This window comes from Acinetobacter sp. MF4640, assembly GCF_002018895.1.
Classification (GTDB): Bacteria; Pseudomonadota; Gammaproteobacteria; order Pseudomonadales; family Moraxellaceae; genus Acinetobacter; species Acinetobacter johnsonii.
In genome coordinates this window covers 1-57,671 of sequence record NZ_MVOM01000011.1, presented here as the reverse complement: position 1 = coordinate 57,671, position 57,671 = coordinate 1, and the positions used below count along the sequence as shown (strand labels likewise).

Below are 57,671 nucleotides of genomic sequence, written 5' to 3'. Positions count from 1 at the left end.
ACAAAGTACCATCCGTAGTTAAACGGTTCATCGCGCGTTTGAGCAATGATAAATGGTCGCGTTGTACATCAAAGGTACCGTAGAACTTCTTCGAGTTTGAGAAGGTTGGTGGGTCAATAAAGATCAGCTCATACTGTTCATGACCTTCTTTTAACCACTCAAAACAATCACTAGCAAAGAACTGATGTTGTTCATCGGCATGATCGACCGTTAAGCCGTTCAAGACGAAGTTCTCTTTAGACCAGTTCAAATATGTATTTGAAAGATCGACACTGGTGGTACTTGCCGCGCCGCCTAAAGCTGCATGTAAGCTGGCTGTAGAGGTATAGCTATACAAGTTCAAGAAGTGCTTACCACGTGCTTCTTGTGCAATGCGTAAGCGGATTTGACGGTGGTCGAGGAACAAACCTGTATCTAAGTAATCAGTTAAGTTCACTAAGATTTTTGCTTTGCCTTCTTGCACGATAAAACGCTTAGAAGCAGTACTTTGCTTGGTATATTGAGTTTTACCTTCTTGGCGAGCACGTGTTTTGATAAAGATCGCATCACGGCCTAAACCTGTCACCGCACGAATTGCCTGTAAAGCAAGATTGAAACGCTTTTTGGCTTTTTCAGGATCGATTTTTTTCGGTGGCGCATATTCTTGGACGTGTAAACGTTCGCCATACAAATCAACCGCGACATTAAAGTCTGGAAGATCGGCATCATATAAACGTAAACAGTGAATGTTTTCTTTCACAGCCCATTTTTTTAAGGTCTGTATATTTTTTTGCAAACGGTTAGCAAAGTCTTCAGCGCCTTCAATTGCTTCAAATTGCTGCGGCTGCCATGTTTCCAAGAATGGCTTGATCACTGCAACAGGTTTAACTGAACCTGAACGCACGTAAATTGGTAATTTACCATTCATCAAACGCATGGTTTGCGGGTCATTCAGCGCCAATACATCGGCTTGCTCGACGGCTGCTGCGATAACCGCTGCAGTTTGATTTGGGAAGTTCTTTTGCAGTAAAGCAGATAAGCCTAAATATAAAGCACGGTTTGAGGCTTTATCACCTAAACGCTCACCATAAGGAGGATTGGTCACAATAAAGGCTGTTTTGCCTTCGGCTTCAAAGTTTGGCCAGTCGGCTAAAGTCCGTTCTTCGATTTGAATCTGGTCTAGTAGGCGCTCAAAACCCGCAGCAATAATATTTTGCTTGGTGGCTTTTACCGCTTCCCAGTCTGCGTCAAATGCGTAGAACTTAGGGAGAGGTTGTTCCAAGGCTGTTTGATGACGTTCAGCAGCTTCCGCTTTAATGCTCATCCACAGATCATGGTCATGGCCATTCCATCCATTGAAACCGAAACGACGAACTAAACCGGGTGCACGGTCAGTCAGCATCATCAATGCTTCAATAATGAACGTCCCAGAACCACACATTGGGTCAAGGAAAATATCGGGTCTTTTTGCAAGCAGCTTAGCTTTTTGTAAAATCGCAGCGGCTAAGTTTTCTTTAATTGGGGCATCGGTCATATAACGACGGTAGCCACGTTTATGTAATGAATCACCAGATAAGTCTAAACAGTAGGTGTGTTCAGTTTTTCCTGCGAGTGCATAAATGGTAATTTCAGGTTGCTTAATATCAATACTTGGACGCTTACCTACAGCTTCCATGAATGAATCGACGATACCGTCTTTTACACGTAGAGTTGCAAACTGGCTGTTCACCTTAATTTCACGTTCAATATGTAAACGAACGGCGAAGGTGCTTTGTGGTGCAAAAATCAGCGACCAATCAAAGTTCATTGCACCTTCGTAGAGCTCTTCAGCAACATCACGAGCATCATGGCTAAATTCCAGCTCATGGACATGAATTGGTGTGAGTACACGCGAAGCAAGACGCGACCACATACAAATGCGATAGGCATGTTCCAGTGTACCTTTGAAAACTAAACGCCCAGGAAAACGTTCAATGTTTTGAACACCTAAACCTTCTAATTCTTCTTGGAGTAAGGTTTCTAAGCCATCGGCACACGTAACCCAATAGCTGCTTAAACGCGAAGCGGTTTTCATAAATTTGAGAGACCAAAATAAAACAAAATAAACTCGCTAAAGTTTAACGTATTTTGCCTCTGAATGGTTTTTTAAATATGCTTCTACTCAGCGGAAATATCAAAATAAATGAATCACCATGTGAACAATAACGTTTTTGGTACGTATTTTGCTAAATCCTTGCAAGTTTAATTTGCTGACTGATTTCTGATAGATCGTTAGTAAATATTTTTCACTTGAAAGGGGATGAATATGTCGACCAAGTTAGATCGCGGTGTTGTAAGTCATGCTGATGCTTTTTCAATTGCAACTTTACTTTATGCACGTCTGCGCCGTGTATCGGGGCGTGTAATTGATGTGATGTATTTGGTGGAAAATCCAAGTTATGCACGTCAGATGGCAGAGCTTGCTTTAAGTACAGAAGATGCTGAACTGATTCGATTGGTGAGTCGTTTAGACAGTGTCATGGATGTTTTTAACTATGAAGAAACCGCCGTGATCGAAAAACCTAAACAGGTCGACACGACACGACATGAGTTGGAAGCCACTGAAGAAGAAATCTACCGTGCCCAAGTGTCACATCACTATATTGGCGCTTTACGATAAGAATGGCTGAAGTTGGACTGCTCTCGCAAGAGAGCTTTTTAAAATGTTCGCTTGGGGTAAATGAGATAAGAAACTCTATAGAATTGATATTTATAGCAATTTGATGAGCTCTGAATTTAGCTAATTTAGCCTTTGATGGTTTAATTTAACTGGTTGAAATAATAGATAAGAATTTCATAATCTTAGTTTTGAAGCCGATGATAATTAAGGCAATTGTTTTAAACTGAGGTCCAAATCAAAAAGAAAATCTGTATAATGCGTTAACTTAACGTACAAGGAATCTCTCATGCACTTGGCAGCATTGCATACTCCGAGTCAGATTCAACTCAACCAAGATGGTCATCTCAAACACTTCCTCACCATCGAAGGTCTTTCTAAAGAAACTCTTACAAAAATATTGGACACCGCGCAGTCCTTTTTTAATGACCAAAATCAGCTGATTACCAACAACCTCTTAGAAGGTCGAACGGTAATGAACCTTTTCTTTGAGAACTCAACCCGTACTCGTACTACTTTTGAAGCAGCGGCAAAACGCCTTTCTGCAAATGTATTAAATATTGATATCGCACGTTCAAGTACTTCCAAAGGGGAGACGCTCAGAGACACTTTGTGGAACTTAGAAGCGATGGCTGCGGATATTTTTGTGGTACGTCATTCTTCGTCGGGTGCGGCACATTTTATTGCCCAAACCGTTTGTCCGCATGTTGCAATTATCAATGCAGGTGATGGCCGTCATGCGCATCCAACACAAGCTATGTTGGACATGCTGACCATTCGCCGTGAAACCAAAAAGAAATTTGAAGATATTTCAATTGCCATCATTGGTGATATTAAACACTCACGCGTGGCGCGTTCAGATGTTGCTGCATTACAAACACTGGGGTGTAAAGACATTCGTGTAATTGCACCGAACACACTATTGCCATATGGTTTTGATGAATACGGTGAAGGCGTACGTTTATTTAATAACATGGAAGCGGGGATTCAAGACTGCGACGTGATTATTACCTTACGTATTCAAAATGAACGTATTGATTCGCCTGCGCTGTCATCTCAAGCCGAATTCTACAAAATGTACGGTTTAAACAAAGAACGTCTTGCGATGGCAAAACCTGATTGCATCGTGATGCACCCGGGGCCTATGAACCGTGGTGTAGAGATTGATTCCAGTATTGCCGATGGTCCACAGTCTGTGATTTTAAATCAGGTGACCAACGGAATTGCTGTACGTATGGCAGTTTTGGCGCTTGCAATGCAAGGTCAACTGCAAGAGCAAGGTTTGTTAGACGCGATTGCGGGATAAGGAATAAGTCATGACTGTTGTAAAAATTGAAAATGTACGTGTTCTTGACCCAATTCATCGAACAGATGCGGTTCAAACAGTATATGTGGAAAATGGCAAGTTGGTTGCTGAAACAGCCAATGTCACTGAAACGATTGATGGTCAAGGCAAGTGGTTGATGCCAACGATGGTGGACTTATGTGCACGCCTACGTGAGCCGGGTCAGCAACAGCACGGGACATTAAAATCAGAAGGTCGTGCTGCGCGTGAAAATGGTATTTTGCATGTGTTTACACCGCCAGACTCAAAACCGATTGTGCAAGACAATGGTGCTTTGATTCATGGTCTGATGGAAAAAGCGATGCTGGATGGCGGTATTTATCTTGAAGTGATTGGTGCTCAAACCCAAGGCTTACAAGGTAATCAACCTGCAAATATGGCGGGTCTCAAAAAGGGTGGTTGTACAGCCGTTTCAAATGCCAATGCGCCTTTTGCAGATGACGATGTGGTGCTGCGCACTTTAGAATACGCAGCTGGCCTTGGTATGACTGTGGTGTTTTATGCCGAAGAACCGCAAATTGCCAAAGATGGCTGTGTCCATGAGGGCTTTGTGGCATCGCGTCAGGGCTTACCGACCATCCCTGCGATTGCCGAAACCATTGCGATTGCCAAGTATTTGCTAATGATTGAAGCGACAGGTGTTCGTGCCCACTTTGGTTTATTGTCTACAGGTGCTTCTGTCGATTTGATCAAAATCGCTAAAGATAAAGGCCTGCCAGTCACTTGTGATGTGGCAATGCATCAGCTACATTTAACAGATCAGTTGATTGATGGCTTTAACTCACTTGCACACGTCCGTCCTCCGTTACGTGCTGAGTCGGATAAAGAGCTCCTTCGCCAAGGTGTGAAAAGTGGAGTGATCGACGCGATTTGTACGCATCATGAACCGCTGAGCAGCTCTGCAAAGCTAGCACCATTTGCTGAAACACAGCCAGGCATTACCGCTTTTGATACCTATGTAGCTTTCGGTGTGCAATTGGTGCGTGAAGGTTTATTTAGTCCTTTGGAATGGGTCGAAAAAGTCACGATTGCACCTGCCACGGTAGCCAATATGCTTGAACGTTGGTCTGCTGAAGCTGGCTGGGTGTTGGTTGATCCTGAGTTAGACTGGATTGTGAATAAAGACAATATTTTGTCACAAGGTAAAAATACACCTTTGATCAATCAAGTGGTGAAAGGAAAAGTTCTAAAAACTTTTGCAGCTTAAATATTGCATTAAACGTGGATTAAAAAGTCAGCTTCGGCTGGCTTTTTTATTGGGCCTAGATAAAACTGATGCAAATACAATATTTTACAAAGTATAAAAAATGAACAGATAAACTGAAAAATGATGATGAAAACAATGAGAAAAAGTGGGGTAAGACTTCATGAATGTCGATTTTATGGATTTACTAAAACAAAATGTCTCTGCAATTGTTTTAGAGGGTGATACACAACATTTACTTGAAAAAAATCAAGCAATTCAATCCTTTTTACCAATTTTACTGTCTATATTAAAGTCAAAGTCTGAACTGATTCCTGCATTTCAGCAGCAGTTGAATCCACGTCTCAATGATGCTTTTGCCTCGAATGTTAGTCTCAAGCAACAGTTTTTGGATCATGTCCGCGGGGCAGCACCCGCAGATGAAATTGAAAGTACCTTGAGTCGTTCGATTACACCTGCATTAGCATTTTTAGCCACAGAGGCAGGTTCTTCAGAACCTGAAGCGATTTCCCATTTACTACAGGTCAACACAGATTCCATTAGTCGTGCCTTACCTGAGTGGGCAACTGCATTACTGGCTGGATTGGGGGTAAATACCTTACAAGGACAGGCTACACATGTTGCACCTGCAAGCGTACATGCTACAAAAGTAGATGAGAAACGGTCATTTTTACTCCCAATTTTGGCTTTAATTATTTTTGCGGCATTGTTTGCTTTTATTTTTAGGGCCTGTACCGACAAAGCCACCACTGAAACAGCACCTCCTGCAAATATGAATGCCAGCCAACCCGCTAAGTTTCAAATCACCACAGGGGCAACAGGAGACTTGGTCACTTGCCAGATTTTCTCAGCCAATGCGGCTTATGTTGAAATTTTACAAAAAGAAGTAAAGCAAATTTTTAATAACAGCATCGGCTGTGGTGCAGATATGCAGAGTATGTATCACACTGAATTTATCGACCAAGATGCGATACCCAGTGTAATCAGTGCATTGAAAGGTGTGCCAAATGTAAATTTAACATGGTTTGGCAATCAGTTATCGATTCAATCGCAAGATCCAGCCAATGCACTTAAAGTGGCAAATCAAATTAAACCTTTACTGCGTAATATGACAGTTGTGACTCAGCAACCACTGGATGTAAACCGTGCCGTGGATACCAGTATTAGTGATGCTGAGCGTGCACTGGCAGAAATTAATCCTGAGCAAGTTCGAGCACTAGACGTTGCCACGGCATTGAATTTGCAAATTATTAACTTTGATACAGCTTCATCGACGATACCTGATGCCAATAAGTCGATCTTGGATCAGGCCGCAGCGCTGATGCAAAAAGCACCGCAAGTCAAACTTACCGTGATGGGGCATACAGATGCAACGGGAGATGCGGCAGTCAATAAAACTTTGTCGCAAAATCGGGCACAAGCGGTGGTGGACTATTTAATTTTTAAAGGCGTCGATCCTGCGCAGTTGAGAGCGATTGGTTATGGGCAAGAAAAGCCAATAGCAGATAATCAAACTGATGAAGGCAAGTTTAAAAACCGCCGTATCGAGTTTGAGGTTTTAAATACAGACTCGGGTGTGGTGCGTGAAGTGGATGATCGTGGTGTTGAAAAGGTCAACTAAGCGATTTTTTAACCCTGCTACGGCAGGGTTCTTTTATATAGCCACTCGCATAAAAGCTTATTTTTTGGTTAAATACGCTGCGAAAAACAACAGCCTTATGGTTTTATAACAATGATGAAGAAAACAATTTTTGCCAGTCTAATCTTGAGCAGTTTATTTTTAAGTGCTTGTAACCGAACCGAGAATAAAACAGAAACGGTTGCTGAACCGCAAGAAATGTCAGATTGGAGTTGTACTGCTCCTGCCAATGTCGAACAAATTCAAGCGCATTTAAAAGCTGAATACTTAAAAGCCCTAGACCGCCGTTTGCGTGATAGCCGTGAATATGAGGCCGATGAAAAATTATTAACGCAGATTAATAACGGTATTCGCTTTGAAATTAAAGGGATTTCAACAACCACAGAAAAGCCCGAAACTGCGAAGCAATTGGACTGTGAAAGCCAGTTGGTGGTGATTTTCCCGAAAGGTTTACAGAAACGTGCTGAAAATGCGTTTTTAGCGCGTCCATGTGAAGAGTGTGAGGAGGGTTATCAAAGTACTTTACGTGATGTCTTAGAAGAGGGTGAATATTCACTCAGCTTAGATAATGATCAACTACAAGGTGCATTCAGCTATAACATCATTAAAACGGATAAAGAGGGCATTAGCCTCAATGTACCCAATCAAAATGGCGTGATTGATGGTGTAGTGTTGGTGACGCAGCATGCGGTGCAGTTTGCGGCATATGAAAAAGCCAATTTAGAGCAGCAAGAAAACATCAAACAATATAATGAGCAAGAAGTTGCGCAGATGGAACTGGCACAGAAAGCCATGAATATTCGTAAGAAGGAATTGGACTCTGACCAAGTCAAAGTGGTGGAACGTCTGAACCAAACTTGGGACAATTTCACTGAGGAACAAAAACAGCAGCTACAACAAGACCAAACGGAGTGGTTTGAAAAGCGTGATGTGGACTGTAAAGTGATTTCCCAAAAAAGTGTCTACCAAATGACGGATAGCGAAAAAGAAACTTATCAAAAGCAGTCGCAATATTGGGATGATGCTTTACGTGCCCAAGATCAACAATTGCAATATACCAAGTGCTTTAACCAAAAAACTAATGAGCGCATTGTGTATTTAAATAATGTGTTTAATTAATTGGACTACATTAAAAATACGCTTTATTGAATATTTATAGAATGAGAAAAGGACGAATATGATTCGTCCTTTTTTATTTAGATTGTATTTTCTTCCTTGGTTTAGAAGGTAGGAGGCATATAGGTTAGGCTACGGCCTAAAATCCAAAGTAGGAACAGCACCAAAGGCAGGTGGAAAACCAATTGAGTGACGGTAAAGCCGATCACATCTTTGGCTTTTAATTTGAGAATGCCAAGCATTGGCAGCATAAAAAATGGGTTGATTAAATTCGGCAAGGCTTCAGCAGCATTATAGATTTGCACCGACCAGCCCAAATGCACTTTTAAATCATGTGCAGCTTGCATGACATAGGGTGCTTCAATAATCCATTTACCACCGCCAGAAGGAATGAAAAAGCCTAAAATGGCAGAATATAAGCCCATCACAATGGCAAAGGTCTCTTTGGAGGCAATCGAAACAAAAAACTCAGCAATATAATGTGATAGCGATAAATCATGGCTGTTTAACGCTTGCGTCATCATAAAGGCGATACTGCCATACAGTGGAAACTGAATTAGGACACCTGAAACCGCTGGCACGGCTTTGGTGACAGCATTGAGGAAATTTCGTGGCGTACCATGCAGTGCAATACCCAGCATGAGAAAAATAAAGTTGTAGGTGTTTAGGCTTGAAATAGCCAAGATCGGATTGCTTTTGCTGAACTCATTGAACATCCAAACCAGACCCAAGAGCACAATCAAGATACTCAATAAAGGCGAGTTCTCTAACCAGTCTCCTGGGCGTTTTGTGGTGGGTGTTGGTTTAGCTTCTTCCTCAAACTGGATAGGGAATTGATCAATGGTTTTAATGTCTTGCCCTTTGGGTGCAGACCAAAATGCAATAGCAATCGAGGCAATAATCAATACAGCCGTCATGATCATCGACTGAGGCAAGAAAATGGTTTCGGTGAAGGGAATTACACCCGTTAGATTGTAAATCGATTCAGGCAGGCTGGCTTTGTTGGCTTGCAGTTGTGCCGCAGAAGAACTAATACCTAAGGCCCACGTCGCGCCCATACCAATAATTGCGGCGGCAGCGGCAGCACGATAGTCCATATTCAGTTCTTTGCGTTTAGCTAAAGCAATCACCAGCAGGGCAGTCAGTACTGTACTCATGGCCCAGTTTATCAGCGAAATTAATAAACTGACTGTCGCAACAAGTACAATTGCACCGCGACCACTATGGGGAATTCGAGCCATTTTTTGAATCAGCAGTTCTACAGGCTTTGAAACAGAAACCACATAACCAACCACAATCAGCATACACATTTGTAAGGTAAAAGGAATCAGACTCCAAAAACCATCACCAAAGGAAACCGCGACATCTTTGGCAGGTGCGCCAATGCTGATTGAAGCAATCGCGACGATCACGACACCCAATAGGGCAAAAATATAAGAGTCTGGAAACCATTTCTCCGACCAATCACTGACACGTAGTGCAAAACGTTGCAAAATATTTTGAGAGTTTTCCATGCATTGATTCCATTTTTATTTATGAGGTATGAATTTTTGATTCAGCCTATCCGTGCTGATAGAAATGCCTTTAAAACAGGATCGTTGCTTTAAAGGCATTGGATTATTTTTCTATTGGTATAAATGGTGTTGAATTAGCGGATCAGAGCAACACCTGTCACTTTTTGAATGTCTTCAAAACTGACATCTTTCGCCAGTTCAACTAATTTGACACCTTCATGCGTAATGTCCATGACACCGAGGTCAGTAATCACGCGATGTACGACATTTTTGCCTGTCAGGGGCAGGCTGCATTGCTCGACAATTTTCGGCGTACCATTTTTTGCAGAGTGTTCCATGAGCACCACCACTTTTTGTACTCCAGCAACCAAATCCATCGCACCACCCATGCCTTTGACTTTTTTACCCGGAATCATCCAGTTCGCCAAGTCACCATTTTGTGAGACCTCCATGGCCCCTAAAATGGCGATATTGACATGACCTCCACGGATCATGGCAAAAGAATCTGCACTAGAGAAAAATGCGGCGCCCTGACGTGCAGTAACAGTTTGTTTTCCAGCATTGATTAAATCGGCATCGACTGTTTCGGCTGTTGGAAACTCGCCAATACCTAACAATCCATTTTCAGACTGCAACCAGACGTTGACGTTTTCAGGAATATAGTTGGCCACCAGTGTGGGTAAGCCAATGCCTAAATTGACATAAAAACCATCTTCCAGCTCAAGCGCTGCACGTTGTGCCATTTCATTACGAGACCAAGCCATGGGTTAAGCCTCCTCTTTTAATGTGAGTTGTTCGATACGTTTTTCAGGGGTTGCATTTAGCACAATCCGATTGACATAAATACCCGGCAGGTGAATCTGGTCTGGGTCTAAAGCGCCAATTTCAACAATTTCCTCAACTTCGACAATGCAGACTTTTCCAGCCATCGCACATACAGGGTTAAAGTTTTGTGCGGTTTTACGGAAAATTAAGTTACCTGCAGTATCGGCCTTGTATGCCTTAACGAGTGCAATGTCAGCGGTGAGTGAATTTTCTAAAATATATGATTTGCCATTAAACACACGCTCTTCTTTGCCTTCGGCAATGAGCGTACCTACGCCTGTTGCGGTAAAGAAAGCCGGAATGCCCGCACCACCAGCACGGAGTTTTTCTGCCAGTGTACCTTGAGGGGTGAGCTCTACTTTAAGCTCACCACTTAAGAACTGACGTTCAAATTCTTTGTTTTCGCCTACATAGGAAGCAATCATTTTTTTGATTTGTTTGCTTTCTAATAAGAGTCCTAAGCCGAAACCATCGACGCCTGCATTGTTCGAAATACAGGTGAGGTTTTTCACGCCCGTTTGTTTTAAGGCCGCAATCAGACTCTCTGGAAGACCGCATAAACCAAAGCCACCAACGGCTAGGGTTTGACCATCTTGAACCACATCTTGCAGTGCATCCTTTGCACTTGAATAAACTTTATTGACCATAGTGTTCTCGTTATCAATTGAATGGCTTAGGCACAGCGCTTTTGCCAGTAGGCATTGGCATAGTTAGATGGATTGGTGCGTTGCAGTACTTGGCTGATGTTTTGGCTGGCAATCATCAGTGCATCAAGATCAATCCCTGTGTCATAGCCCATGTTGGAGAGTAGGTAGTAAAGGTCTTCTGTGGAGACATTGCCCGATGCACCTTTGGCATAAGGGCAGCCACCTAGACCTGCAATGGACGAATCAAATACACGAATGCCTTGTTCTAAAGACTGGTAAATATTGGCAATGGCCATGCCATAGGTATTATGAAAATGTCCTGCCAGACTCGTGGCATCCATTTCAGCTAAACATGCCTGCCAGACTTTTTTCACGCGGTCTGGTGTTGCCGTACCAATCGTTTCACCTAAGGACACTTCATAGCAGCCCATGTCCAGCAAACGTTGACTGACGTGTGCAACTTTGCTCGGTGCAATTGCACCTTCATAGGGGCAGTCGACAATACAAGACACATAACCACGCACTTTGATGTTATGGGCTTTAGCGGCAGTCATGATGTCTGCAAATTTTTCAAAGCTTTCGTCAATGGAGCAATTGATGTTCTTTTGGGTAAAGCTTTCAGAGGCTGCTGTAAAAACGGCAACCTCCTGACAGCCGACGGCCAAAGCAGACTCAAACCCTTTTAAGTTCGGAGTCAGTAAACTAAAACTGATATTCGGATCTTTAGGTAAGCTGGCAAAGAGTTCGTCACTTTGTGCCATTTGTGGGACCCACTTTGCAGAGACACAAGAGCCCACTTCAATGGCACGGAGTCCTGTCTGCATTAAATCTAAAATCAGTTTACGACGGTCATCCAAGGTGAGCGGTGTCTTTTCATTTTGCAAACCATCTCGCGGTCCGACTTCGACAATTCTGACAAATTCATTCATGCGGCACCTTCCAAGCTTGAAAACTCAACCAATTCATCGCCTGCTTTGACCTGATCACCGACTTGGAAGTAAGCTGCAGAGACAATGCCATCATGTGGAGCACGAATTGAATATTCAATTTTCATTGCTTCAAGCGTGAGGAGGACATCATCTTTTTTCACTGCGCTGTTGTTTTGTACCAAGACTTGCGTAATCACACCCGGCATTGGTGCTTTTAAGTTATTGGCATCAGAAGCATCATCTTCAGTATTAAAGTTAGGCTGAATATGTGCAAATTTATAGCTTTGACCGTCTGCATACAGGGTGAGGCCCTGCGGACTTGAACTATAAGCATAGCTCTTTTTACTTGTTGCACATTCAATTTTAGCTAAATGTGCCTCTAACAATTCACCTTGAATGAAAACGCTATTTCCATTGTACTTCGCTGTAAAGCCTTTTGCTGTTGGGCTGAAATAGACTTTATGTTCTTCATCGTTCAGTGCCAGTTTAATGGCATAGCTGGCATTAAGATTTAAACGCCATAGAGACTCAGCTTGCCATACAGGATTTGCAGCTGCTTTATTGCCAGCAAAGCGGGACAAGAGTTCAATCAATGCCGCCGTGATGATGAGCTCTGAAGAGGCTGTTTCATTGTGTTGCAGTAAAAACGCTTCTTCACGTTGAATTAAGTTGGTGTCTAGGTTGGCGGTTTTAAACGATTCTGAACGGACCAAACGGTCTAAGAATGCAATGTTATTGCCCAAGCCATCGACATGAAACTGACTGAGTGCATGGTGCATTTGAGTGAGTGCTGCTTCACGATTCTTTGCCCAGACAATTAACTTGGCAATCATTGGGTCGTAAAAGGTTGTGATTTCATCCCCTTCAACAATGCCACTGTCTACGCGGACATGCTCATTTTGCTGAGGGTAGTGCAGGTAGTGGATTTTGCCAATCGCAGGTAAGAAACCTTTTTCAGGTTCTTCAGCATAGACACGTGCTTCTAATGCATGACCATGAATACTGAGTTCGTGTTGTTGTTTAGGCAGTGGTTCACCAAAAGCTACACGAAGTTGCCATTCCACCAAATCTTGCCCTGTAATCATCTCTGTTACAGGGTGCTCAACTTGCAGGCGGGTATTCATTTCCATGAAATACGCCGTGCCGTCTTGTTCCACAATAAATTCAACTGTACCTGCACCGACATAATCCACTGCACGTGCTGCATCAATAGCGGCTTGGCGCATGGCTTCGAGTTTTGGCTCTGCCATTTGGGGCGCAGGTGCTTCTTCTAATACTTTTTGATGGCGACGTTGTACCGAACAATCGCGTTCAAATAGGTGCACATAGTTACCATGCGTATCACCAAAAACCTGCACTTCAATATGGCGCGGTTGTACCACATAGCGTTCAACCAGTACATCGTCATTGCCAAAGCTTGAACGTGCCTCACTTTTACATGAAGCCAAATGGCTTAAAAAGTCTTCGCCGCGATCAACCAAGCGCATGCCTTTACCACCACCGCCAGCACTGGCTTTAATCAGCACAGGGTAGCCAATGGCATCGGCTTGTTGTTTTAAAAAGTCAGGATCTTGGTTAGTGCCATGGTAGCCCGGTGTCAGCGGTACGCCTGCTTTTTCCATTAAAGATTTAGAGGTGGCTTTTAGGCCCATGGCTAAAATGGCATCTACAGGTGGTCCAATAAAGACAATGTTGTTTTTTTGGCAGGCATTGGCAAATTGGTCATTTTCAGATAAAAAGCCATAACCTGGATGAATTGCTTCTGCACCCGTGTCTAAGGCAGCTTGGATAATACGTTCAATTTGTAGATAGCTTTGTGCAGCAGGGGATTCGCCGATATAAATGGCTTCTTCGGCTTGTTGCACGTGCTGTGCTTGAGCGTCAGCATCTGAATAGACTGCAACGGTGGCAATGCCCATTTTTTTTGCAGTTCGGATCACACGACAAGCAATTTCACCACGGTTTGCAATTAAGATTTTATTAAACATATCGATATCCTTTCTTGTTGTTATGCCGTCGTCTTGATCCAGACTGGACTGTGTTTATTTAAAAAAGCATTTAAGCCATTTTTCGCCTCTGATCCTTGGCGTACATGGGCAATATGTTGTGCGGTTTGCAACAATAATGCTTCGGTTAACACTTGCTGATCGACCATTTGGATAAGTTGTTTTGAAGCCGTTTGTGCTTCTGGCCCACCCAAAAGTAAGACATCGACTATTTCTGTGACTTTTTCATCTAACTGTTCAGCATCGGCCACCACATGCGCTAGACCAATGTGCAGGGCTTGTTCCGCAGAAATACGTTCTGCGGTTAAAAAGTAGCGTGAAGCTTGACGTGCGCCAATCGCACGAATCACATAAGGACTAATGGTTGAAGGGGCTAAACCTAAGCGCACTTCAGATGTCGCAAACTTAGCATCGCTGCTTGCGACACAAATATCACAGGCAGAAGCTAGTCCCATGCCACCACCAAAAGCAATGCCTTGCACGCGGGCGATGGTCGGTTGTTTTAAAGTCGCTAAACTTTGTAGCATTTTCGCTAGTTTTAATGCATCGGCTTCATTTTCAGCCTGTGAGGCTTGTCCTGCTTCTTTCATCCAGTTCAGGTCAGCACCCGCCGAGAAGCTTTTGCCACGTCCTGCTAAAATCACGACACGGACATCATCACGTGTATTGAGTTCGCTAAAGCAGCGGTGCAGTTCTTCAATCACTTGAGTATTGAAGGCATTATGCATTTCTGCACGATTAATCCATACCGTTGCCACTTGGTCGCGTTGTTCGAGTTGTAAATATTGAAAGCTCATCGCTCATCTCCTACATGCGGAACACGCCGAATTTGGTCGGTTGAATGGGTGCATTTAAGGCTGCAGCTAAACTTAAACCGAGCACCTGACGGCTTTGTGCAGGATCAATCACACCGTCATCCCACAAACGCGCCGATGCATAATATGGATGGCCTTGACGTTCAAACTGATCGCGGAAAGGTTGTTTAAAATCATCTTCTTCTGCCGCAGACCAAGACTCGCCACGTTTTTCGATTTGATCACGCTTTAAGGTCGACAATACACTTGCCGCTTGTTCACCACCCATTACCGAAATACGCGAGTTCGGCCATGTCCACATGAAGCGTGGAGAATAGGCACGACCACACATACCGTAGTTGCCTGCACCAAATGAACCACCAATCACAAGGGTAAGTTTCGGGACATTTGCGGTTGCGACAGCCATGACCAGTTTGGCGCCATTTTTGGCAATGCCTTCATTTTCGTATTGGCGACCGACCATAAAGCCAGTGATGTTCTGGAGGAACAGGAGGGGAATATTGCGCTGCGTACATAACTCAATAAAGTGAGCCCCTTTTTGTGCAGACTCTGAAAATAAAATACCGTTGTTGGCAATAATACCAACGGGCATACCATAGATTTTGGCAAAACCAGTGACTAAGGTGGTGCCAAAGCGAGCTTTGAATTCATCAAAACGTGAACCATCGACAATGCGCGCAATCACTTCACGAATATCGAATGGTTTGCGTGCATCACTTGGAACAACACCATACAGTTCTGATGCATCAAATAATGGTTCTTCAATCTCTGTTGCACGTGTATGTGGTGTTTTATTCAGGTTGGCTACGATGTTACGAGTAATAGCAATAGCATGTTCGTCGTTTTCAGCCAAATGATCGGCCACACCGGACAGGCGAGTATGCACATCACCACCACCTAAGTCTTCACTGCTGACCACTTCACCTGTTGCAGCTTTCACCAGCGGTGGGCCACCTAAGAAAATCTTCCCTTGATTACGCACAATAATGGTTTCATCAGACATGGCAGGTACGTATGCACCCCCAGCTGTACAACTGCCCATTACCACCGCAATTTGGGCAATTCCCATGCTCGACATGCGTGCTTGGTTATAAAAAATACGGCCAAAGTGATCGCGGTCAGGGAAAACTTCATCCTGCATCGGCAAATATGCACCGCCTGAGTCAACCAAATAAATACATGGCAGATGGTTTTGCTCCGCAATTTCTTGAGCACGTAAGTGTTTTTTCACAGTGAGTGGGTAGTACGTGCCGCCTTTTACTGTCGCATCGTTGGCGACGATCATGCAGGTCACACCATTGACCTGACCTACACCAGCAACGACACCAGCCGCAGGCACATCGTCTGCATAGACGTTTTGTGCTGCCAACTGACCAATTTCAAGGAATGCCGTGCCTGCATCAATTAACTGATCAATACGATCACGTGCTAATAGTTTTCCGCGTGCCAAATGTTTTTGTCGCGCCGCTTCACCGCCGCCTAAAGCAATTTGTTCTGCTTTTTGCTTTAAGTCATCGACCAAGCTTTTCATCGCGGTTTGGTTGGTTTTGAAGTCTTCACTTCGAATATTGATCTTGCTATGTAATTGATTCATCACGAACATCCTTGTCATTTTTATTGTTGTGGAGGGTTAAGCTGTTTCATTAAACAGTTCACGGCCAATCAACATACGGCGAATTTCAGAAGTTCCCGCGCCAATTTCATAGAGTTTTGCATCACGCCATAGACGGCCTGCAGAGAATTCATTGATATAGCCATTTCCACCTAAGGTCTGAATGGTTTCACCCGCCATCCACGTGGCTTTTTCCGCAGCATATAAAATTGCACTGGCTGCATCTTTACGTAGGCTACGGCTATGGTCAGCCTTGTCGCACTCAGCACCCACGGCATAAACCAACGCTTTACATGCCAACCAAGTCGAATACATATCGGCAATTTTACCTTGCATCAACTGGAACTCACCGAGCGCTTGGCCGAATTGTTTACGGTCATGGATATAGGGAATCACGGTGTCCATGCAGGCATCCATAATGCCTAAAGGACCTGCGCTTAAAACCGCACGCTCATAGTCCAAACCACTCATGAGCACTTTCGTGCCGTTTCCTACACCGCCCATCACGTTTTCTTTTGGCACTTTCACATTGTCAAAGAACAGGGGGTAGGTGTTCGAACCACGCATGCCCAACTTGTCTAAATGTGTGCCGTGGCTAAAACCTTCCATGCCTTTTTCTATAAGGAAAGCCGTCATGCCTTTAGCGCCTGCATGCAGATCCGTTTTGGCATACACCACAAGCACATCAGCATCACCACCATTGGTGATCCACATTTTTGAGCCATTTAACAGAAAGTGATCGCCACAATCTTCAGCTTTGAGCTTCATGCTGACTACATCTGAGCCTGCGTTTGGTTCAGACATGGCAAGTGCACCGACGTATTCACCTGAAATTAGCTTCGGTAAATAGCGCTGCTTTTGTTCCTCGCTGCCATTTCGGTTAATTTGATTCACACATAGGTTAGAATGTGCACCATAAGAAAGACCAATCGAAGCTGAAGCACGTGAGATTTCTTGCATGGCAATGATATGCGCTAAATAACCTAGGCCTGTACCGCCATATTCTTCACTGACGGTCAGACCGAGTAAGCCCATATCGCCAAACTTTTTCCACAACTGAGCTGGAAATTCGTTGTTCTGATCGACTTGTTGCGCAATAGGAGTAATTTCCTTGGCACAAAAAGCCGCAACGGAATCACGCAGTGCAATGAGTGTTTCATCTAAACCGAAATTTAAGCTTTGTAGGGTCATTTCTTCATTCGTCCTATGAGTGTATTTATTGTTCCTGATAAAGCATTTTTGTTGTGCTTGATTTTTACAATACATCGAATTTTTAAAAAAGTGAACTAAAATTCACAAATTGATTTACAATTCATTTTATCTGGTTGAGAATAGAATTATGAGTTATAAAAGATCATCGTTGATGCAAGAACGAATGGAACAAAATCGGGAAGCGATTTTGCAATCCGCTCGTGAACTTATTGCTCAAGGGGGGATTAAAGACGCGCAAATTCAAGCAATTGCTGAACGCGCGGGTGTTTCGAGTGGTTTGGTGTATCGATACTTCGATAACAAAAGCCAAGTGTTAATTGAGGTTTTGTCTGAGGCCATTCAGCATGAGGTGAAAATTTTAAATCACATTGCTGAAAGTGAGCTCTCGTCAAAACAGAAATTGGACAAGGCGGTAACCACGTTTGTGAAACGTGCCATGAATAGCCCCCAACTTGCGTATTCACTCATGTTTGAGCCAGTCGATGCTGAGTTAGAACATGAACGTTTTCGCAGTAAACAGCTGATTAAACAGAGCATCAAAGAAATACTGGCCGCAGGGAAAATTAACGGTGAGTTTGGATTTGAAGATTTAAATACCGCAGCACTTTGTGTGGTCGGTGCCATGACTTTTGTGGTAATTGAGCCTTTAAATCCGTCTCGAAATGTGATGTTTGATCAAAACTATAAAGACTACTTTGTGAAACAAATTGCCGAATTTTGTGTCAATGCAGTTCAGGTTCAGGAGGAAAAATAGTAGCAGGTGTGAACACAAAGGCTTGGTGTTTGAAGGGAAGTAGTCATAGAACAATTAAAGTTGAATAACAAGATTACAATGAATCAAGGAGATCGATTCGATGACACAAGAACGGTTAAGTTATGCCTATGGAACGAGCAGTCAGCCCCTATTAGGCATGACAATTGGTGAGAAATTTGATCAGGCTTGTCAGCAGTATGCGGAACAAGATGCTGTTGTCAGCCTGCATCAAAATGTCAGACTCACGTATAAGGAATTACAAGCTCAGGTCAATGCGTTTGCCTGTAGTTTACTAAAACTGGGCTTGAAGAAAGGCGATCGACTTGCGATTTGGTCACCGAACTGTGTGGAATGGACGATTACCCAGTTTGCTGCGTTTAAAGCAGGTATCATTTTAGTCAACTTGAACCCTGCCTATAAAAGTAATGAGCTCGAATATGTGTTGAATAAAGTCTCTTGTAAGGGCTTGGTCATTGCATCGCAATTTAAAAGTACGAATTATCAAGATATTCTAATGAAAATTGCACCTGAAATTAAAGGTGCTGAAAATAAAGTGTTAAAGGCAGAACGACTGCCACATTTGAAATATATTATTAAAATTGATGAAGAAGAGCATACGGGTTTGCATCGTTTTAGCGATTTGCTCACTCCCCCCAGCAAGAGACAGCTCAATCAATTAGAGCTCGTTGCAAGCGAATCGCAGTTTGATGAAACCATCAATATCCAGTTTACTTCGGGCACCACGGGTAACCCGAAAGGCACAATGCTGACACATAATAATATTTTAAATAATGGTTATTTTGTTGGTGAAGCCATTCACTTAAGTCCTGCCGATCGAGTCTGTATTTCTGTACCGCTCTTTCACTGTTTCGGTATGGTGATGGGCAATTTGGCCTGCATTACGCATGGTTCAACCATGGTCTATCCATCGGCGGTGTTCAATCCTTTAGAAACGTTAAAAGCCATTCAGCAAGAAAAATGTACGGCCGCATACGGTGTACCGACCATGTTCATTGCCATTTTAGAGCATGAACAGTTTGATGATTTTGATCTTTCTAGTTTACGTACAGGCATTATGGCGGGTAGTCCGTGTCCACGTGAAATTATGCAACGTGTTATTGATCGGATGCATATGTCTGAAATTACCATTTGCTATGGTATGACTGAAACGGCACCGGTTAGTGCACAAAGTTCAACTTCAGATTCAGTTGAACAACGGGTCGGAACCGTGGGGCGTGTCCATCCACATCTTGAAATTAAAATTGTTGATGAACAAGGCAAAGTTGTGCCGCGCGGTCAGTTGGGTGAACTGTGTGTTCGTGGCTATTCGGTAATGTTGGGGTATTGGGAAGACCATGAGAAGTCACAAGAAGTGATTGATTCAGCACGTTGGATGCATACAGGTGACATCGCAGAAATGGACGAAGCAGGCTTTGTGAAAATTAAAGGCCGAATTAAGGATGTGGTCATTCGTGGCGGAGAAAACTTATTCCCGAAAGAAATCGAGGACTTTTTATATACCCATCCTGATGTCAGTGATGTCCAAGTCATTGGTCTGCCAGATGCACGTTATGGTGAAGAGTTGTGTGCTTGTATTATTTTACATGAGCATCATGAAATTACTGAAGAGTCGATCCGTCAGTACTGTGCGGAACACATTTCACACAATAAAGTTCCACGTTATGTCCGGTTTTTTAATGAGTTCCCAATGACGGCTTCGGGCAAAGCACAGAAGTTTAAATTGCAGGAATTTATGCGTAATGAACTGGACTTGAAAGAAATCGCATAAGGTTGAAGACGGACTTTCCTTTGCTGGGTTAAAGCCAAAGGAAAGTCCGAAGTGAAAAGCAAAAGGAATAGCATATGCACCTGAGAAATGATTGGACTCGCGCTGAAATACAAGCACTCTACCAACAGCCTTTTTTAGATTTGGTCTTTCAAGCACAGCAAATTCATCGTCAGTACTTTGAAGCGAATGCCATTCAAGTCAGTACTTTGCTGTCGATCAAAACAGGAAAATGCCCTGAAGACTGCAAATACTGTTCACAGTCTGCGCGCTATGACTCAAAGCTTGAAGCTGAAAAAAGAATTGCGGTTGAAAAGGTCATTAGCGAAGCACAGCAGGCGAAAGCCTCGGGTTCTACACGGTTTTGTATGGGCGCGGCATGGCGAAATCCACATGAGCGCGATATGCCTTATGTCTTGGATATGGTGCGTGAAGTTAAAGCTTTGGGTTTAGAAACCTGTATGACGTTAGGCATGCTGAATGCCTTTCAAGCCGAACGTTTAAAAGGTGCAGGACTCGATTATTACAACCATAACTTAGACACGTCGCGTGAGTACTATCCTAATGTGATTAGTACCCGTAGTTTTGATGACCGTTTGGATACCTTAAGTCATGTTCGAGAGGCAGGCTTAAAAGTATGTAGTGGCGGGATTGTTGGCCTAGGTGAAGAGACCAAAGATCGAATTGGTTTATTGTTTGAATTGGCAACTTTACCGATACATCCTGAGTCTGTGCCGATCAACATGCTGGTTCCTATGGAAGGTACGCCTTTGGCAGAAGTTGAAAAGTTAGATGTGACAGAGTGGATTCGAACTATTGCGGTAGCGCGCATTATTATGCCGAAAAGTTATATTCGTCTGTCCGCAGGACGTGAATCGTTGTCCGATGCCGACCAAGCTTTGGCTTTTATGGCAGGTGCAAACTCACTGTTTTCGGGTGAAAAATTGCTGACTACGCCAAATACAGCACAAGGCAAAGACCAACAACTCTTTCAAAAATTGGGGCTACATGCAGAAAAAACCAAACCGCAACTTGCTGAGTTAACGGTCGATGCTATGGCTGTGGCTTAAGTGCTAGAACATGTGGTCATGAAAGTGTAGATTTAGGGCGACGAATAAAAGTAGATGAGTGAACAATAAAATGGCGAAAGACTTTCAGAGTCAAACTTTAGTGGATGGTTATGATCAACATATTCGTAAGCTCATTCCAGGATATGAGTTGGTTCATCTGCAAATTCAAGCCATTTTAAAAACACATTTACCAGAACATGCGCATGTATTGATTGTGGGATGTGGAACAGGTTATGAGCTTTCATATTTGTTGGCGCAGCATCCGGCGTGGAGTTTTACCGCTGTTGACCCATCTTTGACCATGATTGAAAAAGCGCAGCAGTTATTGAGCGAGACCCATAGTGATTTAACGCGGGTTCGCTTTGTGCATGGTGATACGACGACCTTACAGGAAAGTGCACAGTTTGATGCCGCTTTAGCCATATTGGTGGCGCATTTTATTCCACTTGAAGCAAAGCCATTCTTCTTTGCCGATATTTTACGCTGTCTTAAAACACAAGCTATTTTACTGAGCTATGACCTGATGCGTTCCAGTGATGACACTGAACTCAAGGTTTTACAAACCTTATGTCAGAGCAATGGTTTGACGGTGGTACAGAGTGAAAAAATGATTGAGCGCCTGCAACAAGATTTTTATTTGGTTTCGGCCAACCAGATGCGAGAGCTTCTGACTAAAGTTGGATTTCATGAAGTACGAACTTATAGTCAACTGTTGAATTATTATGGTTTTTTTGTAAAAAAGTAAGAGCCAATAGCAGTGAAAAGATACATTTTAAGGATAAGAATGAAGGAATACACATGGCAGCCTATTATCAACTTTTAAATCGTGAACAGCACAGTGATGGGAGCTGTACGGCGTCTTATCTTTCCAATATTCATGCACAAGGCGCATGGAACCCGCATGAACAGCATATGGCACCTGCAACAGGGGTTTTGTGTGCAGAGTTAGAGCAGTTTCAACCACGCGATGAGATGCGCATTGGACGCGTGAGTTTAGATATTTTTGGACTGATCGCTTTTGGTGAGTTTACCGTGCATACCCGTGTCATTCGTGCTGGAAAAACCATTGAACTGATCGAGGCGGAAATGAAAGCAAACGGGAAGACTTGTATTGTGGCCCGTGCTTGGAAAATGATGAAGCAAGATACCAGTGCAATTGCAGGGCTGGAAGATCAACCGATTGTAGATCCTGAAACTTTGCCAGTATGGGATGGGATGAAATGTTGGCCGGGTGGTTATATCCAGAGTATTGAGACACGTGCGGCAGAAGGGCACCGTGCGGGTAAAGGCATTGTCTGGTTACATAATGATTTGGACATGGTGGAAGCTCAGGAAACATCAAGTTTTGTGCGCTTATTGGGGATGGTGGATACAGCCAACGGTATTGTGCCACGTCAAAATCCAGCATCTGGATGGGGCTTTCCCAATTTAGACCTACAACTGCATTTATACCGTTTACCCCAAGGGAAATGGTTAGGTTTGGAAGCGACTCAGCAATATGGTGATGATGGTATCGGTTTAACTAGTGCGGTTTTGCACGATGAGCAAGGGCCATTTGGTCGTAGTGAACAGATTTTGACCCTGCGTAAGTTTTAGTTGGTCAGTGTCAATTTAATAAAAAAGGATGAATTGCTTCATCCTTTTTTTATTGGCATGCTGTAGGCACTTTAAAATAGTGAAATGAAGATGCGGATCAGTTTAATTGGAGCGGGGCGGGTGGCTCATCATTTGGCTAAAGCCCTGATGTCTCAGCATGAAATCGTCAATATTCATAACCGAAGCTTCGACAAAGCTGCGGATTTAGCACAAGTCGTACATGCAAAGGCGGTCAGTCATTTTAAGCAGTTAAATACTGATGTGGATTTGGTGATGATTGCAGTAAGTGATCAGTCTATTCCGAGTGTGATTTCGGCCTTGACTGAATATCTGCCGAATGTGTTGATTGTACATACTTCGGGGAGTACAGCGCTTTCAGTTTTGTCTACGCAACATGCACGTGCAGGAGTTTTTTATCCCTTACAGACCTTTAGCTTAGAACGTGAAATTGATTGGTCAAATACACCGTTGTTTGTAGAAGCTACTGAAAATATGGATCTTCAAAGACTACATACACTGGCAGAAAGCCTGAGCCAACGGGTGTATAGTTATAGCTCTGCACAGCGTCTAAGTTTGCATTTAGCGGCTGTTTTTGCCTGTAATTTTAGTAATTATTGTTATGACATGGCAAAACAAGTGGTGGATGCAGAGCAGGTCGATTTTAGTCTGTTATACCCCTTGATCTTAGAAACCGCACAGAAAGCGACACAGAATGACCCGAAGCAGATGCAAACTGGCCCTGCGATGCGTCAGGATCAGAATATTCTACAGATGCATCAACAGATGCTCGCGCAAGCTCAACGAGCGGATCTTGCTGAAGTGTATGCCTTAATGAGTCAGCAGATCAGTCAACGTCACAGTTAGCATTTAAAATAATAAACAAAGAACAAGCAAAGCCACTGAAAACGTGGCTTTTTTTATGCCCTAAGATTCGGTACAGTGTTACTTAAAATAAATATAAACAAATAGAGGGCGTATGCGTTCACATTCATTATTAGAACAAGTGCAGTGGAAAGATCTTGTTCAGTTAGGCCGTACCGATGTGATCAGTGAGTTATTTATCTCTTTGCCGTGGTTGATTGTCTCATTCATTTTTGCAAGTTTACAGTGGTATGTATTGGCGCTGTTTTGCTCGTTTATGTTTTTCTTAACAGGGCTCAGACAGGTGCATAACGCTTTTCATTTTGCCTTAGGCATTGGCCGACCTGCGACCCATTGGGTTATGTTTGTTTTGAGCATCGTTATGCTCGGTTCGATGCATGCGGTACAAATTAATCACCTCCGCCACCATCAGCACTGTATGCAGGATGAGGATATTGAGGCGAAAAGTGCAACCATGAAGTGGTGGCAAGCTTTACTTTTTGGCCCTGTTTTTCCATGGATGTTGCATAAAAAAGCCTTTGAGGTTGGGACTAAAACCCAGAAAAAATGGATGTCTGCTGAGCTGGTTGCCAACGTCATTGTATTGTTTTTGGTTTTTATGGTCTTGGATATCAGTATTTTAAAATACCATGTCAGTGCCATGTTGATTGGGCAATGTATGACGGCATTTTTTGCAGTGTGGACGGTGCATCATGATACGGAAGATCATGTCTATATGGCGCGTACTGTGCGTAATGAGTTTAAACGGATCGTGACCTACAACATGTTTTATCATGTGGAGCATCATTTGTTTCCCGCAGTGCCGACACGACGTTTACATATTTTGGCAAAACGTTTGGATGAACATGATCCAACGGTTGAAATTCGGCATGTGTTTTAAAACATCGGCCATAAAAATAGGGCTCTAGGCCCTATTTTTATGAGATCTAAAATTTATTTAATTTTCTTAAATAAGAAGTCGTTGATCTTATGACCTTCTTCGAGTCCACGACGTTCAAATTTAGTTTGTGGACGCCAGTCTGGACGTGGGTAGCTGTTGCCTTTTCCTGCCATATTTTCAAGATTTGGACGGTTATCGAGTACATCAATCATCCATTCTGCATATGGTTCCCAGTCTGTCGCTGCGTGGAATGTGCCACCCATTTCTAACTTTTGCTCAACCAGTGGCATACGGTCATGGGATACGAAGCGACGTTTGAAGTGACGTTTTTTCTGCCATGGGTCTGGGAAGTACAGTTGCACAGCATTGATGCTGTTGTCTGGCATTTCACGTAAGACTTGAATGGCATCTGCATCTAAAAGACGAAGATTGGTTAAGCCTGCAATTCCAGCTTCATACACACATTGCGCGATCCCTGGAACATGCACTTCAATCCCGACATAGTTACGTTCAGGGTTGGCCTGCGCCATCAAGACCAATGAACGTCCCATACCAAAGCCAATTTCAACCGTGAGCGGGCGCTCTGGATGTTCAAACTGTTGGCGTAGGTCACCTACAGGGTATTCCAAAATCATGTGACCATATTGTTCAAGCGCAGTGCGTTGCGAGGTGTTCAGCGGAGATGAACGACGCATAAATGTCACAATTTCGCGGTGTTCATTTAAGTTGTCTAGCTCGACGACTTGCTGGTCTAATTGATCATTCGTCATAATTTTGGCAGATGTAGAAATTCGAAAGCGGTATTGTAAGTCCTGAGCAGGACAAGTCAAATTTTTTACTCAGAATTTATTAAATTCAGCACCACCATGTTTGCGCAGCCTAGAAATTGTCATTATTTATTAATCATGATGTAACGAATAAAAATTAACCTGCCATCTGATTTAACCAATTGATAAAAAATGATGAAGAATTTTAAGCCACAGATATTAAGCCTGAGCCTGATTTTGGCGGGTTGTTCCTTTCCTGCGTATGCGCAGCTATTGTTTAGTCAGTATGTAGATGGAAGCAAAAATAAGAAAGGATTGGAAATTTATAATCCAGATCCGACGACAGTCAACTTGGCAGAATATCAGATCAAGCAATACGCAAATGGCGAGACCAGTGCAAATTTGACAGTGAGTTTGACAGGTCAATTGGCGGCAAAGGGGCATTATTTGGTCGGGCATTCTGCTTTAAAAGAAGCTCTAGGCGATGCGGTGCAACAGCAGGCGAACTTAGCTTTCAATGGTGACGACACTTTGGTGCTTTATCATAATGGCGTTGCGATTGACCGCTTTGGTACAGTGGGCGAAAGACCAAGCACTGGATGGGGTAGTGTTGCAACAGCGAATAGTTTTAAACGCACATTATTAAGCAATAATGTTTCTAGTAGGGGGATTGATGTTACCGCGCCGTTTGATTTGGCATCGGCATGGGAAAAATGGTCAGACCGAAATGCATTTTCCAGTTATCTTGCTGGAAATACAGCACCCTCCCTAACCGCTGTGAGCTGTAGTACGACAGCTACCCCAATTGCGACATTGCAAAGTGCAGCGCAAGATGAGGAATATGTGGTGAAAGGCGTAATTACGGCTGATTATCGTTATAGCAATGGTTTCTCAGGTTTCTTTGTACAAACATCAGATGTTCAAGCCCAAGCCAATACCAGTAATGCGGTGTTTGTCTATGTTCCCTCTTCAAGTAGCGTGACAGGTGGGCAAGTCGGGCAGGAAGTCATTTTCAAAGGCAAATTGAAAACCTATCAAAACCAATTACAGCTTCAAGATTTAAGCAGCGATATTAATGTCTGTAATCCTTCGGCGAGTGACTTGGTTAAACCAATGGCGATCAATTTGCCTTTTGATAATTTGACTGAAACTTCAGGCCATGCACCAAAACGCTATCAAGGCATGTTGGTCAATATTCCTCAAACCCTAACGGTCAGTGAAAACTATGACTATGGACGTTATGGTCAGTTGGCTTTAAGCCCCGCGCGTTTATATATCCCAACCAATTTATATCCTGCCCATTCAACGGAAGCCAAAGCGCTGGCACAACAGAATTTACGTTCTAAACTTATTTTGGATGATGGCTATAACAATCAGAACAGAACGCCGTGGTTGCCAAGTGCTTTTAGTGCTAAAAATACCCTACGTACAGGTGCACAACTGCAAAACGTACAAGGCATTTTAGAATACCGCTATAACCAATGGCGAATTCAACCTGTGCTTGGTGCAACAGCGCCACAAGTCTTAGACGCGACAAACCCACGTGCAAGCGTTCCAGCAAAGGCTACACAACAAGTTCGTGTTGCAGCATTTAATGTACTGAATTATGACAATGGTTTGGCACAAGGTTTTCCTACGGAACGTGGTGCAAGTTCCGAAGCTGAGTTTAAAAAGCAGCATCAGAAAATTGTCAGTGCATTAAAAGCGATTGATGCGGATGTCTATGGTCTGATGGAAATTGCCAACAATGGTTATGGCGAGCGTAGTGCAGTTGCTTATTTAGCCCAAGCTCTGGGGAGTGACTGGAAATATGTAACGCCTCCGAATGCTGACAAACTTGGAACTGATGCGATTGCTGTTGCCATTATTTATAATGCCAAGCGGGTCAAACCAATCAATGTTGCAGCGGTCTTTGATGACCAGAGCCAGAAAAACAGAGTCACGATGGCACAGACCTTTCAAGCCTTATCAGGTGGGAAGACTTTTACGGTTATTCCGAACCATTTGAAGTCTAAAGGTAGCTGTCCAGATGATAAAATTTCGATAGAGGCAGATCAGGGCGATGGTCAAGGTTGCTGGAATCCAACCCGCGTTAAAGCGGTACAAGCGTTAATGCAATGGGTCGCGAAAAATCCAACACAGGTAAGTAAACCGAATGTCTTACTGTTGGGGGATATGAACAGTTATGCCAAAGAAGATCCAATTCTGGCGCTTGAACAAGCCAACTATAAAGTATTGTTGAATGATGAAAAAATTGGTCAGGGGAAAGCAGCTTATAGCTATGTTTTCGGCGTAGCCAGTAATACCCAAGGTTATGGTGGTGCAGGCAATTTAGACCATGCGATTGCTGATGCAGCACTTTATCCTTTGGTGAAAAAAGCATTTGCATGGCATATCAATGCAGATGAACCGACGGCACTAGACTATAACGAAGAATATAAAACTGAGGAGCAAATTGCTGCATTCTATGCGGACGATGCTTACCGCTCTTCTGACCATGACCCCGTGATTGTGGATTTAGACTTAAACGATGCAGTGGTTAACGATGAGGATAAAACCAGTGCGGGAAGTACAGGGTTGTGGTCTGCATTAGGGTTAATTGGTTTGGCCTTGTATGGCAGTTTAAGACGTCGCAAGAATCAGTCTTAACTTGCTTTATGGATAATAATAAAAGGGCGTCATCGCCCTTTTAATTTGTTTATGATTTGAAACCTTTTATGAGCTGATACGGTCAATGAGGGTAGTGCTGGCTTCATTTAAGCCTAACACCTCGACCACAACACCTTGGGCTTCAAACTTTTCAACTACAGCATTTAACATTTGGACTGAAGTCATATCCCAAATATGTGCATTACTGAGTTCAATTTCAACCTTCTGAATATGTTCATTAAAGTCAAAAAACTGAAAGAATTTCTCTGAACTACTAAAGAAAATTTGACCGCTTACCAGATAGCGACGGGTATGGTTATGCAGTTCAGACTGAACATGAACCGTACTTTCCAGTTTATTGATGAAAAATAATGCGGACAGTAAAACTCCGACAAAGACACCCAAGGCAAGATTATGTGTGGCTAAGACAATCATCACGACACTCAGCATAACCATATTACTTTGTAGCGGGTGTTTAGCGATGTTTTTAACTGAGTCCCATTGGAAGGTTGTAAATGCCACCATGATCATAATGGCAACCAAAGCTGCCATTGGAATATAGGACAGCCAGTCTTTAAAAAACACCACCAAACACAGTAAAAACACACCTGCCACTAAGGTTGAAAGTCGAGTACGTGCACCTGATTGGACATTAATCACAGACTGTCCAATCATGGCACAGCCTGCCATACCGCCCATAAAACCACTCACAATATTGGCCATGCCTTGTCCACGACATTCTTGGTGACGGTCGCCTTCGGTGCCTGTAACTTCATTGACTACCGTGGTGGTCATCATGCTCTCAAGCAGGCCCACGGTTGCCAGTGTGATGGAGTAAGGAAAAACAATCTGGAGCGTTTCAAAGTTCAGTGGAATATCAGGCAGTAAAAAAATAGGTAAAGTATCGGGAAAATGACCTAAGTCACTGACCATACGCATATCCGCACCTAAAAACAGCGCCAAAGTGGTGAGAACAATAATACAAATCAGAGGCGAGGGGATCGCTTTACCTATTTTAGGAATATAAGGGAATAGGTAAATGACAGCGAGGCCAAGGGCTACAAAGACATAACCCATACTGTCCATTCGGTTTAATTCGGGCAGTTGTGCCACAAAAATCAATATCGCCAATGCATTTAAAAAGCCATAGACCACGGACTGTGAAACAAAGCGCATCAGTTTAGCGACTTTAAAATAACCCGCTATGATCTGAATCACACCAGTGAGAATGGTTGCTGCCAGTAAATACTGTAGGCCATGCTCTTTGACCAGCGTGATCATGAGTAGTGCCATCGCGCCTGTTGCTGCTGAAATCATGGCTGGACGGCCGCCAAAAAAAGCAATGCTCACTGCGATACAAAAGGAGGCATACAGTCCAACTTGAGGGTCGACACCTGCAATGGCTGAAAAAGCAATAGATTCGGGTATGAGTGCAAGTCCGACAACTAATCCTGCCAGAACATCGGTACGAATGTTAGAAAACCATTCATCTTTTTTTAGGCTAATCACAGATCAAATTCATTTTAGAGTCAAGGGGGCTATGGTAAAACAACTCTGTTGCAAATTGCAGTGTTGTTACACTTGAAAAAAAATGTAAATTAGACAATATTCAAAAGGTAGACCAAAATTTTTCGTTTACGCTTTTTTGCAATTTACAGGTTTTGATCACTTGAAAGTTTGTTAGAAGCCATTTAAAACAGAGAATAGAGTTATAACAAGGATCAGATATGAAGCTTTATTATGCACCGGGTGCGTGTTCACTTGCGGCGCACATTATCCTCAATGAAATTAATGTTGACTTTGATTTAGTCCGAGTAGATTTAAAAACACATAAAACAGAAAAAGGTGCTGATTATTACGAAATTAATCCAAAAGGATATGTACCCGCTTTAGAGATTAATCCAGGTTTGATTCTGACTGAAAATGTAGCCATTTTGCCATTTTTAGCACAACATGATCCAAAACAAGATCTTATTCCGCCATCGGGTTTGGGGCGTGCCAAAGTTTTAGAATGGTTAGGTTATTTAAACTCTGAATTGCACGATGCTTATGCCGTTTTCTTTGGTGCGCCATTAGATGCTGCTGCCAAAGAAAAAGCCTATGCAGAGATTGATCGTTTACTCAGTTACATCGACAAACAAATTGGTGAATCGGATCATGACTATTTGGTCGATGATAATTTTGGCCCCGCAGATGCATATTTATTTGTCCTCACCAATTGGTCAAATGGCATCGAACATGACTTATCACCGTATAAAAATATTATCTTTATCCGTAATAAAGTGGCTGAACGTCAGTCAGTACAAATTGCAATGCGAGATGAAGGTCTAATTCCTTAATTTTGATGCATTGAAGAAGCGCCGAAAGGCGCTTTTTTTTATACTTTAAAGTTTATTGTTGATATTTAGTCAACAATATTTTGCAAATTCACTACTTTTTAGCGCAGAACAGAGTCTCTATAGTGCCTACATAGATTTTGGCTTTTAGGCTCTTCCCATGAAAAATATTTTATTAATTAACGGCGCAAAAACCTTTGCACACTCGAATGGTCAGTTAAACGATATCTTAACTGAACTTGCACAAGAGGTCTTGTCAGGCTTAGGACATCAGGTTCAAGTGACACGCGCTGACAGTGAATATGATGCAAAAGTTGAAGTGGAAAAATTTCTGTGGGCAGACACCGTGATTTACCAAATGCCGGGTTGGTGGATGGGTGCGCCGTGGACTGTGAAAAAGTATATTGATGATGTCTTTACCGAAGGGCATGGCAGTCTGTATGCCAATGATGGTCGCTCACGTTCGGATGCTTCAAAAAAGTATGGTTCAGGCGGTCTGATTCACGATAAAAACTATATGCTGTCGTTGACATGGAATGCACCGATGGATGCATTTAACGACGCTGAACAATTTTTTCATGGGGTTGGGGTCGACGGGGTTTATTTACCTTTTCACAAAGCCAATCAATTTTTAGGGATGCAAACCTTACCGACTTTTATTGTCAATGATGTGATTAAAGCACCTGAAGTTGAAGCCTATATGGCACAGTACCGTGAGCATTTGACGCAAGTTTTTGCTTAATTGGGAGATGTGAGTATGTTAACTGTCATTGCTGAAATTATTTGTCATTCAGAGCAAGATTTTAAAGCGGTTCTTGATTCATTCAACAACATCCGTGAGCAAGTATTACAAGAGCCCGGTTGCCATCTCTATGATGTGCATATCGACCATCCTGCTGTTGAGAGTACATTACAAACCAAAGTACCGTTTTCAATCATGATGTATGAAAAATGGGAAAGCATGCAGCATTTAGAAACACATATGCACAGTATCAATATGCAGCAACATGCTCAAGCAACTGAAGGTGCAGTTGCTCATGTACAAATTCGTATTTTAGAAGCGCAATAAGCTACGTATACGAGTTTGACAGCGCTTTTCTTCGCTCTGTTTATTTAAACTCCAGTGCTTCATTAAACTGAACCTGTTCGAGTTTCAATGCGTAGCGCTGTTTGAGTGTTGTCCATTGAACTTTGACAGGTTGTGTTGTTTCAGCAAACTCATTTTCACCTGTCGTACTTTTTACTTTACCTGTCATAAAGTTGATACTTCGCGCCGTGATGTCGCCTGATGCACGGTGGAAATCGTTGACATCATAACCAATCAGTTTAAATGCACGGTCTTGGTATCGGAAGGTATACGTGTGATTGGTCACATACCACGAACCACAGCTTAACCAGTAGTGCAGATGAACTTTGAGCACGCCTTTTTGAATACTTAATGCTTCAGTCTCACCGAGTGGATCAGCGAGGCAAGGGGACTCTATATCGCCTTCTGTCGGCAAAGTAGTATTAGTCGCCACAAGTTGATAACCATGCATTTGCTTCAATAAAACCAAAAGCTTTCGTTCATTGATATTGAGGACATCACTCCCTAAGCGATCATTTTTAACAAAATGTTCAGGATTGGTGTCTTCAATAATCAGGGTAATATCCGCTTGACCATCTTGGTTTAAATCGCCTTGGACTTTTTCTAAAATCTTCCAGTTTTTTGGCACAAAAGATTGGTAGCTTGTTTTGAGAGTCGGTTTTTCCTCTACTTTGGCCCAAGCATTGCTTGTGAGTGTTATGAAAAATAGGGTGTTGAGTATGAGTGTTGGTCTGATCCATTTTTGAATGGGCATCGTTTCCTCTCATTTTTATATGGTTATCGATGTTAATAAATAAAGATGGTTGAGTGTATCAAAGCGTGTGGCGAAATGTCCCTACAACCTAGGTCATCATAAAGTGTTGTCCTAGTGTTGAAATAAATAAAAAAGGACTCCGAAGAATCCTTTTTATCGCTTAAAACAGATTAAGAGATTATTTAAAGAAATAACCTGTTTCTGGTGAGCTTGCGTTGGCCATACGTTTGCGAGGCATACGGCCTGCGAGAAATGCTTCTCGACCCGCTTCAACTGCTTTTTTCATAGCAGAAGCCATTAAAATTGGTTGCTGAGCGGCAGCAATCGCGGTATTCATCAACACGCCATCACAGCCGAGTTCCATGGCAATGGCTGCATCGCTTGCCGTTCCCACACCAGCATCTACTAATACAGGGACTTTGGCATTTTCTTTAATAATAGAAATCGTGTGTGGATTTAAAATTCCTAAACCAGAGCCAATCAAACTACCTAAAGGCATGATGGCAACGCAGCCCATGCTTTCAAGTTCTTGTGCCACAATTGGGTCATCCGAGGTATAGACCATGATTTCAAAACCATCGTCAATCAAGGTACGTGCCGCTTTTAATGTTTCGGTAATGTTTGGATATAGCGTTTTTTCATCGCCCAATACTTCAAGCTTGACCAAGTTATGACCGTCTAATAATTCACGCGCCAACATACAGGTACGCACGGCACTATTGGCATCAAAGCAGCCTGCTGTATTTGGGAGAATGGTATATTTTTCAGGTGGGACCACGGACAATAAGTTTGGTTGATCAGGATGCTGACCAATATTGACCCGACGAATCGCAACCGTCACGATTTCTGCGCCACTGGTTTGAATGGCCAAATCGGTTTCTTGCAGGTCTTTATATTTACCTGTGCCCACCAGTAGACGAGATTGAAATGATCTAGAACCAATGATGAGAGGGCTGTCTTGCATGTGAACTCCGTATTAACCGCCACCGACGGCATGAATAATTTCAATTCGATCCATTGCACAAATTGGGGTGTGTTCCAATTTACTTTTACTAATAATATTTTCATTTTGCTCAACAGCAAAACGTTTGCCTTCAAGTGCAAAGGTTTGCACCAACTCAAGCAGGGTTTTACATTCGGTATGCTGTAGTTCACCGTTTAAATAAATCTGCATCGTGCTCATCTCTAGTTATTTACTTGGCATATTTCATGGCATTCCATGCCAAAACCAACCAACCTGCAATCATCAATGCCCCACCAATCGGGGTAATCGCACCTAGGCCACGCGGTAAGCCCAATGCCATGACATACAGGGAACCACAGAAAAAGAAGATGCCAACTTGAATCAGTAAAAAGCTGGTTTTGATGGGAAGTTGGGGAATAACTTTGGCCAAAATGCCAAGCGCCAGTAAACCAAGTGCATGGTAAATAAAGTAATCAGTTGCAGTTTGCCACCAAGCCAATTGGGCTTCAGTAGCACGTGCTTTGAGACCATGTGCGCCAAAGGCACCTAATATAACGGCAAACGCTAAATTCAGCGCTGAAATCGCAATCCACATATGCAATGCTTTACTTATATCACTGTGCGCAACAAAGTAGCATATTTTGAAGAAAGGTTAAAAGACAAAAAGCCTCATTTATTAGTAAAAAGAAAAGGGCATTTCGCCCTTTTCTGTATTGGTATCATCTTAGTTCGATGACATCGCCACTTTAATTTTTTCCATGGCATTTTTTTCAAGCTGACGAATGCGTTCTGCTGAAACATTATATTCAGCAGCCAGTTCGTGCAGTGTTGATTTTTCATCATCTAACCAACGGCGCTGTAAAATATTACGCGAACGGTCATCAAGTTGTTCCATCGCATCATGCAAAGCATTGGTGCTCTGTTCTTCGTAATCTTCTTCTTCAGCCAAACGCGCTGGGTCGTAGCGGTTATCTTCAAGATAGAGCGCAGGTGCAACATGGGTTGAACCTTCATCGTCATCATCACCCTGAGCTTCAAACGCTGCATCATAAGCAGTTAAACGACCTTCCATTTCCAACACTTGTTCAGGTGTTACATTGAGGTCATTTGCAATCGATTGAGCTTCTTTTAGAGTGAGCTTTTTAGACGATTTTTTTAGACTACGTAAATTAAAGAACAGTTTACGTTGTGCTTTAGTTGTCGCAATTTTGACAATACGCCAGTTACGAATCACATATTCGTGAATTTCTGCTTTAATCCAATGCACCGCAAAAGAGACCAAGCGTACGCCCATGTTTGGGTCGAAGCGTTTAACGGCTTTCATTAAGCCCAAGTTACCTTCTTGAATGAGGTCACCTTGAGGTAAGCCGTAGCCTGCATAACTGCGGGCAATATGAACCACAAAACGTAGATGCGACATGACTAGAAGTTTAGCGGCATCGAGGTCTTGGTCATAATAGTAGCGTTCAGCTAGCTCTTTTTCTTGTTCCGCTGTCAAAATCGGGATTTGGTTGACAGTACTAATATAAGCGCCCAAGTTTACACCTGGTGCCGATAATGACAGGGGCATCAATTGATTGCTGCTGTCACTCATGTGTTCTCCTTAGGGATTTCATTTTTACCCAACAATTGAATTTATCTTAATCCAATCTTCCACTGAATAATGGAAAATTGGGTATAGAAATGTAAACTTTTATGCAAATGTGAATAGACTTAGTGTAATTGAAAAGAATTAAGATTCAATGAAGTAGTGAAATTCATGCTCATTAATTTGTTTCAAAACGCAAGTTAAATGATGAATTTCGCAATAACGCGTGATATCGATCTGACTGTGTGGATCAGACGATTTTAATAGAAAATGCTGCGCTGGACTCTTTTTAAGTGCGCGTTTAAGCAACAACAGAGGCATAGGACATGGTTGCCCCATTGCATCAATAATGTTGGTATTTTGTTCGATATCACTCATATAGCTAAGGCAGGCTTCACAACATTTAGGTGGGTAGAAATATTAGCAAATTCAGTGCTAAAACCCAAATATTTCATGTGTTATAGGTCTATAGTCGCTATATCTAAAATTACAAATAACTAGTTAAAAAATATGCTGAATTAAAAAGACGATTAATCAAAAAAAGGGTATGAATTGTTTTTAACCCATGTTAAGCTCGTCGCGTACTGGGATTTAACACAACCATAAATTGTTTTAAATCCTATTTTACAAATGGATGTAACCGGGATTTTGTTAATAGTTATACAGAATGATTACAAGCTTAGAAATAATAAATATTTTTAAACCTTGTTTGGTCTGCTGTTTGCAACACCGGGTGGTCCTTCTTTTAGATACAATGAGGATTAACTTATGACAGCTCGTGAACAAGGCGTAGTTAAATGGTTCAACGACACTAAAGGCTTCGGCTTTATCCAACGCAATGGCGGTGACGATGTATTCGTTCACTTCCGTGCAATCCAAGGCGACGGCCACCGTTCACTACGTGACGGCCAACGCGTTGAATTCAGCGTTGTAAAAGGTCAAAAAGGCTTCCAAGCTGAAGAAGTACAACCTTTAGACTAATTGTCTGAACGTACTTTAAAACGCCCCAATGTAAATTGGGGCGTTTTTGTTTATACTACAGATCAATTTTCGTGATTTTTCGTCAGAGCGCACTTATATGTCATCAGGTTTTGAAACCTTAAATTTACATCCTCAACTTAAACGAGCTATTGATGCTTTAGGTTTTAAGGATATGACGCCTATTCAGCAAAAGGTTTTAAAATTCACTTTGGCGGGACACGATGCAATTGGTCGTGCGCAGACAGGGACAGGTAAAACAGCGGCATTTTTGGTGAGCGTGATTAACGACTTGCTGAATAACCCAATTCAAGAGCAGCGCTACCGCGGTGAACCTCGTGCCTTGATTTTAGCACCGACCCGAGAGCTTGCATTGCAAATTGAAAGCGATGCGAAAGAACTCACAAAATTCTCAGATTTACATGTCGTGACGCTTTTAGGCGGCGTTGACTTTGATAAACAAAAAGCGCAACTCGATAAAAAACCTGTCGATATTATGGTGGCGACGCCAGGTCGTCTGATTGACTTTGTTGAGCAAAAAGAAGTTTGGCTCGACCAGATTGAGTTTTTGGTGATTGATGAAGCCGATCGCTTATTGGATATGGGCTTTATTCCTTCAGTCAAACGCATTGTTCGTTTCTCACCGCGTAAGGAACAACGTCAGACTCTGATGTTCTCTGCAACGTTTAGTTACGATGTTTTAAACCTTGCGCAGCAATGGCTGTTTGAACCTGTAACTGTTGAAATTGAGCCAGAGAAGAAGACCAATGCAGACGTTGAACAACGGGTGTACATGGTCGCAAAGTCTGATAAATATAAATTGCTACAAGACATTCTGCGTGATGAGCCCATTGAAAAAGTGATGATTTTCGCAAATCGTCGCGATCAAGTGCGTAAGCTCTATGACAACTTAAAGCGTGATGGCTATAAAGTGGTGATGTTGTCAGGTGAAATTGCACAAGACAAACGTCTGAAAATGCTAGACCAATTTAAAAATGGTCAACATAACATCATGATTGCAACAGATGTTGCGGGTCGTGGTATCCATGTGGATGGTGTATCACATGTTGTGAATTTTACGTTACCTGAACAGTCGGATGACTACGTACACCGTATTGGTCGTACAGGTCGTGCGGGTACACGTGGTGTAAGTATTAGTTTCTTATCTGAAGATGATGCGTTCTATCTACCCGAAATTGAAAAAGCCATTGGGCAAAAACTACCACTGACACGTTTAGAGGGCTATTGCTAATCATTTGACGTGATTGGTGTAAAAAAACCGCTCAGATGAGCGGTTTTTTTATGGCATCTTTATTTTGCTTTACAAGAAAAAGTCAGGACGGTTTGATAGTCACTGTCTTGGTTAATGCCTGAGTTTGTACCCGAAATAGAACCCAATACAGAAGCGGCTGCTTGGATCATTTTTCCAGTTTCATCGCTCACGACACCCTTTAAAGCACCTTGATATTCGGTTTTTTCATCACTCACAATCGCCGTCGCTTTAGAGCCACACGTTTTAGCTGCTGCTTCAATCGCGTTGTTTTTTGCAATCAATGCAGTTTTCCCAATACCCGTAACTTCGTATTGATTGTCAGCTTTTTGGATCGCCAAAGAGTTGCTTGGTGTCGATGCACAAGCGCTTAGAAGTAGTGTTAGTGCTGCTGCTCCAGCAATAGCGATATTCTTTTTCATTTCATACCCCAGTCATGTTTTATTAGATCATTGTTTATTGGAACATAGCTTGTAGGATGAATCATGTAAGAAATGTATGAAAAATGCAGTCTTATCGAACAGTTTGAAAAGTGCTCAGAATTTTAAAATTAGTTTTGCCGAAACTGGGTATTTCATACTGAAGCCCTAGAGCAAACTTTTCAGAGTGTGCTACTCTAAAACGTATTGTTTAATTTGAAAGATTAAGAGTCTAATGACGGAACTCGCGGTAGATATCGTTCACCAGAATATGCATCAACGTCAATCGATTGGCCATTTGGTCGAGCCTGCTCCCAATGCAGAACAATTAGAGCGGGCATTTCAAGCCGCATTGACTGCACCAGATCATCATCGTTTAAAGCCGACACGTTTTATCGTAATTGCTGAAGATCAACGTGAGGCATTTGGTGAGTTATTGTCACAAGCCTTGGCTGATTTGGGCGAAACGGAATCAGCACAGTTAGAGCGTGTTAAAAATCATCCTTTTCGTGCCCCATTACTGGTTTTGGCACTGACTAAATTTCAATCGCATCCGAAAGTCCCTAATTTTGAGCAGACTTTAAGTAGTGGCGCTGCTATTCAGAATTTTATTTTGTCCTTACAAGCTCAAGGTTTTTCGAGTATGTGGCGTAGTGGGGCAGTGGTGGAATCGGTGCATTTCAAACAGGTTTTAGGCCTCAGTGCAGATGATTTGATCTCAGGTATTTTATATATTGGTACGGCAGTTAAAGCGATTCCGCCACGTGCTGAAATTCAAACCCAAGATTATGTAAGTTATTGGAATCAATAGTTCCATTTTAGGATATAAAAATAATGTCAGAGTTAAAGTTTTCAGATTTGGTTGAACCTGTAGCAGTAGATCAAAAAACGGCACTACGTATTACAGTTTTGGGTGGTGGTAGTTTTGGGACGGCCATGGCGAATACCGCGGTTCGTAATGGCTGCGATACCATGATTTGGATTCGTGATGAAGCCGTTGCAGCTGATATCAATGCAACGCATATAAATAAACGCTATTTGCCCGATTTTAAACTTGAAGATGGTTTACGTGCAGTTTCAAATATAGAAGAGGCTGTTCGTGATCGCGACATTATTTTGGTGGCGATTCCGAGTCATTCTTTCCGTGATGTCCTTAAACAAATTAAACCGTTTATTACTTCGCAAGCAGTGGTGTCTTTGACCAAGGGTATTGAAGCGAATACTTTTAGTTTTATGAGTGATATTATTCGCTCAGAGCTACCAGAAGTGCCTTATGGCGTGTTATCTGGGCCAAACTTGGCCAAGGAAATTGTGGCAGGACAACCAGCGGGAACAGTCATAGCAAGCCAGTCTGACTTAGTGCGTTACGCTGTACAACAAGCTTTGCATAGTGCCTTGTTCCGTGTTTTCGCCAGCGATGACGTGCATGGTGTAGAACTTGGCGGTGCGCTTAAAAACATTTATGCGGTTGCGATGGGAATGGCTGCTGCATACAAAGTCGGTGAAAATACGAAGAGTATGATTTTGACTCGTGCTTTGGCGGAAATGAGTCGTTTTGCTGTGAAGTTAGGAGCAAATCCACTGACCTTCTTAGGTTTGTCTGGTGTCGGTGATTTATTTGCAACGTGTAGCAGTCCACTGAGTCGCAACTATCAAGTCGGTTTTGCACTGGGTCAAGGCAAGAGCTTGGAACAGGCGACCACTGAATTGGGACAAACAGCAGAAGGCATTAACACCATTGTACAAGTCAAAGCACGTTCTGAAGAGCTAGATGTGTATATGCCGATTACCAGTGCGTTATACAGTGTCATTTTTGAAAATGCGCCACCAATGACAATTGCATTATCCTTAATGAAAAATGGACACCGCAGTGATGTGGAGTTTGTTTTGCCACATCATGAGGTTTAAAGTCGCTTAAAAACCGGAATAAAATGAGCGTTTAAGTGGGTAGAATGACTGAATTGTCATAAAAATTAATTAAAATAATCAGGATTTGAATAAGGATTTTTTATGCAACTGACTTTGGTACGTCATGGCGAAGCTGCGCCACCGATCATGGGGAATGACACTAAACGCCCACTCACCGAACGTGGGCATGCACAGACGGAGCAAACTGCTGACTTTTTAAAGTCACGGATCCAACCTGATGTCTTTGTAGTTAGCCCATTGCTGCGTGCACAAGAAACATTGGCACACGTTAGACAGCATTTTGCGGATGTGCCTGTTGTAATTTGCAATACTATTAAGCCAGATGATGATGCAAAAGCGGCTGTGGAATGGTTATCACATTTGCCGTATGAGTCTATTGTGGTGGTGTGCCATATGAATGTGGTGGCATATATGGCCTCGATTTTGGTGACGGAATCTTTTAATCCTTATGCTTTGGCTGAAGCGCGGATTTATGAGCAAGCAGTTATAGCGGAAGGCTTGTCGACACAAACAAAAGCATTTATACCTAGCATATAAAAACCAATTAAAACGGCAGAATATAATACATGTTGCAAATTTGGATGCCCGAAGCCGATGGAACATGGCACTGGTCTATAGGGGAAAGATGGCAATCTGCTCATACACTTGAGCAATTGATCCAAGATATACAAGCGCATCATGGTGAGGAAGCAACTGCTTTCTTTCCAAGTCGTGATGTGCAAATTATTCAGCAAAAAATGCCTAAGGCCCAATACAAGCAGTTGGGGGCTGAAGGTGTGAAGTATTTACTCGAAGAATATGTATTGAGCTCAATCGATCAGATGAAAGTATTACATCACTTTCAAGCGCCTGAGCAACTCACTGTTTTGGGTATTTCAAAGCATCGTTTAGAGACTTTGCAGCATGCCTTGAGCTTGATTCCTGTGAAGCTGGTCAGTCTATTGCCTGATTTTCTGATTTTGCCTGTGCCTGACGCAGAACAGGTAATCTTGGGTTATATTGAAGAACGACTCCTGTTTCGCTCTAATACTTGGTTGGGCGGATCAATTGATGATCTTGCTGTATTTTTAGATTATCAAGCCGTCAACCAAAAATATAAAATTTGTAACTTGAGTGCTTCGCACATGCATAGCTTAAACGCCAGTGTGACGCAGGAGCAGCTTGAGTCTTTCCATTATGAATGGACGGCATTGCCAAGAGCAAAACAACATCCATGGAATCTTTTGCCGAAGGTGAAAGAGCAACATGTTTCAACGGGCTATTGGAAAGCCTGTATGGCGGTATTGGCTGCATTGATTGTGACCCAACTGACCTACGATGCGACCCGTTGGTATCAAAATAAAAAGCTTGCAGAGCAAGTGGCTGTTCAGGCGGTCGATCAATTTAAATATTGGTTTGGTGCGAACTATCCTGTGACCGAGCAAACCCTGCGAAGCCAGTTTGAATATCAACTGAAGATGAATAAACAAGTGGATGCGCAAGCTTTGTCTTTATTGAGTCGCGTTGGGCCTGTGCTCATGCAACAGCAAATTGTGGCGAATCAGGTGGTGTATGAAGCAAATAGCTTAAATATGCAACTTAAAGCCAATTCGGCAGAGGCTTTACAGACACTCACTCAGCAACTTAATCAACAAGGTTTTCAGGTTGAATTAGGCAATATTCAGCCGACCACGGGTGGGGCAATTGGAATGGTGAAAATACAATAATGAAAGCCATGCAAAATTTACAAACTGTTTTGGATCAGCGTTTAGAGCTGATCAGTGCTTATTTTGATCGTCTTACACCGCGCGACCGTATATTGGCTATTTTCTTGGTTATTTTCGTCTTGGTGAGCTCGATAGGGGCTGCACTTTGGTATACCCATGCTGCGGCAGAGAAACAGCAAAAACGCGTGAACCAGCTCAAAGAAACCATGGCATGGATGCAGAGCAATGCAGTCACCATGAAATCGAGCTCAGATGGACAACTGACTCCGATGGAGCAGATCCAACGTATTGCACAGCAGCAAGGTTTGTCGGTTGCTTCGCAGCAGAATGCTGAACAAATTCAGTTGGTGGTAAGCCACGCAAACTATGTGGTGTTGGCCAACTTTTTGACCCAACTGACGCAAAATGGTTTGAGTATTGAAAAAATGGAGTTGGTCTCAGATGCAGGGCAGATTAAATTATCGGCTAGCGTTAAATAATCGCTAAAAATAAAGCCAGACGAAGCATGGTGTTTTAGCTAGGCTATGCCTATAATATGGCGACTTAAAAAGCAGTAGACTTTTACAGATATGTTGTATTCTCTTGCCCGCCCTTTGTTGTTTACTTTAGCACCAGAGCGTGCACATGAGCTAACACTATCGCTATTGAAATCAACGCATAAGCTAGGCTTAATGCGTCAAAATATAGCGGCTAAACCGGTGACATGTATGGGCATCGAGTTTCCCAATCCTGTAGGTTTGGCTGCTGGTCTAGATAAAAATGGTGCTTATATTGATGCACTGGCAGGTCTAGGGTTTGGTTTTATTGAAATTGGAACCATTACTCCACGTCCACAGCAGGGTAATCCTTTACCGCGTTTATTCCGTATCCCACAAGCTAAAGCCATTATTAACCGTATGGGTTTTAACAACGCTGGTGTGGATCAATTGATTGAAAATGTCAAAGCGGCAAAATTTAAAGGTGTTTTGGGGATTAATATCGGCAAAAATGCGGATACCTCAGTCGAAAAAGCAGTAGATGACTATCTCATTTGTTTAGAAAAAGTCTATAACTATGCGTCTTATATTACTGTTAACATTTCTTCTCCAAATACTAAAAACCTGCGTAGTTTGCAAACTGGTGATGCTTTAACCGAGCTGCTAGAGACGCTGAAAAAACGTCAGTTAGAGTTGGCTGAAGAGCAGCAGCACTATGTACCCTTGGTGTTGAAAGTTGCGCCGGATTTGGAAGCGGAAGATATTCAATTTATTGCGAAACAACTGCTTCAGTTTAAAATTGATGGGTTGATTGTGACCAATACGACTTTGTCTCGTGAAGGGGTGGAAAACTTACCTTTTGGTGATGAAGCGGGTGGTTTATCTGGTGCGCCTGTGTTTGAGAAAAGTACAGCGTGTTTAAAAGCCTTTGCTGAGGTTTTAAAAGGTCAGATTCCTTTGATTGGTGTGGGTGGGATTTTGTCGGGTGAGCAGGCGCTTGCAAAACAAAATGCAGGGGCAAACCTTGTACAAGTTTATAGTGGCCTCATCTATACAGGACCAACCTTAATTCAAGACTGCGTCTCTGCAATGAAAACAACATGAATGCCATTGATATCTTCATATTGATTGTATTGCTCATTGGAGGGCTCAACGGTTTGCGTCAAGGATTTGTTAAAGCCTTTGCGAACTTGATAGGATGGATTTTAGCGCTGATTGTTGGTGCTAAATTTGCAAGCGTCCTAGCACCTTCGATGGTCTCACTCAGTGAAGATCCAGTGGTTCAAAAAATTGCAGCTTTTGCATTTATTGTATTGGTTATTGTAGTTTTGACGTGGATTGTCACGGCATTACTGAATAACATATTGAAGAGTTTAAAACTCGGGCCTTTGAATCGATTAGCCGGCGGTGCTTTTGGTTCATTAAAAGGGTTGTTAATTGTTCTGATTACGATGCAAGGTGTCGGGTCTTGGGTTGAAAGTTCTCCATATTGGAGACAATCCAAATTTGTCCAAACACTTTTGCCTTATGCGCCATGGGCGATGGAGCTTTCTAAAGAGGCTGCAAGCGAGGCGATGTCACATATCAAGTCTAAAGATACACATGTATCTTCAGATTCTTCACCGAAAATTTCCTCGAAAAATGCTGAGGGACAAGGTGAGTCAACAAATAATCCTTTTTATTAATCCTAGCTTGTCTGCGAGGTTGCTATGTGTGGAGTAGTTGGTATAGCTGGTAAATCAGCTGTTAACCAAATGTTGTTTGATGCATTAACGATGTTACAACATCGTGGGCAAGATGCAGCTGGGATAGTAACCTGCCACGAAGGTCGTTTATTCTTACGTAAAGACAATGGCATGGTTCGTGATGTGTTCCACACTCGCCATATGCGTGCATTACAAGGTAACTATGGTATTGGGCATGTGCGTTATCCTACTGCGGGTTCATCGAGCAGCGCTGAAGCGCAGCCCTTCTATGTGAACTCACCTTACGGGATCACGTTAGCGCATAATGGTAACTTAACCAATGCTGAAGAAATTCATGACGACCTGTTTAAAACAGACTTACGTCATATGAATACGGATTCAGACTCAGAAGTACTGTTAAACGTGTTTGCGCATGAGTTGCAAAAACGCGGCAAATTGATGCCTACAGCAGACGACATTTTTCATGTAGTTAGTAAAGTACATGAACGCTGTAAAGGTGGTTATGCCGTGGTTGCAATGCTTACTGGGCATGGCTTAGTGGGTTTCCGTGATCCAAATGGTATTCGTCCACTGATTTACGGTTCGCGTGAAACTGATGCTGGTATGGAATATATCATTGCATCTGAGTCTGTCGCTATTACGGCACTCGGCTTTAAAGTTGAGCGTGATATTGCGCCGGGTGAAGCGATCTTTATCGACTCACAAGGGCAGATGTTTACCAAGCAGTGTGCTGAAGCGCCTGAATACCGCCCATGTATTTTTGAATATGTTTACTTTGCGCGTCCAGATGCGATTATTGATGGCATTTCAGTCTACAAAGCACGTTTAAAAATGGGCGAAAAGCTTGCTCAGAAAATCCTGACGGAGTGGAGTGAGGAGCACGATATTGATGTTGTGATCCCAATTCCAGATACTTCGCGTACTTCTGCTCTTGAACTTGCAAATATGCTGGGTGTGAAGTTCCGCGAAGGCTTTATGAAGAACCGCTACATTGGTCGTACCTTCATTATGCCGGGTCAGCAATTACGTAAAAAATCAGTCCGTCAAAAGTTGAACCCTGTTGAACTTGAGTTCCAAGGTAAAAATGTACTTTTGGTGGATGACTCAATTGTACGTGGTACTACGTGTAACGAAATTATCCAAATGGCACGTGATGCGGGTGCAAAAAAAGTCTTCTTTGCTTCTGCTGCGCCGATGGTGAAATATCCAAACGTGTACGGCATTGATATGCCAGCAAAAGAAGAGTTGATTGCATCTGAGCGTACCGTTGAAGAAATTCGTGAAATTATTGGTGCAGATCGTCTAATTTTCCAAGATTTGGAAGACTTAAAAGCAGCTGTGCGCACTAGCAAAGTACCAGATTTACAAGAGTTTGATTGCTCGGTATTTGATGGTAAATATGTTGCTGGTGGTATCGATGAAGCTTATTTAGATGAATTACAGGCGAAACGCCGTGAAACATCGAAAAAGAAAGACAGCTATATTGATGTCAATATTGATGCAGCTTCCGTTGATTTGACGGGCGTGAAAGAAGTCTAATTGATTTAGATTTGAGAAAAGCGGGAGTTTCCCGCTTTTTTCATTTATGATGGGTTGATTCAAACAATGTAAGAAAAGGGATTTACATTGAAGGGTGTAAGCTATTCAATCATAAAGAATAAAAACATGTTGTGGTCTGCCAGTATCTGCTTGCTTGCGGTACTTTTGTCGCTATTTATTTTAAATACTGTGGCTGGACTGCTGGTTTTTTATTTTGATTCGAGTCAAAGCATTTTTTGGCATAGCTTGAGTATTTATATCATTGGTTTATTGCTCTTGGTGATGAGTTATTCCGTGGTATATGAGCTGTATGTGTTCCGTTCGGGTGGACACAGTCTGGCCAAGCAACTGCGTGCACGACGTTTAAGTTTGATTGAAAGTACACCAGAAGAAAGTATTGCACTGAAAATTACAGAAAAACTAGCTGATACTTTTTTAATTGAAACACCTGCTGTCTATGTTTTGCCCGATGAGGTGGGGGTAAATGCCTTAACCGCTGGTTTTTATCCCAAAGATATTGCGATTATTTTAACGTGGGGCGCACTGCAAAACCTCGATGAACTTGAGCTGACGGGGTTATTGAATCATGAGTTTAATCAAATTTTATCTGGTGAGACCGCTGAAAATACACGGCTAAAAATTTTATATAGTGCCCTCACCACCTTCAGTCAGTGGGGCAGTAAAATTGCTAAATTGGGATTTTCAACTCATCATAAAAAGTCGCAAAGTTTTGAAACCACTTTTGTCGCAACGGGTGGTGTGATCTGGCTGATTGGTAGTTTGGGGGTGCTGGTTACCCGCTGCATTAAGTTTCTGACGTTGGGAGGGCGTACTTTAAAAAATGATATGAAAACACGTCGCCTGATGCAAAATGATGCCAATATTCAAACCCTAATGCGTATCTATGTGCATCACGCAGGTTCACAAATTCACAGCGAATATTCTGAGTCGATTGCACACATGTGTTTTGCCAACTCATTAAGTGCGCAAAGTTGGATGAATATTCATCCAAGCATTGAAGAGCGTATTTATGAAATGAATCCGAATTTGGTTCAAGACATACAGTTGGAAAATCTAGAAAAACTGCGCAACCGTCCGTTATTTGGTTTGTTTCGTTCCTTAGAAGAGCAGTACGCGGATTTTCAAGCCCCTTGGACTTCACCGCAGCCTTTGCCCTTATTACGACTGTCTCCGATTAGTTTTGCCATTAAAGATGCGATTAAACCGCTTAACCCTGAAGTACGTGCGCATATTGAACGTCCAGAGCTAATTCAGCGTGCTTTACAGACCGCAACAGGTTCACGCGAGCTGATGGTCGCAATTCTCATGATTCGCCAATTCCGTGAGTTTATTCCTGCTGAGGCTGAAGTGAGTCGTGCCATTGTTGATTCATTGCTAAACCTAGATGGTCGTGTTCATATTTCAATTTTCCATGAGGCATGCCGAAATATTGGTGGCATGCCAGCAACAATTGCACGCCAGTTTTTATTAAAGTTGGCGAGGATTATTCAGGAAGATGGTGAAATTGGACTGTTGGATGCACTGCTACTTGAACGGGTTAAGTTTGAGCTGAATTTGTTACCTGTACATACACCTGCGGCTCTAGATGAAGTTAAGCCGCAGATTGTGCGTTTAATTGATGCTTTGTTACATGTGCAACAAATCAATAGTGAAACACAGCTGGAAGTACGAGAGAAAATCTTACGCCGAGTTTTAACTGTGCAAGAGTTGGAGCAGTATGCGGAAATTTCAGATGAGCCGATTGATTTGGCCGAAATTTTAAATGATATGGCGGGGCTGCTGCTGAGAGATCGTTTAAGTATTTTGGGGGTGGCTGAAATTTGTCTATGGAACGACCGCATTATTACTCAAGATGAGCAGGATGTTTTGGAGTTGCTCTATTGGCGTCTCGGTTTTGACAGTGAAGAGATTGTTGAACAAATGCAAAAGAAGAATCGCTTGATGATTGTTTAATTGAGTGGTGAATTTGACCTTGAGCATGTTCTTGATATTTGCCTAGTGTCTATGCGAATAAAATGTGAAAAGAACAGCATCTCTAGGCATTTCTCGATAGAATATGTACTGAATTAAGTGTGAAGGTATAAGATGATCGGGCATCAGCGTGAGGTTTTGGCGAGTTTAGGAATTGATTTGTGGGTTCCTGATTTTTTGCCGTCTCAACAAAATGTAGCCACATTGATCTGGCGAGATCAAAGCGCGACTGAGATTATTTCTGAAATTGTACGACCTCAATCTCAGCCCGAAGCCAAAAGCATTCCTGAACATCCACTTGTACAGAATAAGCTTCCACATCCAGCGCCTCCTGCTGAAATTGCAACGCAGCCGATTGAACAAGAAGTTGTTACAGCATTAAAAGAAGAAATTGTCCGAGAGGCCATCCATGTTGAGGCTTTTCAGTTGCAAGCTATTGCCTTGGAGCACTGTGCCTTGGTCATTGAAGCGGCACAATTGAGCTTGGAGCAGCAACAGCTGTGGCAAAATATTGTGCAAGCCTTACCTGCGCAAAAGTATGCGCTGAATTGGCCTTTTCCTTTGTTGAATTTCCAAGATGGGCGCGGTGTTCAGAGTTATATTCAAGGTTTCATTGATGGTTTAAGTCAGGGTAAAACTGTTATTACATTGGGCTCTATACCAAATGCTAATGGTATAAAAGTCACACAAGCAGCAAGCTTACAAGAAATGCTTGATCAGCCATTACTTAAAAAAGCCCTGTGGCACATGATGCGAGCAAAACAACAAAATATGGAATAGGTATGAAGCAGAAAGTCGTTGTTTTTAGTCAAATAGATGCAGAAGTATTACAGCGCCTAGAGCAGCGTTATCACGTGGTGGTCATCAACCCGAAAGCAGGTGATGTAAATACGCAAATCCGTGAGCAAGTTGCGGATGCGGATGCCATGATTGGTGCAGGGCGTTTACTTAATCAAAACAACCTAGAAACTGCGAAACAGCTCAAAATTATATCTAGTGTTAGTGTTGGCTATGACAACTATGATTTGAACTACTTAAACCAAGCAAAAATTTGGCTCAGCCACACCCCTCATGTGCTAACTGAAACCACTGCCGATTTGGCCTTTACTTTGTTGATGAGTGCGGCGCGTCAAGTGCCTTATTTGGATCAATGGACCAAAACTGGTCAGTGGTCGCGTACTGTCGGGCAGGCACAATTTGGTCAGGAAATTTTTGGTCAAACATTGGGTATTATTGGTTTAGGAAATATTGGTGCGGCAATTGCTCGACGTGGTTTTCATGGTTTCAATATGAATATTTTGTATCACGGCCGCCGAGAAAAATTAGAATTGGCACAACCCTTAAATGCACGTTTTTGCGAATTAGATGAGCTGCTGGAGCAATCGGACTTCATTGTCGTGGCGGTTGATCTAAATGCGCACACGCAGCATTTGATTGATGCAGAAGCCTTTAAGAAAATGCAATCGCATGCTGTTTTTGTAAATATTTCACGTGGTGCCGTGGTGGATGAGCAGGCACTTATTCGGGCCTTGGAGCAAAAGCAAATTTTTGCAGCTGGGCTGGATGTTTATGAAAAAGAACCCTTGCAAGATTCGGCACTGTTCCAGCTGCATAATGTAGTGACGTTACCGCATGTCGGTTCAGCAACCTCCGTAACACGAAAAAAAATGGCAGAGTTGGCTTACCAAAACTTGGTGAAAGCGTTGGAAGGTGGTCAACCTCAATATGTGGTGAATCCTGAATTTAGATAAAAATTTGATAACACTTCATTGCATTTTCATTCAATTATCAATGTTATAGTCATTCGATTCCTTTAAATAAAGTCGGGGTGAGGGTTGAAGCGTTTTCTGTGTGCGTGCAGTTTAAGTCTTATTTCGACTGTTGGTTTTGCAGAAGGTCAATTTCTTACGAATGCCCCACAGTTCAATGTGCCTGAGATTGGTTCAGGTGTAGGTTTTATTGATCAATATAATGAGCGCTATATTGGTGAAAAAGTTTATCGTGAAGTACAGCGTCAGCTACCTGTTACGCAAAATCCGTGGCTAGAAGATCAACTGATGAATGCTTTTTCAAGCATTTTGAGTCAAACCCAACTTGGTCAACCGATTGGTCTGGTGGTTATTAATGACCCGCAAATTAATGCCTTTGCAGTTCCGGGCGGATTGTTTGCATTAAATGCTGGTTTGATTACCAATGCCAATAATATGGATGAAGTTGCCGGCGTAATGGCGCACGAAATTGCGCACGTCACACAGCGCCACTACAGTCGTTCGCAAGAGGCGTTTAAGGGGCAGGGATTACTCGCGCTGGCCGGGATTTTGGTTGGTGCTTTGGTTGCATCTCAAGCAGATGGTGATGTCGGTTCAGCGGTCATGGTTGGTACGCAAGCCGCACTCATGGACAAGCAGTTGTCTTATAGTCGTAACCAAGAGCGTGAAGCTGACCGTATAGGGATGCAGTACATGTATAGCGCTGGTTATAACCCACAAAGTATGGCTGATTTTTTTGAAGTGATGCACCGTGCAACCAGTCGAGTGAGTTTTTTACCCGACTTTTGGTTCACACACCCACTCACGACTGAGCGAATGAGTGAAGCGAGACTGAGAGCGAATCAGTTGCCTAAAGTGAAATCTACTTGGCGTGATGAAGACTTTGAGATATTGAAGCTGTATACCACGGTGATCTCGAATCAGGCGACAGAACAGCAACTACAGATGCTGGTGGGTCGTAACAGTTATGCAGGACAACTGGCTTTGGCTAGTTTTTACCTCAAACAAGGTGACTATAAACTTGCTCAACAAGTGTTAGATCAGGCCAAGTCGCATCAGAAATTACATAATCTACAAACCTTAATTCAAACTGATATTTTGCTTGGACAAAATCGGGTGAATGAGGCTTTAGCAGTGATTCAATCACCTGCGAGCATCATGCCTGAAAATCGGGCTTTAAATTATAAATTGGCTGAAGTTTACATTCGTCAGAATCGGCCTGAGCTTGCGCAGCCTGTGCTCAATCGGTTTTTGAAAAATAATCCGCGTGATGTGAATGCGTGGAGACTGATGCAACAAGCCGCAAGTTTAGATAAAAAGTCGCCAATGCATACCATTAATGTTTTGCGCTATCGGGCTGAAGTGCAGTTTTGGTCGGGCTTTGAAGAAGAAGCGATTAAATCTTTGTTGCATGCTCAGCGTTTAGCGAAAGATAATGAATCAATGTCAGCGACCATTAAAACGCGTTTAACTCAAATGCAAAAGGATCGACAATTTAGAGCTTAGAAAAGTGGTATTGCAAATAGAGGGATAAAACAGAGATGAGTCAGGAGTTGTTTTTAAAGCTAAGAATGAATAGATAAAATAAAAAGAATAATAATTTTTATAGAAAGTAAAACTTTGAACTGCCTTTTTTAAGGTCAGTTCAACATAATCGATTTAAAGATTTTTAAATTAAGCCAGTTTTGCTTTAATTTTTGCTGAAACTTGAGAAGGATCGGCGCGCCCGGCTATGAGCGGACGCAGAGAATTCATCACCTTACCCATATCTTTCATGCTAGTAGCTTCTTGCGCTGCAATCGTTTGCGCAATCATGGAATCAAGTTCTTCCTCAGTCATAGCTTCTGGTAGAAATTGAGATAAAACCTCAAGTTCGGCTTGTTCCTTACTAGCTAAATCTTCTCGACCAGCGCCTTCAAAGGCTTTGATCGATTCTTTACGTTGTTTAATTTGTTTTTCAATGACCGCAAGAACTTGAGCGTCGTCAAGTTCTTTGCGCTCATCGACTTCGATTTGCTTAATTGCCGCCTGTAGACCACGAATTACCGTTAACTTATCCATTTCTTTAGCACGCATAGTGGCTTTCAAAACTTCAGTTATTTGGCTTTTTAAAGTAGTCATTATTTAGTCCAGGCAGTCAATCACAAATTAATCTTAGTAAAGGCGAGTAGTACGTACTGATTCACGCGCCAATTTCTTTTGGTAGCGTTTAACAGCAGCAGCTTTTTTGCGCTTACGTTCTTGAGTTGGTTTCTCGTAGAATTCGCGCTTACGTACGTCAGCTAAAACGCCCGCTTTTTCGCATGAACGTTTGAAACGACGGATAGCTACGTCTACTGGTTCGCCTTCTTTCAATTTAACTTGTGGCATGAAGAATCCTCATTAAGTTATGGATAAGATCTGGGCGATATTGCCCTGATCACAAGTGAAGGTCAGTATTTTACTCATTTACATCTCATACCACAAGTCTATAATGGTTCACGCAATAGATTTGATACAGGTTATAGGCAGTTTAATGATCGTTTTAGGCTTAGAAACATCTTGTGATGAAACAGGACTTGCCCTTTATGACAGCGAGTTGGGTTTGCGTGGGCAAGTGCTGTACAGCCAAATTAAACTGCATGCAGAGTATGGTGGTGTGGTACCAGAGTTGGCATCGCGTGACCATGTGCGTAAGCTGATTCCATTGATGAATCAACTGCTTGAAGAAAGTGGTGTAAAAAAATCTGAAATTGATGCCGTGGCATATACGCGTGGCCCAGGTTTGATGGGTGCGCTGATGACAGGCGCGCTGTTTGGTCGAACTTTGGCCTTTACTTTAAATAAACCTGCAATTGGTGTGCATCATATGGAAGGGCATATGTTGGCACCACTTTTATCGGAAACGCCGCCAGAATTTCCTTTTGTAGCACTTTTGGTCTCAGGCGGACATTCTCAACTGATGGCTGCCTATGGGATTGGACAGTATGAATTGTTGGGGGAGTCGATTGATGATGCTGCAGGTGAAGCCTTTGATAAGGTTGCGAAAATGATGGGATTACCGTATCCAGGTGGTCCAAATATTTCAAAACTGGCTGAGCAAGGTGATCCGAATGTCTTTGCTTTCCCACGCCCAATGCTGCATCAAGGTTTGGAGTTTTCATTTAGTGGTTTAAAAACAGCCGTATCTGTGCAAATGAAAAAATTAGGTGATGAAAACCGTGATGCGGATATTGCAGCGAGTTTTCAAGAAGCCATCGTGGATACCTTAGTTAAAAAATCTGTGAAAGCGTTGAAGCAAACAGGTTTAAAACGTTTAGTGATCGCTGGTGGTGTCAGTGCCAATAAACGTTTACGTGAGCGTTTAGAAGTAGATTTAACCAAGATTCGTGCTCAGGTTTACTATGCCGAACCTGCACTTTGTACGGACAATGGCGCTATGATTGCTTTTGCTGGTTATCAGCGGTTAAAAGCAGGGCAGCATGACGGTTTGGCTGTAACGACAACACCTCGCTGGCCAATGACTGAGTTGACCAATCCCAGTGAAGTCTAAGACTTTCATTTGATAAGCTTAAAGCCCGACTAAATGTTGGGCTTTTTACATTTAGGTCTTTATCAAAGGGCTTTTAAAAATGCTCTGCTTAGACTTTAAGAATATTTTTGACTCACTTAAATGTAGCTAAGCATCAAGTTAAAAGTATTTACCCATAGGTTTATCCATAGAAATTGGGGATAAGTATGGAATGTATAATTTTAGATGACTCATGAAATGTTGAAACTATAAAAACCTATAAACTAAATTGGAAGTCTATTTTTATTTGGTTTTAAATATTTGATTAATATGGTTAATTTAATAATCTTTGTAAGATTTTATGAGTGCTCATCAATAAGTGTAAAACCATGAATTGCAATTACAACACGTAACATGATTTAGCTTCCTGAGCTTAAGGATATTCTTTAGTTTATATGAAAGGCAGATATAGATTTTCTTAAAAAATATCTTGGTCGTATAAACCTCAAAGCTATGACGGTCTGTTTTAGGAACTTTCATTACAACAATGGAAGTACATAATTAGAAGAAAATTTTAGAGGTGTTACCCATGGCGGCTACTATACTAATGGAATGCTAGACCCTGATGATTCGATAATTCTACTGATTGATCATCAAAGTGGACTTTTTAATACCGTACGCGATGTACCTGTACCCGACTTACGCAATTATGTGATTGCAATTGCAAAAGCGGCAACTTTATTAAATATACCTGTAATTACCACTGCATCTGTACCTGACGGCCCTAATGGTCCTTTAATTCCTGAAATTCACCACTTTGCTCCGCATGCAGTTTATGTACCACGGACTGGACAAATTAATACTTGGGACAATCCCTTATTTGTAGATGAAGTTAAAAAAACGGGTAGGAAGACACTGATTATTGCTGGAACGCTGACCAGTGTATGTATGACTTTCCCTGCTGTAAGCGCTCGTAAAGAAGGTTATAACGTTTATTGTGTTGTGGATGCATCAGGCAACTGGAGTAAATTAGCTACAGATACATCAATTGCTCGTGTGACCCAAGCGGGCGCAATTCCAACCGATACTTTTGCAATCGTGGCCGAGTTAATGCGTACTTGGAACCGTCCAGAAGGCTCCCATTTTGCTGAAATTCTTTCAGATCATGTCTGCCCAGAATATAAATGCTTAATGGAGAGTTATGCAAAAGCACAAGCTGTGGTTAAAGATGGGCCAGAAACAAACTTAGATAAATATCAATAATCAGATCAAACCTATTTGAACTGATATTCATCCCTCATTTTTTCAAAGAAATAACCCAAATTCTAATGCGGAATTTGGGTTATTTCTTTGATCAGACTGAACTATTAAATATAAAAATAATTTAAATAAAATAGATGCTTAAACGCCGATCAGTATTTTTATACTAAAGCTGCTTTAATTGTTGTGAACCGACCCAGTGTTTAGAAAATTGATACGCTGCACGTCCAGAGCGTTGTCCACGCGCCTGACACCAACGAAGCGCTTCGGCTCGTACTATATCGTCCATGGCGATTTGAGCTTTTGCTAAGTAGTGCTGCACAATGTCCAAATATAAGTTTTGATCCATTGGATAAAAAGACAGCCATAATCCAAAACGATCAGAGAGTGAAATTTTTTCTTCAATCGCTTCTTGTGGATGTAGTTCAGTGTACTGCGGTACGTCGACTCGAGTCACAGGCGTGTTTTCATGCATAAACTCAGGCAGCAAATGACGACGGTTACTGGTGGCATAAATAATAAAATTGCTTGAACCTGACTGCAAAGAGCCATCTAGCACACTTTTTAAACTGCGATAGTTTTCATCTTCGGCGTTAAAAGCCAAGTCATCACAATACACAATAAACTTTTCAGGGCGCTCTGCAATTAGCTTTTGAATTTCAGGCAGTTCGGATAAATCATCACGTTCAATTTCAATCAGCCTTAAGCCTTGCTCTGCGTATTCCGTTAATAAAGCACGCACAATAGAGGACTTGCCTGTCCCGCGAGAGCCTGTAAGCAGGACGTCATTGGCAGGTAAACCATTAAGAAACTGTTCTGTATTTTGCAGTACTTTTTCTTTTTGACGCTCAATGCCTTTTAAATCATTTAATTCGATTCGTTTGAGCTGGCGAATCGCTTTTAATTCGCCATTTTCCCATTTAAAGGCAATCGCTGAAAAATCAGGTGCTTGTTTAACTTCTGGTAGGCTTTGCTGTAGTTGTTGGAGTACAGTCGATAGTGCTTCTAAGATATTGTTCGGTAGGTCAATGGTCGCCATGATTAATCAGCTTATAATTACACTTGTCGTCGATCTTAACATCCGATCTAGTCGTATCAAACCCTTAACGTGGTGCAGATTTGCCAATTTTAGGCTTGAAATGGCAATTGTAATGCTCACATAATTTGCACATAGTCAGTTAGACTGACGGTTGAACATGTCAGTGAAATTTTAGGAAAACAAAAAAAGTGGGTGAGTATGAATATGTTGTTTAAAGATTTCACACGGGAAATCAACCCGCACCAAGCCTATCGAATCAAAAAACTGAAAAACCAATTGGCTCAGGCAGAGAACTATACTGAGTGGAAAAGCATTGCACTTAGAATTGATGAAGAGTCAGGGGCGCAAGAGTGGAAGTATGACAACTGTTCATCTTATTTCGATGCAGAAGTGATTACCCATCGTTTGGGTTTGTTGAAGCGTTATCGCCAACAAAAGCGTACGACCGATTTAATGTACCTACTACGTGAAGGTCTGAGTTATGACATTGCCAATATTGCTCACCCCATGCTGTTTACTGCAACCTATGTCGGCACCAAGAAAATTATTGAAGACTATATTGAAGAAGTTAGTCGAGGTTTAGCATTTGTAGCATCTACGGATTGCCAGTGTTTGGATAAACAGCAAAAAATTGAATTTTTTCAGCACTGTCAAAAAGCTTTTGGGCAACCAGCCATGATGTTTTCAGGCGGTGCAACATTAGGACTGTTTCATACAGGTGTGTGCAAGGCTTTGCTTGAGCAAGACCTGATGCCGAAAGTGCTGTCTGGTTCAAGTGCTGGCGCCATTATGACAGCGATGCTGGGGCGAGCAACGCCTGCAGAAATGCTGAGCATCTTAAATGGTGAAAACTTTTTCACCGATGCTTTTCAATTTCGAGGCTTTCGTGAGGTCTTAAAGGGCAATGGTGGTTTAGCGGATGTAAAGCATTTAAAAAACTTTTTAATTGCAAATTTGGGTGACGTTACCTTTGAAGAGGCATTTAAGCAGTCAGGCTTGTATAACAATGTCGCGGTTGCACCTTATGATGCCTCACAAAATCCACGCATTATGAGTACCTTTACTTCACCTGACTTATTGGTGTGGAGTGCGGTACTCGCGTCTTGTGCAGTTCCGATTCTATTTCCACCAGTCAAGCTGACTAGTAAGCGACATGATGGGTTGTATACACCTTATATGTCATCTACGCGCTGGGTTGATGGCAGTGTGCGTAGTGATTTCCCGCAGGAAAAAATGGCGCGGTTATACAACTTAAACTACACCATTGCCAGTCAAGTGAATCCGCATGTGGTGCCGTTTATGCAGTCGGACGAAGCACGGTTTCGTAAAGACATGTTGAGCTGGCCTGAGCGGATTGTACGCAGACAAGGCAAAGTGATTAGTAAAGGGGTGATGGACTTTGCCCGTGAGCGTGTGGGGATGATTCCACCGATCCGCCGTTTACTGGATCATGGTTATGGCGTGGTCGATCAGCGTTATTATGGCGATGTAAACATTGTGGGGAAATATGGCCTGCGCCATTATAGTTATATGCTGCAAAATCCAAGACCACACTTGTTTAAACTTTTACAACGTGAAGGTGAACGTGCAACTTGGCCAAAAATCTCAATGATTGAAACACATGCTCGTGTTGGGAAAACTATACAACATTGTTTAGAGGTCTTAACTGCATTGGATACGGCAGAGATGAATGAATCCGAATTCTTGGCAGTTTGATCGTCAAGAATTAAATGCTCTCGCGTTGTCGCTCCATACTCCGACTCAGCGTTTGGGTTGGGGGCGAAGGCTTTATCGCTTTGAAGTTGCAGGGCAGGGGTATTGGTTAAAGTATCAGTTTGTATCAGAACATGTGGTGCTAATTAACGGCTTTGACGCTGAACTTAGTTTTTATCAGCAAGCACTTGCAATGCTGCAACTGCCGAAGTTCTTGCCTGAAGTGCAAATCCTTGAAAATTTTGAGTTTCACTCAGAGCTGGTGAAAGCCGCACTCATCTTAAAAGATGTTCCATCATTACTTATGGCGAATCCCCATCAGTTAAGTCGAGATCATATCATTCATATCATTTTTAAAATGCTGAATGCAGTTGAAGAATTACATCAGATGGGTTGGATTCATGCTGATTTAAAAGCTTCACATTTTTTGTTAGATGGTTCTACATGTAAGTTAATTGATTTTGAGCAGAGCCAAAAAATTAGTGAAACTGGACATCAACAAACTGTAACTGCAACGCCACGCTATATGGCACCAGAGTTATTTCATGGTGAAGCAAAGACTGTACAAACCGACCTATATGCACTTGGGATCATTCTACTTGAGTGGTTGACTGATCAACGTTTGCAGGCATCATGCTACCAAGATTGGGCGTATTTACACTGTCAGTCTTTGAAGATAGCGCTTCCAGAACCTTTTCAGGGTTTTAGTCCACTATTACATGGACTTTTAGCTAAGCAAAAAAGCCAAAGATGGCAAAATACCATGGCTGCAAAACGATGCTTAATGACTGAAATTGAATGAGAAAAAGCCAAGTATAAAGTTTTTGTTTCTTATTTAATCAAATGAGTGTGTTTTTCTTAAAAATTGCTTGTCATGCGAAAATGATCCCTATAGTATACACAGCCATTGGGGACGTGGCGAAATTGGTAGACGCACTGGATTTAGGTTCCAGCGCCGCAAGGTGTGAGAGTTCGAGTCTCTCCGTCCCCACCATAAATCATTTGAATTAAGATGGTTTATAAGGCAATAGAGGATTGGTGTAATGGTAGCATGACGGTCTCCAAAACCGTTCGTCAAGGTTCGAATCCTTGATCCTCTGCCAACTTAAAGTCTAACGGAAAGTTAGCACCCTGATGGGGACGTGGCGAAATTGGTAGACGCACTGGATTTAGGTTCCAGCGCCGCAAGGTGTGAGAGTTCGAGTCTCTCCGTCCCCACCATCAGTAATGAAGCAAGGTATTAAGCCTTGCTTTTTTATTGCCTAAAATTTAGTAAAGAGCTGAATAGCCTTTTTATATAGATAGAGCATAAAAATAGATTCAACTGCCGATTTTATGACAGAAAAGCGGGTGATTGCTTATAAAAGCGCTTGTCATATAGTGTCTATCGCTATAATATACACAGCCATTGGGGACGTGGCGAAATTGGTAGACGCACTGGATTTAGGTTCCAGCGCCGCAAGGTGTGAGAGTTCGAGTCTCTCCGTCCCCACCATAAATCATTTGAATTAAGATGGTTTATAAGGCAATAGAGGATTGGTGTAATGGTAGCATGACGGTCTCCAAAACCGTTCGTCAAGGTTCGAATCCTTGATCCTCTGCCAACTTAAAGTCTAACGGAAAGTTAGCACCCTGATGGGGACGTGGCGAAATTGGTAGACGCACTGGATTTAGGTTCCAGCGCCGCAAGGTGTGAGAGTTCGAGTCTCTCCGTCCCCACCATCAGTAATGAAGCAAGGTATTAAGCTTTGCTTTTTTATTGCCTAAAATTTA

55 protein-coding genes and 6 tRNA genes (1 of these 61 running past the window's edge) are annotated in these 57,671 nt (G+C 42.4%); 40 read left to right on the top strand and 21 right to left on the bottom strand.

The window, feature by feature from the left end:
- Positions 1 to 2,053 carry the 5' portion of a bifunctional 23S rRNA (guanine(2069)-N(7))-methyltransferase RlmK/23S rRNA (guanine(2445)-N(2))-methyltransferase RlmL gene (gene rlmKL / locus MF4640_RS05570; RefSeq protein ID WP_078388955.1) on the bottom strand. 152 nt of this gene lie to the left of the window's left edge, so only the first 2,053 of its 2,205 coding nucleotides appear in the window; its start codon is at positions 2,051 to 2,053; its stop codon lies off the left edge, out of view.
- A gap of 231 nt (positions 2,054 to 2,284) precedes the next feature.
- Between rlmKL and MF4640_RS05565 the strand changes: the two genes are divergently transcribed.
- From MF4640_RS05565 to MF4640_RS05545, 5 genes are all read left to right on the top strand, one after another.
- Positions 2,285 to 2,638 carry a hypothetical protein gene (locus tag MF4640_RS05565; RefSeq protein ID WP_004696191.1) on the top strand — a complete coding sequence of 118 codons (354 nt, stop codon included), beginning with the start codon at positions 2,285 to 2,287 and terminating at the stop codon, positions 2,636 to 2,638.
- A 286-nt stretch (positions 2,639 to 2,924) separates the two neighbouring features.
- On the top strand, positions 2,925 to 3,941 hold the full coding sequence (locus MF4640_RS05560; protein ID WP_004696193.1) for an aspartate carbamoyltransferase catalytic subunit: 1,017 nt from the start codon (positions 2,925 to 2,927) through the stop codon (positions 3,939 to 3,941).
- 10 nt (positions 3,942 to 3,951) lie between these two features.
- Entirely contained in the window at positions 3,952 to 5,187 is a 1,236-nt protein-coding gene (locus MF4640_RS05555) for a dihydroorotase (RefSeq protein ID WP_078388954.1), read from the top strand.
- Positions 5,188 to 5,347: 160 nt separating this feature from the next.
- A complete protein-coding gene (locus tag MF4640_RS05550; protein WP_078388953.1) occupies positions 5,348 to 6,805 on the top strand; it encodes an OmpA family protein in 1,458 nt (485 codons plus the stop codon).
- 114 nt (positions 6,806 to 6,919) lie between these two features.
- Positions 6,920 to 7,942: a DUF1311 domain-containing protein gene (locus tag MF4640_RS05545; RefSeq protein ID WP_413772690.1), complete on the top strand. Its 1,023-nt coding sequence runs from the start codon at positions 6,920 to 6,922 to the stop codon at positions 7,940 to 7,942.
- 101 nt (positions 7,943 to 8,043) lie between these two features.
- Here MF4640_RS05545 and MF4640_RS05540 read toward each other — a convergent pair whose 3' ends face one another.
- The 8 genes from MF4640_RS05540 to MF4640_RS05505 form a co-directional block, all read right to left on the bottom strand.
- Entirely contained in the window at positions 8,044 to 9,453 is a 1,410-nt protein-coding gene (locus MF4640_RS05540) for a short-chain fatty acid transporter (protein ID WP_078388951.1), read from the bottom strand.
- A gap of 134 nt (positions 9,454 to 9,587) precedes the next feature.
- Positions 9,588 to 10,217, bottom strand: a complete 630-nt coding sequence (locus MF4640_RS05535) for a CoA transferase subunit B (protein WP_078388950.1) — start codon at positions 10,215 to 10,217, stop codon at positions 9,588 to 9,590.
- Positions 10,218 to 10,220: 3 nt separating this feature from the next.
- A complete protein-coding gene (locus tag MF4640_RS05530) occupies positions 10,221 to 10,925 on the bottom strand; it encodes a CoA transferase subunit A (RefSeq protein WP_078388949.1) in 705 nt (234 codons plus the stop codon).
- 26 nt (positions 10,926 to 10,951) lie between these two features.
- Positions 10,952 to 11,854 carry a hydroxymethylglutaryl-CoA lyase gene (locus MF4640_RS05525; RefSeq protein ID WP_078388948.1) on the bottom strand — a complete coding sequence of 301 codons (903 nt, stop codon included), beginning with the start codon at positions 11,852 to 11,854 and terminating at the stop codon, positions 10,952 to 10,954.
- On the bottom strand, positions 11,851 to 13,842 hold the full coding sequence (locus tag MF4640_RS05520) for an acetyl/propionyl/methylcrotonyl-CoA carboxylase subunit alpha (protein WP_078388947.1): 1,992 nt from the start codon (positions 13,840 to 13,842) through the stop codon (positions 11,851 to 11,853). The genes MF4640_RS05525 and MF4640_RS05520 overlap by 4 nt, the downstream gene beginning before the upstream one ends.
- Positions 13,843 to 13,862: 20 nt before the next feature.
- Positions 13,863 to 14,657, bottom strand: coding sequence for an enoyl-CoA hydratase/isomerase family protein (locus MF4640_RS05515; RefSeq protein ID WP_078388946.1), 795 nt, complete (start codon positions 14,655 to 14,657; stop codon positions 13,863 to 13,865).
- Positions 14,658 to 14,667: 10 nt separating this feature from the next.
- Positions 14,668 to 16,269, bottom strand: coding sequence for a carboxyl transferase domain-containing protein (locus MF4640_RS05510; RefSeq protein WP_078388945.1), 1,602 nt, complete (start codon positions 16,267 to 16,269; stop codon positions 14,668 to 14,670).
- A 36-nt stretch (positions 16,270 to 16,305) separates the two neighbouring features.
- A complete protein-coding gene (locus MF4640_RS05505) occupies positions 16,306 to 17,478 on the bottom strand; it encodes an isovaleryl-CoA dehydrogenase (protein WP_078388944.1) in 1,173 nt (390 codons plus the stop codon).
- A 148-nt stretch (positions 17,479 to 17,626) separates the two neighbouring features.
- On the opposite strand from MF4640_RS05505, the gene MF4640_RS05500 reads away from it, so the two are divergent.
- From MF4640_RS05500 to MF4640_RS05470, 7 genes are all read left to right on the top strand, one after another.
- Positions 17,627 to 18,253, top strand: coding sequence for a TetR/AcrR family transcriptional regulator (locus MF4640_RS05500; RefSeq protein WP_004982268.1), 627 nt, complete (start codon positions 17,627 to 17,629; stop codon positions 18,251 to 18,253).
- Between the two features lie 100 nt (positions 18,254 to 18,353).
- Positions 18,354 to 20,042, top strand: coding sequence for an AMP-binding protein (locus tag MF4640_RS05495; protein WP_005400597.1), 1,689 nt, complete (start codon positions 18,354 to 18,356; stop codon positions 20,040 to 20,042).
- 74 nt (positions 20,043 to 20,116) lie between these two features.
- On the top strand, positions 20,117 to 21,109 hold the full coding sequence (bioB, locus tag MF4640_RS05490; protein ID WP_078388943.1) for a biotin synthase BioB: 993 nt from the start codon (positions 20,117 to 20,119) through the stop codon (positions 21,107 to 21,109).
- 70 nt (positions 21,110 to 21,179) lie between these two features.
- Positions 21,180 to 21,854, top strand: a complete 675-nt coding sequence (locus tag MF4640_RS05485) for a class I SAM-dependent methyltransferase (RefSeq protein WP_078388942.1) — start codon at positions 21,180 to 21,182, stop codon at positions 21,852 to 21,854.
- 53 nt (positions 21,855 to 21,907) lie between these two features.
- On the top strand, positions 21,908 to 22,705 hold the full coding sequence (locus MF4640_RS05480) for a thioesterase family protein (protein ID WP_078388941.1): 798 nt from the start codon (positions 21,908 to 21,910) through the stop codon (positions 22,703 to 22,705).
- 90 nt (positions 22,706 to 22,795) lie between these two features.
- The gene (locus MF4640_RS05475) at positions 22,796 to 23,569 is read left to right on the top strand and encodes a Rossmann-like and DUF2520 domain-containing protein (protein WP_078388940.1); all 774 of its coding nucleotides are present in this window, start codon (positions 22,796 to 22,798) and stop codon (positions 23,567 to 23,569) included.
- 112 nt (positions 23,570 to 23,681) lie between these two features.
- Positions 23,682 to 24,467, top strand: a complete 786-nt coding sequence (locus MF4640_RS05470; protein ID WP_078388939.1) for a fatty acid desaturase family protein — start codon at positions 23,682 to 23,684, stop codon at positions 24,465 to 24,467.
- A gap of 53 nt (positions 24,468 to 24,520) precedes the next feature.
- Here the strand turns inward: MF4640_RS05470 and trmB are convergent, their stop codons facing one another.
- A complete protein-coding gene (gene trmB, locus MF4640_RS05465) occupies positions 24,521 to 25,237 on the bottom strand; it encodes a tRNA (guanosine(46)-N7)-methyltransferase TrmB (protein ID WP_005400603.1) in 717 nt (238 codons plus the stop codon).
- Between the two features lie 192 nt (positions 25,238 to 25,429).
- Between trmB and MF4640_RS05460 the strand changes: the two genes are divergently transcribed.
- Positions 25,430 to 27,883, top strand: a complete 2,454-nt coding sequence (locus MF4640_RS05460) for an ExeM/NucH family extracellular endonuclease (protein ID WP_171263856.1) — start codon at positions 25,430 to 25,432, stop codon at positions 27,881 to 27,883.
- Positions 27,884 to 27,949: 66 nt separating this feature from the next.
- On the opposite strand, the gene MF4640_RS05455 is transcribed toward MF4640_RS05460, so the two are convergent.
- Positions 27,950 to 29,392, bottom strand: a complete 1,443-nt coding sequence (locus tag MF4640_RS05455) for a SulP family inorganic anion transporter (RefSeq protein ID WP_078388937.1) — start codon at positions 29,390 to 29,392, stop codon at positions 27,950 to 27,952.
- Positions 29,393 to 29,610: 218 nt separating this feature from the next.
- Here MF4640_RS05455 and MF4640_RS05450 point away from each other — a divergent pair, with 218 nt between their 5' ends.
- The 3 genes from MF4640_RS05450 to MF4640_RS05440 all read left to right on the top strand — a co-directional run bounded on the left by MF4640_RS05450 (position 29,611) and on the right by MF4640_RS05440 (position 31,288).
- Complete coding sequence (locus MF4640_RS05450; protein WP_078388936.1) at positions 29,611 to 30,222, top strand: glutathione binding-like protein; 612 nt, start codon at positions 29,611 to 29,613, stop codon at positions 30,220 to 30,222.
- Between the two features lie 157 nt (positions 30,223 to 30,379).
- Positions 30,380 to 30,961, top strand: coding sequence for an NAD(P)H-dependent oxidoreductase (locus MF4640_RS05445; RefSeq protein ID WP_078388935.1), 582 nt, complete (start codon positions 30,380 to 30,382; stop codon positions 30,959 to 30,961).
- 15 nt (positions 30,962 to 30,976) lie between these two features.
- Entirely contained in the window at positions 30,977 to 31,288 is a 312-nt protein-coding gene (locus tag MF4640_RS05440; RefSeq protein WP_078388934.1) for a putative quinol monooxygenase, read from the top strand.
- Between the two features lie 40 nt (positions 31,289 to 31,328).
- On the opposite strand, the gene MF4640_RS05435 is transcribed toward MF4640_RS05440, so the two are convergent.
- From MF4640_RS05435 to MF4640_RS05410, 6 genes are all read right to left on the bottom strand, one after another.
- The gene (locus MF4640_RS05435; protein WP_078388933.1) at positions 31,329 to 32,060 is read right to left on the bottom strand and encodes a hypothetical protein; all 732 of its coding nucleotides are present in this window, start codon (positions 32,058 to 32,060) and stop codon (positions 31,329 to 31,331) included.
- Between the two features lie 178 nt (positions 32,061 to 32,238).
- On the bottom strand, positions 32,239 to 33,024 hold the full coding sequence (locus MF4640_RS05430) for a thiazole synthase (RefSeq protein WP_078388932.1): 786 nt from the start codon (positions 33,022 to 33,024) through the stop codon (positions 32,239 to 32,241).
- Between the two features lie 12 nt (positions 33,025 to 33,036).
- Positions 33,037 to 33,234, bottom strand: a complete 198-nt coding sequence (gene thiS / locus MF4640_RS05425) for a sulfur carrier protein ThiS (RefSeq protein WP_078388931.1) — start codon at positions 33,232 to 33,234, stop codon at positions 33,037 to 33,039.
- 19 nt (positions 33,235 to 33,253) lie between these two features.
- Positions 33,254 to 33,619: a DUF423 domain-containing protein gene (locus MF4640_RS05420; RefSeq protein ID WP_078388930.1), complete on the bottom strand. Its 366-nt coding sequence runs from the start codon at positions 33,617 to 33,619 to the stop codon at positions 33,254 to 33,256.
- A 129-nt stretch (positions 33,620 to 33,748) separates the two neighbouring features.
- Positions 33,749 to 34,618, bottom strand: coding sequence for an RNA polymerase sigma factor RpoH (rpoH, locus tag MF4640_RS05415; protein WP_004982243.1), 870 nt, complete (start codon positions 34,616 to 34,618; stop codon positions 33,749 to 33,751).
- Between the two features lie 138 nt (positions 34,619 to 34,756).
- A complete protein-coding gene (locus MF4640_RS05410; protein ID WP_004696251.1) occupies positions 34,757 to 34,990 on the bottom strand; it encodes a sulfurtransferase TusA family protein in 234 nt (77 codons plus the stop codon).
- A gap of 390 nt (positions 34,991 to 35,380) precedes the next feature.
- Here MF4640_RS05410 and MF4640_RS05405 point away from each other — a divergent pair, with 390 nt between their 5' ends.
- The gene (locus MF4640_RS05405; RefSeq protein WP_004648643.1) at positions 35,381 to 35,593 is read left to right on the top strand and encodes a cold-shock protein; all 213 of its coding nucleotides are present in this window, start codon (positions 35,381 to 35,383) and stop codon (positions 35,591 to 35,593) included.
- 97 nt (positions 35,594 to 35,690) lie between these two features.
- A complete protein-coding gene (rhlB, locus tag MF4640_RS05400) occupies positions 35,691 to 36,842 on the top strand; it encodes an ATP-dependent RNA helicase RhlB (protein WP_005400612.1) in 1,152 nt (383 codons plus the stop codon).
- 59 nt (positions 36,843 to 36,901) lie between these two features.
- Here the strand turns inward: rhlB and MF4640_RS05395 are convergent, their stop codons facing one another.
- Positions 36,902 to 37,282 (bottom strand): hypothetical protein, encoded by a 381-nt coding sequence (locus MF4640_RS05395; protein ID WP_078388929.1) that lies wholly within the window; start codon positions 37,280 to 37,282, stop codon positions 36,902 to 36,904.
- 232 nt (positions 37,283 to 37,514) lie between these two features.
- On the opposite strand from MF4640_RS05395, the gene MF4640_RS05390 reads away from it, so the two are divergent.
- The 12 genes from MF4640_RS05390 to MF4640_RS05335 all read left to right on the top strand — a co-directional run bounded on the left by MF4640_RS05390 (position 37,515) and on the right by MF4640_RS05335 (position 49,902).
- The gene (locus tag MF4640_RS05390; protein ID WP_005400613.1) at positions 37,515 to 38,090 is read left to right on the top strand and encodes a nitroreductase; all 576 of its coding nucleotides are present in this window, start codon (positions 37,515 to 37,517) and stop codon (positions 38,088 to 38,090) included.
- A 23-nt stretch (positions 38,091 to 38,113) separates the two neighbouring features.
- A complete protein-coding gene (locus MF4640_RS05385; protein ID WP_058869931.1) occupies positions 38,114 to 39,187 on the top strand; it encodes an NAD(P)H-dependent glycerol-3-phosphate dehydrogenase in 1,074 nt (357 codons plus the stop codon).
- A gap of 102 nt (positions 39,188 to 39,289) precedes the next feature.
- Positions 39,290 to 39,745 (top strand): phosphohistidine phosphatase SixA, encoded by a 456-nt coding sequence (sixA, locus tag MF4640_RS05380; RefSeq protein ID WP_078388928.1) that lies wholly within the window; start codon positions 39,290 to 39,292, stop codon positions 39,743 to 39,745.
- 29 nt (positions 39,746 to 39,774) lie between these two features.
- Positions 39,775 to 40,914 (top strand): type II secretion system protein GspL, encoded by a 1,140-nt coding sequence (gspL, locus tag MF4640_RS05375; protein ID WP_078388927.1) that lies wholly within the window; start codon positions 39,775 to 39,777, stop codon positions 40,912 to 40,914.
- Complete coding sequence (gene gspM / locus MF4640_RS05370) at positions 40,914 to 41,393, top strand: type II secretion system protein GspM (protein WP_078388926.1); 480 nt, start codon at positions 40,914 to 40,916, stop codon at positions 41,391 to 41,393. Before gspL ends, gspM begins: the two co-directional genes overlap by 1 nt.
- Before the next feature lie 90 nt (positions 41,394 to 41,483).
- Complete coding sequence (locus MF4640_RS05365) at positions 41,484 to 42,494, top strand: quinone-dependent dihydroorotate dehydrogenase (RefSeq protein WP_078388925.1); 1,011 nt, start codon at positions 41,484 to 41,486, stop codon at positions 42,492 to 42,494.
- Positions 42,491 to 43,075 (top strand): CvpA family protein, encoded by a 585-nt coding sequence (locus MF4640_RS05360; protein ID WP_004696270.1) that lies wholly within the window; start codon positions 42,491 to 42,493, stop codon positions 43,073 to 43,075. Before MF4640_RS05365 ends, MF4640_RS05360 begins: the two co-directional genes overlap by 4 nt.
- 24 nt (positions 43,076 to 43,099) lie before the next feature.
- A complete protein-coding gene (gene purF / locus MF4640_RS05355) occupies positions 43,100 to 44,635 on the top strand; it encodes an amidophosphoribosyltransferase (protein ID WP_004696272.1) in 1,536 nt (511 codons plus the stop codon).
- An 87-nt stretch (positions 44,636 to 44,722) separates the two neighbouring features.
- Entirely contained in the window at positions 44,723 to 46,609 is a 1,887-nt protein-coding gene (locus tag MF4640_RS05350; protein WP_168158907.1) for a M48 family metalloprotease, read from the top strand.
- A 132-nt stretch (positions 46,610 to 46,741) separates the two neighbouring features.
- A complete protein-coding gene (locus MF4640_RS05345; RefSeq protein ID WP_078388923.1) occupies positions 46,742 to 47,407 on the top strand; it encodes a hypothetical protein in 666 nt (221 codons plus the stop codon).
- A 2-nt stretch (positions 47,408 to 47,409) separates the two neighbouring features.
- Positions 47,410 to 48,378 carry a 2-hydroxyacid dehydrogenase gene (locus MF4640_RS05340; RefSeq protein WP_078388922.1) on the top strand — a complete coding sequence of 323 codons (969 nt, stop codon included), beginning with the start codon at positions 47,410 to 47,412 and terminating at the stop codon, positions 48,376 to 48,378.
- Between the two features lie 84 nt (positions 48,379 to 48,462).
- Positions 48,463 to 49,902 carry a M48 family metalloprotease gene (locus tag MF4640_RS05335; protein ID WP_078388921.1) on the top strand — a complete coding sequence of 480 codons (1,440 nt, stop codon included), beginning with the start codon at positions 48,463 to 48,465 and terminating at the stop codon, positions 49,900 to 49,902.
- A 168-nt stretch (positions 49,903 to 50,070) separates the two neighbouring features.
- On the opposite strand, the gene MF4640_RS05330 is transcribed toward MF4640_RS05335, so the two are convergent.
- Positions 50,071 to 50,517: a GatB/YqeY domain-containing protein gene (locus MF4640_RS05330; protein ID WP_004982206.1), complete on the bottom strand. Its 447-nt coding sequence runs from the start codon at positions 50,515 to 50,517 to the stop codon at positions 50,071 to 50,073.
- A 33-nt stretch (positions 50,518 to 50,550) separates the two neighbouring features.
- Entirely contained in the window at positions 50,551 to 50,766 is a 216-nt protein-coding gene (gene rpsU / locus MF4640_RS05325; RefSeq protein WP_001136722.1) for a 30S ribosomal protein S21, read from the bottom strand.
- Positions 50,767 to 50,911: 145 nt separating this feature from the next.
- Between rpsU and tsaD the strand changes: the two genes are divergently transcribed.
- Positions 50,912 to 51,928, top strand: a complete 1,017-nt coding sequence (tsaD, locus tag MF4640_RS05320) for a tRNA (adenosine(37)-N6)-threonylcarbamoyltransferase complex transferase subunit TsaD (protein WP_078388920.1) — start codon at positions 50,912 to 50,914, stop codon at positions 51,926 to 51,928.
- 570 nt (positions 51,929 to 52,498) lie between these two features.
- Positions 52,499 to 53,149, top strand: a complete 651-nt coding sequence (locus MF4640_RS05315; RefSeq protein ID WP_078388919.1) for an isochorismatase family protein — start codon at positions 52,499 to 52,501, stop codon at positions 53,147 to 53,149.
- A gap of 163 nt (positions 53,150 to 53,312) precedes the next feature.
- On the opposite strand, the gene MF4640_RS05310 is transcribed toward MF4640_RS05315, so the two are convergent.
- Positions 53,313 to 54,185, bottom strand: coding sequence for an ATP-binding protein (locus tag MF4640_RS05310; RefSeq protein WP_078388918.1), 873 nt, complete (start codon positions 54,183 to 54,185; stop codon positions 53,313 to 53,315).
- Between the two features lie 204 nt (positions 54,186 to 54,389).
- Here MF4640_RS05310 and MF4640_RS05305 point away from each other — a divergent pair, with 204 nt between their 5' ends.
- From MF4640_RS05305 to MF4640_RS05270, 8 genes are all read left to right on the top strand, one after another.
- Positions 54,390 to 55,901 carry a DUF3336 domain-containing protein gene (locus tag MF4640_RS05305; RefSeq protein WP_078388965.1) on the top strand — a complete coding sequence of 504 codons (1,512 nt, stop codon included), beginning with the start codon at positions 54,390 to 54,392 and terminating at the stop codon, positions 55,899 to 55,901.
- Positions 55,876 to 56,700 carry a serine/threonine protein kinase gene (locus MF4640_RS05300; protein ID WP_078388917.1) on the top strand — a complete coding sequence of 275 codons (825 nt, stop codon included), beginning with the start codon at positions 55,876 to 55,878 and terminating at the stop codon, positions 56,698 to 56,700. Before MF4640_RS05305 ends, MF4640_RS05300 begins: the two co-directional genes overlap by 26 nt.
- A 107-nt stretch (positions 56,701 to 56,807) precedes the next feature.
- Positions 56,808 to 56,892: transfer RNA gene (locus MF4640_RS05295), tRNA-Leu, on the top strand.
- Positions 56,893 to 56,927: 35 nt separating this feature from the next.
- Positions 56,928 to 57,001 (top strand) — tRNA-Trp (locus MF4640_RS05290).
- Between the two features lie 33 nt (positions 57,002 to 57,034).
- A tRNA-Leu gene (locus tag MF4640_RS05285) sits at positions 57,035 to 57,119 on the top strand.
- Between the two features lie 189 nt (positions 57,120 to 57,308).
- Positions 57,309 to 57,393, top strand: a tRNA-Leu gene (locus tag MF4640_RS05280).
- A 35-nt stretch (positions 57,394 to 57,428) separates the two neighbouring features.
- A tRNA-Trp gene (locus tag MF4640_RS05275) sits at positions 57,429 to 57,502 on the top strand.
- 33 nt (positions 57,503 to 57,535) lie between these two features.
- Positions 57,536 to 57,620, top strand: a tRNA-Leu gene (locus MF4640_RS05270).
- The last annotated feature ends 51 nt before the right edge of the window (positions 57,621 to 57,671 follow it).

Bases quoted from the DNA above. Each gene is read 5' to 3' on its own strand.
- MF4640_RS05565 (WP_004696191.1), top strand. From the start codon at position 2,285: ATGTCGACCAAGTTAGATCGCGGTGTTGTAAGTCATGCTGATGCTTTT.
- MF4640_RS05560 (WP_004696193.1), top strand. From the start codon at position 2,925: ATGCACTTGGCAGCATTGCATACTCCGAGTCAGATTCAACTCAACCAA.
- MF4640_RS05555 (WP_078388954.1), top strand. From the start codon at position 3,952: ATGACTGTTGTAAAAATTGAAAATGTACGTGTTCTTGACCCAATTCAT.
- MF4640_RS05550 (WP_078388953.1), top strand. From the start codon at position 5,348: ATGAATGTCGATTTTATGGATTTACTAAAACAAAATGTCTCTGCAATT.
- MF4640_RS05545 (WP_413772690.1), top strand. From the start codon at position 6,920: ATGAAGAAAACAATTTTTGCCAGTCTAATCTTGAGCAGTTTATTTTTA.
- MF4640_RS05540 (WP_078388951.1), bottom strand. From the start codon at position 9,453: ATGGAAAACTCTCAAAATATTTTGCAACGTTTTGCACTACGTGTCAGT.
- MF4640_RS05535 (WP_078388950.1), bottom strand. From the start codon at position 10,217: ATGGCTTGGTCTCGTAATGAAATGGCACAACGTGCAGCGCTTGAGCTG.
- MF4640_RS05530 (WP_078388949.1), bottom strand. From the start codon at position 10,925: ATGGTCAATAAAGTTTATTCAAGTGCAAAGGATGCACTGCAAGATGTG.
- MF4640_RS05525 (WP_078388948.1), bottom strand. From the start codon at position 11,854: ATGAATGAATTTGTCAGAATTGTCGAAGTCGGACCGCGAGATGGTTTG.
- MF4640_RS05520 (WP_078388947.1), bottom strand. From the start codon at position 13,842: ATGTTTAATAAAATCTTAATTGCAAACCGTGGTGAAATTGCTTGTCGT.
- MF4640_RS05515 (WP_078388946.1), bottom strand. From the start codon at position 14,657: ATGAGCTTTCAATATTTACAACTCGAACAACGCGACCAAGTGGCAACG.
- MF4640_RS05510 (WP_078388945.1), bottom strand. From the start codon at position 16,269: ATGAATCAATTACATAGCAAGATCAATATTCGAAGTGAAGACTTCAAA.
- MF4640_RS05505 (WP_078388944.1), bottom strand. From the start codon at position 17,478: ATGACCCTACAAAGCTTAAATTTCGGTTTAGATGAAACACTCATTGCA.
- MF4640_RS05500 (WP_004982268.1), top strand. From the start codon at position 17,627: ATGAGTTATAAAAGATCATCGTTGATGCAAGAACGAATGGAACAAAAT.
- MF4640_RS05495 (WP_005400597.1), top strand. From the start codon at position 18,354: ATGACACAAGAACGGTTAAGTTATGCCTATGGAACGAGCAGTCAGCCC.
- bioB (WP_078388943.1), top strand. From the start codon at position 20,117: ATGCACCTGAGAAATGATTGGACTCGCGCTGAAATACAAGCACTCTAC.
- MF4640_RS05485 (WP_078388942.1), top strand. From the start codon at position 21,180: ATGGCGAAAGACTTTCAGAGTCAAACTTTAGTGGATGGTTATGATCAA.
- MF4640_RS05480 (WP_078388941.1), top strand. From the start codon at position 21,908: ATGGCAGCCTATTATCAACTTTTAAATCGTGAACAGCACAGTGATGGG.
- MF4640_RS05475 (WP_078388940.1), top strand. From the start codon at position 22,796: ATGCGGATCAGTTTAATTGGAGCGGGGCGGGTGGCTCATCATTTGGCT.
- MF4640_RS05470 (WP_078388939.1), top strand. From the start codon at position 23,682: ATGCGTTCACATTCATTATTAGAACAAGTGCAGTGGAAAGATCTTGTT.
- trmB (WP_005400603.1), bottom strand. From the start codon at position 25,237: ATGACGAATGATCAATTAGACCAGCAAGTCGTCGAGCTAGACAACTTA.
- MF4640_RS05460 (WP_171263856.1), top strand. From the start codon at position 25,430: ATGAAGAATTTTAAGCCACAGATATTAAGCCTGAGCCTGATTTTGGCG.
- MF4640_RS05450 (WP_078388936.1), top strand. From the start codon at position 29,611: ATGAAGCTTTATTATGCACCGGGTGCGTGTTCACTTGCGGCGCACATT.
- MF4640_RS05445 (WP_078388935.1), top strand. From the start codon at position 30,380: ATGAAAAATATTTTATTAATTAACGGCGCAAAAACCTTTGCACACTCG.
- MF4640_RS05440 (WP_078388934.1), top strand. From the start codon at position 30,977: ATGTTAACTGTCATTGCTGAAATTATTTGTCATTCAGAGCAAGATTTT.
- MF4640_RS05435 (WP_078388933.1), bottom strand. From the start codon at position 32,060: ATGCCCATTCAAAAATGGATCAGACCAACACTCATACTCAACACCCTA.
- MF4640_RS05430 (WP_078388932.1), bottom strand. From the start codon at position 33,024: ATGCAAGACAGCCCTCTCATCATTGGTTCTAGATCATTTCAATCTCGT.
- thiS (WP_078388931.1), bottom strand. From the start codon at position 33,234: ATGCAGATTTATTTAAACGGTGAACTACAGCATACCGAATGTAAAACC.
- MF4640_RS05420 (WP_078388930.1), bottom strand. From the start codon at position 33,619: ATGTGGATTGCGATTTCAGCGCTGAATTTAGCGTTTGCCGTTATATTA.
- rpoH (WP_004982243.1), bottom strand. From the start codon at position 34,618: ATGAGTGACAGCAGCAATCAATTGATGCCCCTGTCATTATCGGCACCA.
- MF4640_RS05410 (WP_004696251.1), bottom strand. From the start codon at position 34,990: ATGAGTGATATCGAACAAAATACCAACATTATTGATGCAATGGGGCAA.
- MF4640_RS05405 (WP_004648643.1), top strand. From the start codon at position 35,381: ATGACAGCTCGTGAACAAGGCGTAGTTAAATGGTTCAACGACACTAAA.
- rhlB (WP_005400612.1), top strand. From the start codon at position 35,691: ATGTCATCAGGTTTTGAAACCTTAAATTTACATCCTCAACTTAAACGA.
- MF4640_RS05395 (WP_078388929.1), bottom strand. From the start codon at position 37,282: ATGAAAAAGAATATCGCTATTGCTGGAGCAGCAGCACTAACACTACTT.
- MF4640_RS05390 (WP_005400613.1), top strand. From the start codon at position 37,515: ATGACGGAACTCGCGGTAGATATCGTTCACCAGAATATGCATCAACGT.
- MF4640_RS05385 (WP_058869931.1), top strand. From the start codon at position 38,114: ATGTCAGAGTTAAAGTTTTCAGATTTGGTTGAACCTGTAGCAGTAGAT.
- sixA (WP_078388928.1), top strand. From the start codon at position 39,290: ATGCAACTGACTTTGGTACGTCATGGCGAAGCTGCGCCACCGATCATG.
- gspL (WP_078388927.1), top strand. From the start codon at position 39,775: ATGTTGCAAATTTGGATGCCCGAAGCCGATGGAACATGGCACTGGTCT.
- gspM (WP_078388926.1), top strand. From the start codon at position 40,914: ATGAAAGCCATGCAAAATTTACAAACTGTTTTGGATCAGCGTTTAGAG.
- MF4640_RS05365 (WP_078388925.1), top strand. From the start codon at position 41,484: ATGTTGTATTCTCTTGCCCGCCCTTTGTTGTTTACTTTAGCACCAGAG.
- MF4640_RS05360 (WP_004696270.1), top strand. From the start codon at position 42,491: ATGAATGCCATTGATATCTTCATATTGATTGTATTGCTCATTGGAGGG.
- purF (WP_004696272.1), top strand. From the start codon at position 43,100: ATGTGTGGAGTAGTTGGTATAGCTGGTAAATCAGCTGTTAACCAAATG.
- MF4640_RS05345 (WP_078388923.1), top strand. From the start codon at position 46,742: ATGATCGGGCATCAGCGTGAGGTTTTGGCGAGTTTAGGAATTGATTTG.
- MF4640_RS05340 (WP_078388922.1), top strand. From the start codon at position 47,410: ATGAAGCAGAAAGTCGTTGTTTTTAGTCAAATAGATGCAGAAGTATTA.
- MF4640_RS05330 (WP_004982206.1), bottom strand. From the start codon at position 50,517: ATGACTACTTTAAAAAGCCAAATAACTGAAGTTTTGAAAGCCACTATG.
- rpsU (WP_001136722.1), bottom strand. From the start codon at position 50,766: ATGCCACAAGTTAAATTGAAAGAAGGCGAACCAGTAGACGTAGCTATC.
- tsaD (WP_078388920.1), top strand. From the start codon at position 50,912: ATGATCGTTTTAGGCTTAGAAACATCTTGTGATGAAACAGGACTTGCC.
- MF4640_RS05315 (WP_078388919.1), top strand. From the start codon at position 52,499: ATGCTAGACCCTGATGATTCGATAATTCTACTGATTGATCATCAAAGT.
- MF4640_RS05310 (WP_078388918.1), bottom strand. From the start codon at position 54,185: ATGGCGACCATTGACCTACCGAACAATATCTTAGAAGCACTATCGACT.
- MF4640_RS05305 (WP_078388965.1), top strand. From the start codon at position 54,390: ATGTTGTTTAAAGATTTCACACGGGAAATCAACCCGCACCAAGCCTAT.
- MF4640_RS05300 (WP_078388917.1), top strand. From the start codon at position 55,876: ATGAATCCGAATTCTTGGCAGTTTGATCGTCAAGAATTAAATGCTCTC.